54 protein-coding genes (1 of these 54 running past the window's edge) are annotated in these 54,902 nt (G+C 65.5%); 15 read left to right on the forward strand and 39 right to left on the reverse strand.

The genetic code is table 11. The features are described 5' to 3' along the window. Positions 1 to 117 precede the first annotated feature (117 nt). Positions 118 to 597: a hypothetical protein gene (locus AC1DXS_RS17040; protein WP_477738661.1), complete on the forward strand. Its 480-nt coding sequence runs from the start codon at positions 118 to 120 to the stop codon at positions 595 to 597. Positions 598 to 1,038: 441 nt separating this feature from the next. On the opposite strand, the gene glmS is transcribed toward AC1DXS_RS17040, so the two are convergent. Then, on the reverse strand, positions 1,039 to 2,889 hold the full coding sequence (gene glmS, locus AC1DXS_RS17045) for a glutamine--fructose-6-phosphate transaminase (isomerizing) (protein ID WP_477738662.1): 1,851 nt from the start codon (positions 2,887 to 2,889) through the stop codon (positions 1,039 to 1,041). Between the two features lie 133 nt (positions 2,890 to 3,022). On the opposite strand from glmS, the gene AC1DXS_RS17050 reads away from it, so the two are divergent. Beyond that, positions 3,023 to 3,508, forward strand: coding sequence for an Lrp/AsnC family transcriptional regulator (locus AC1DXS_RS17050; protein ID WP_477738663.1), 486 nt, complete (start codon positions 3,023 to 3,025; stop codon positions 3,506 to 3,508). Here AC1DXS_RS17050 and AC1DXS_RS17055 read toward each other — a convergent pair. The 4 genes from AC1DXS_RS17055 to AC1DXS_RS17070 form a co-directional block, all read right to left on the reverse strand. Beyond that, complete coding sequence (locus AC1DXS_RS17055) at positions 3,505 to 4,161, reverse strand: FABP family protein (RefSeq protein WP_477738664.1); 657 nt, start codon at positions 4,159 to 4,161, stop codon at positions 3,505 to 3,507. The genes AC1DXS_RS17050 and AC1DXS_RS17055 overlap by 4 nt on opposite strands. A 19-nt stretch (positions 4,162 to 4,180) precedes the next feature. After that, positions 4,181 to 5,626, reverse strand: coding sequence for a DUF3999 domain-containing protein (locus AC1DXS_RS17060; protein ID WP_477738665.1), 1,446 nt, complete (start codon positions 5,624 to 5,626; stop codon positions 4,181 to 4,183). Further along, positions 5,623 to 8,604, reverse strand: a complete 2,982-nt coding sequence (locus tag AC1DXS_RS17065) for a DUF2339 domain-containing protein (protein WP_477738666.1) — start codon at positions 8,602 to 8,604, stop codon at positions 5,623 to 5,625. The genes AC1DXS_RS17060 and AC1DXS_RS17065 overlap by 4 nt, the downstream gene beginning before the upstream one ends. Positions 8,605 to 8,709: 105 nt before the next feature. Further along, entirely contained in the window at positions 8,710 to 9,645 is a 936-nt protein-coding gene (locus AC1DXS_RS17070; protein ID WP_477738667.1) for a LysR family transcriptional regulator, read from the reverse strand. Between the two features lie 252 nt (positions 9,646 to 9,897). Here AC1DXS_RS17070 and AC1DXS_RS17075 point away from each other — a divergent pair, with 252 nt between their 5' ends. Beyond that, complete coding sequence (locus AC1DXS_RS17075; RefSeq protein WP_477738668.1) at positions 9,898 to 10,854, forward strand: DMT family transporter; 957 nt, start codon at positions 9,898 to 9,900, stop codon at positions 10,852 to 10,854. Positions 10,855 to 11,636: 782 nt separating this feature from the next. Here AC1DXS_RS17075 and AC1DXS_RS17080 read toward each other — a convergent pair. From AC1DXS_RS17080 to glmU, 3 genes are all read right to left on the reverse strand, one after another. Next, positions 11,637 to 12,230: a hypothetical protein gene (locus tag AC1DXS_RS17080; protein WP_477738669.1), complete on the reverse strand. Its 594-nt coding sequence runs from the start codon at positions 12,228 to 12,230 to the stop codon at positions 11,637 to 11,639. A 15-nt stretch (positions 12,231 to 12,245) separates the two neighbouring features. Further along, positions 12,246 to 12,824: a hypothetical protein gene (locus AC1DXS_RS17085; protein ID WP_477738670.1), complete on the reverse strand. Its 579-nt coding sequence runs from the start codon at positions 12,822 to 12,824 to the stop codon at positions 12,246 to 12,248. Positions 12,825 to 12,943: 119 nt separating this feature from the next. After that, the gene (gene glmU / locus AC1DXS_RS17090; protein WP_477738671.1) at positions 12,944 to 14,368 is read right to left on the reverse strand and encodes a bifunctional UDP-N-acetylglucosamine diphosphorylase/glucosamine-1-phosphate N-acetyltransferase GlmU; all 1,425 of its coding nucleotides are present in this window, start codon (positions 14,366 to 14,368) and stop codon (positions 12,944 to 12,946) included. On the opposite strand from glmU, the gene AC1DXS_RS17095 reads away from it, so the two are divergent. Continuing rightward, a complete protein-coding gene (locus AC1DXS_RS17095; protein ID WP_477738672.1) occupies positions 14,367 to 15,299 on the forward strand; it encodes a DUF6279 family lipoprotein in 933 nt (310 codons plus the stop codon). The two genes, glmU and AC1DXS_RS17095, sit on opposite strands and share 2 nt — an antisense overlap. Before the next feature lie 46 nt (positions 15,300 to 15,345). On the opposite strand, the gene AC1DXS_RS17100 is transcribed toward AC1DXS_RS17095, so the two are convergent. After that, entirely contained in the window at positions 15,346 to 15,549 is a 204-nt protein-coding gene (locus AC1DXS_RS17100; RefSeq protein ID WP_477738673.1) for a hypothetical protein, read from the reverse strand. Between the two features lie 190 nt (positions 15,550 to 15,739). Next, positions 15,740 to 16,498 carry a Crp/Fnr family transcriptional regulator gene (locus AC1DXS_RS17105; protein ID WP_477738674.1) on the reverse strand — a complete coding sequence of 253 codons (759 nt, stop codon included), beginning with the start codon at positions 16,496 to 16,498 and terminating at the stop codon, positions 15,740 to 15,742. Positions 16,499 to 16,576: 78 nt separating this feature from the next. Here AC1DXS_RS17105 and AC1DXS_RS17110 point away from each other — a divergent pair, with 78 nt between their 5' ends. Further along, positions 16,577 to 16,984, forward strand: coding sequence for a BLUF domain-containing protein (locus AC1DXS_RS17110; protein WP_477738675.1), 408 nt, complete (start codon positions 16,577 to 16,579; stop codon positions 16,982 to 16,984). A gap of 11 nt (positions 16,985 to 16,995) precedes the next feature. Here AC1DXS_RS17110 and AC1DXS_RS17115 read toward each other — a convergent pair whose 3' ends face one another. The 4 genes from AC1DXS_RS17115 to AC1DXS_RS17130 form a co-directional block, all read right to left on the reverse strand. Next, positions 16,996 to 17,985, reverse strand: a complete 990-nt coding sequence (locus tag AC1DXS_RS17115; protein WP_477738676.1) for an MBL fold metallo-hydrolase — start codon at positions 17,983 to 17,985, stop codon at positions 16,996 to 16,998. Between the two features lie 124 nt (positions 17,986 to 18,109). After that, complete coding sequence (locus AC1DXS_RS17120) at positions 18,110 to 19,105, reverse strand: Bug family tripartite tricarboxylate transporter substrate binding protein (RefSeq protein ID WP_477738677.1); 996 nt, start codon at positions 19,103 to 19,105, stop codon at positions 18,110 to 18,112. A 48-nt stretch (positions 19,106 to 19,153) separates the two neighbouring features. Continuing rightward, positions 19,154 to 19,516, reverse strand: coding sequence for an AtuA-related protein (locus AC1DXS_RS17125; protein ID WP_477738678.1), 363 nt, complete (start codon positions 19,514 to 19,516; stop codon positions 19,154 to 19,156). Next, on the reverse strand, positions 19,513 to 20,877 hold the full coding sequence (locus AC1DXS_RS17130) for an acyclic terpene utilization AtuA family protein (protein WP_477738679.1): 1,365 nt from the start codon (positions 20,875 to 20,877) through the stop codon (positions 19,513 to 19,515). Before AC1DXS_RS17130 ends, AC1DXS_RS17125 begins: the two co-directional genes overlap by 4 nt. 88 nt (positions 20,878 to 20,965) lie before the next feature. Between AC1DXS_RS17130 and AC1DXS_RS17135 the strand changes: the two genes are divergently transcribed. Then, the gene (locus AC1DXS_RS17135) at positions 20,966 to 21,868 is read left to right on the forward strand and encodes a LysR family transcriptional regulator (protein ID WP_477738680.1); all 903 of its coding nucleotides are present in this window, start codon (positions 20,966 to 20,968) and stop codon (positions 21,866 to 21,868) included. A 19-nt stretch (positions 21,869 to 21,887) separates the two neighbouring features. Here AC1DXS_RS17135 and AC1DXS_RS17140 read toward each other — a convergent pair whose 3' ends face one another. Continuing rightward, a complete protein-coding gene (locus AC1DXS_RS17140; RefSeq protein ID WP_477738681.1) occupies positions 21,888 to 22,448 on the reverse strand; it encodes a gluconokinase in 561 nt (186 codons plus the stop codon). Positions 22,449 to 22,518: 70 nt separating this feature from the next. On the opposite strand from AC1DXS_RS17140, the gene AC1DXS_RS17145 reads away from it, so the two are divergent. Beyond that, the gene (locus tag AC1DXS_RS17145) at positions 22,519 to 22,971 is read left to right on the forward strand and encodes a TfoX/Sxy family protein (protein WP_477738682.1); all 453 of its coding nucleotides are present in this window, start codon (positions 22,519 to 22,521) and stop codon (positions 22,969 to 22,971) included. A gap of 79 nt (positions 22,972 to 23,050) precedes the next feature. On the opposite strand, the gene AC1DXS_RS17150 is transcribed toward AC1DXS_RS17145, so the two are convergent. Further along, a complete protein-coding gene (locus tag AC1DXS_RS17150) occupies positions 23,051 to 23,686 on the reverse strand; it encodes a DUF2917 domain-containing protein (protein WP_477738683.1) in 636 nt (211 codons plus the stop codon). Positions 23,687 to 23,836: 150 nt separating this feature from the next. Here AC1DXS_RS17150 and AC1DXS_RS17155 point away from each other — a divergent pair, with 150 nt between their 5' ends. Continuing rightward, complete coding sequence (locus tag AC1DXS_RS17155) at positions 23,837 to 24,820, forward strand: LysR substrate-binding domain-containing protein (protein ID WP_074579566.1); 984 nt, start codon at positions 23,837 to 23,839, stop codon at positions 24,818 to 24,820. A gap of 161 nt (positions 24,821 to 24,981) precedes the next feature. Here the strand turns inward: AC1DXS_RS17155 and AC1DXS_RS17160 are convergent, their stop codons facing one another. From AC1DXS_RS17160 to AC1DXS_RS17195, 8 genes are all read right to left on the reverse strand, one after another. Then, positions 24,982 to 26,454 (reverse strand): N-acyl-D-amino-acid deacylase family protein, encoded by a 1,473-nt coding sequence (locus tag AC1DXS_RS17160; RefSeq protein WP_477738684.1) that lies wholly within the window; start codon positions 26,452 to 26,454, stop codon positions 24,982 to 24,984. After that, a complete protein-coding gene (locus tag AC1DXS_RS17165) occupies positions 26,451 to 27,362 on the reverse strand; it encodes a MurR/RpiR family transcriptional regulator (protein ID WP_477738685.1) in 912 nt (303 codons plus the stop codon). Before AC1DXS_RS17165 ends, AC1DXS_RS17160 begins: the two co-directional genes overlap by 4 nt. Before the next feature lie 57 nt (positions 27,363 to 27,419). Continuing rightward, positions 27,420 to 28,712, reverse strand: coding sequence for an alanine racemase (locus AC1DXS_RS17170; RefSeq protein WP_477738686.1), 1,293 nt, complete (start codon positions 28,710 to 28,712; stop codon positions 27,420 to 27,422). 25 nt (positions 28,713 to 28,737) lie between these two features. After that, positions 28,738 to 29,730, reverse strand: a complete 993-nt coding sequence (locus tag AC1DXS_RS17175; RefSeq protein WP_477738687.1) for an ABC transporter ATP-binding protein — start codon at positions 29,728 to 29,730, stop codon at positions 28,738 to 28,740. Then, positions 29,727 to 30,779 carry an ABC transporter ATP-binding protein gene (locus tag AC1DXS_RS17180; protein ID WP_477738688.1) on the reverse strand — a complete coding sequence of 351 codons (1,053 nt, stop codon included), beginning with the start codon at positions 30,777 to 30,779 and terminating at the stop codon, positions 29,727 to 29,729. The genes AC1DXS_RS17175 and AC1DXS_RS17180 overlap by 4 nt, the downstream gene beginning before the upstream one ends. Continuing rightward, positions 30,776 to 31,615, reverse strand: a complete 840-nt coding sequence (locus tag AC1DXS_RS17185) for an ABC transporter permease (RefSeq protein WP_477738689.1) — start codon at positions 31,613 to 31,615, stop codon at positions 30,776 to 30,778. Before AC1DXS_RS17185 ends, AC1DXS_RS17180 begins: the two co-directional genes overlap by 4 nt. Position 31,616: 1 nt before the next feature. Beyond that, entirely contained in the window at positions 31,617 to 32,558 is a 942-nt protein-coding gene (locus AC1DXS_RS17190) for an ABC transporter permease (protein WP_477738690.1), read from the reverse strand. Between the two features lie 203 nt (positions 32,559 to 32,761). After that, a complete protein-coding gene (locus AC1DXS_RS17195) occupies positions 32,762 to 34,318 on the reverse strand; it encodes an ABC transporter substrate-binding protein (protein ID WP_477738691.1) in 1,557 nt (518 codons plus the stop codon). A gap of 147 nt (positions 34,319 to 34,465) precedes the next feature. Between AC1DXS_RS17195 and AC1DXS_RS17200 the strand changes: the two genes are divergently transcribed. After that, positions 34,466 to 34,855, forward strand: coding sequence for a RidA family protein (locus AC1DXS_RS17200; RefSeq protein ID WP_074579553.1), 390 nt, complete (start codon positions 34,466 to 34,468; stop codon positions 34,853 to 34,855). A 118-nt stretch (positions 34,856 to 34,973) separates the two neighbouring features. Here the strand turns inward: AC1DXS_RS17200 and AC1DXS_RS17205 are convergent, their stop codons facing one another. The 3 genes from AC1DXS_RS17205 to AC1DXS_RS17215 all read right to left on the reverse strand — a co-directional run bounded on the left by AC1DXS_RS17205 (position 34,974) and on the right by AC1DXS_RS17215 (position 38,512). Further along, a complete protein-coding gene (locus AC1DXS_RS17205) occupies positions 34,974 to 36,812 on the reverse strand; it encodes a M48 family metallopeptidase (protein ID WP_477738692.1) in 1,839 nt (612 codons plus the stop codon). An 82-nt stretch (positions 36,813 to 36,894) separates the two neighbouring features. Continuing rightward, a complete protein-coding gene (locus AC1DXS_RS17210) occupies positions 36,895 to 37,794 on the reverse strand; it encodes a glycosyltransferase family 25 protein (protein ID WP_477738693.1) in 900 nt (299 codons plus the stop codon). Positions 37,795 to 37,873: 79 nt separating this feature from the next. Continuing rightward, a complete protein-coding gene (locus tag AC1DXS_RS17215) occupies positions 37,874 to 38,512 on the reverse strand; it encodes a 5-formyltetrahydrofolate cyclo-ligase (RefSeq protein ID WP_477701224.1) in 639 nt (212 codons plus the stop codon). Position 38,513: 1 nt separating this feature from the next. Between AC1DXS_RS17215 and AC1DXS_RS17220 the strand changes: the two genes are divergently transcribed. Beyond that, a complete protein-coding gene (locus tag AC1DXS_RS17220) occupies positions 38,514 to 40,637 on the forward strand; it encodes a lytic transglycosylase domain-containing protein (RefSeq protein WP_477738694.1) in 2,124 nt (707 codons plus the stop codon). A gap of 34 nt (positions 40,638 to 40,671) precedes the next feature. On the opposite strand, the gene AC1DXS_RS17225 is transcribed toward AC1DXS_RS17220, so the two are convergent. Then, positions 40,672 to 41,808, reverse strand: a complete 1,137-nt coding sequence (locus AC1DXS_RS17225) for an anhydro-N-acetylmuramic acid kinase (RefSeq protein WP_477738695.1) — start codon at positions 41,806 to 41,808, stop codon at positions 40,672 to 40,674. Positions 41,809 to 41,952: 144 nt separating this feature from the next. After that, a complete protein-coding gene (locus AC1DXS_RS17230; protein WP_477738696.1) occupies positions 41,953 to 43,317 on the reverse strand; it encodes a peptidoglycan DD-metalloendopeptidase family protein in 1,365 nt (454 codons plus the stop codon). 225 nt (positions 43,318 to 43,542) lie between these two features. On the opposite strand from AC1DXS_RS17230, the gene tyrS reads away from it, so the two are divergent. After that, entirely contained in the window at positions 43,543 to 44,775 is a 1,233-nt protein-coding gene (tyrS, locus tag AC1DXS_RS17235; RefSeq protein ID WP_477738697.1) for a tyrosine--tRNA ligase, read from the forward strand. 37 nt (positions 44,776 to 44,812) lie between these two features. Here the strand turns inward: tyrS and AC1DXS_RS17240 are convergent, their stop codons facing one another. From AC1DXS_RS17240 to AC1DXS_RS17250, 3 genes are all read right to left on the reverse strand, one after another. Then, a complete protein-coding gene (locus tag AC1DXS_RS17240; protein ID WP_477738698.1) occupies positions 44,813 to 45,433 on the reverse strand; it encodes an OmpA family protein in 621 nt (206 codons plus the stop codon). Continuing rightward, positions 45,430 to 45,966: a FecR family protein gene (locus tag AC1DXS_RS17245; protein WP_477738699.1), complete on the reverse strand. Its 537-nt coding sequence runs from the start codon at positions 45,964 to 45,966 to the stop codon at positions 45,430 to 45,432. Before AC1DXS_RS17245 ends, AC1DXS_RS17240 begins: the two co-directional genes overlap by 4 nt. A 64-nt stretch (positions 45,967 to 46,030) precedes the next feature. After that, complete coding sequence (locus AC1DXS_RS17250) at positions 46,031 to 46,432, reverse strand: cupin domain-containing protein (RefSeq protein WP_413328956.1); 402 nt, start codon at positions 46,430 to 46,432, stop codon at positions 46,031 to 46,033. Between the two features lie 155 nt (positions 46,433 to 46,587). Between AC1DXS_RS17250 and AC1DXS_RS17255 the strand changes: the two genes are divergently transcribed. The 4 genes from AC1DXS_RS17255 (at position 46,588) to AC1DXS_RS17270 (ending at position 49,570) form a co-directional block, all read left to right on the forward strand. Next, positions 46,588 to 47,520 carry a cation diffusion facilitator family transporter gene (locus tag AC1DXS_RS17255; protein WP_477738700.1) on the forward strand — a complete coding sequence of 311 codons (933 nt, stop codon included), beginning with the start codon at positions 46,588 to 46,590 and terminating at the stop codon, positions 47,518 to 47,520. Between the two features lie 59 nt (positions 47,521 to 47,579). Next, positions 47,580 to 48,350, forward strand: coding sequence for a substrate-binding domain-containing protein (locus AC1DXS_RS17260; protein ID WP_477738701.1), 771 nt, complete (start codon positions 47,580 to 47,582; stop codon positions 48,348 to 48,350). After that, a complete protein-coding gene (dtd, locus tag AC1DXS_RS17265; protein WP_477738702.1) occupies positions 48,350 to 48,799 on the forward strand; it encodes a D-aminoacyl-tRNA deacylase in 450 nt (149 codons plus the stop codon). Before AC1DXS_RS17260 ends, dtd begins: the two co-directional genes overlap by 1 nt. A gap of 90 nt (positions 48,800 to 48,889) precedes the next feature. Beyond that, entirely contained in the window at positions 48,890 to 49,570 is a 681-nt protein-coding gene (locus AC1DXS_RS17270; RefSeq protein WP_477738703.1) for a hypothetical protein, read from the forward strand. Between the two features lie 18 nt (positions 49,571 to 49,588). Here AC1DXS_RS17270 and ybeY read toward each other — a convergent pair whose 3' ends face one another. The 7 genes from ybeY to AC1DXS_RS17305 all read right to left on the reverse strand — a co-directional run. Further along, on the reverse strand, positions 49,589 to 50,044 hold the full coding sequence (gene ybeY / locus AC1DXS_RS17275) for an rRNA maturation RNase YbeY (RefSeq protein WP_477738704.1): 456 nt from the start codon (positions 50,042 to 50,044) through the stop codon (positions 49,589 to 49,591). Continuing rightward, positions 50,034 to 51,050 carry a PhoH family protein gene (locus AC1DXS_RS17280; protein ID WP_477738705.1) on the reverse strand — a complete coding sequence of 339 codons (1,017 nt, stop codon included), beginning with the start codon at positions 51,048 to 51,050 and terminating at the stop codon, positions 50,034 to 50,036. Before AC1DXS_RS17280 ends, ybeY begins: the two co-directional genes overlap by 11 nt. Before the next feature lie 128 nt (positions 51,051 to 51,178). Then, a complete protein-coding gene (locus AC1DXS_RS17285; protein ID WP_477738706.1) occupies positions 51,179 to 52,132 on the reverse strand; it encodes a phosphatidate cytidylyltransferase in 954 nt (317 codons plus the stop codon). Then, positions 52,129 to 52,809 carry a lysophospholipid acyltransferase family protein gene (locus AC1DXS_RS17290; protein ID WP_477738707.1) on the reverse strand — a complete coding sequence of 227 codons (681 nt, stop codon included), beginning with the start codon at positions 52,807 to 52,809 and terminating at the stop codon, positions 52,129 to 52,131. The genes AC1DXS_RS17285 and AC1DXS_RS17290 overlap by 4 nt, the downstream gene beginning before the upstream one ends. A 32-nt stretch (positions 52,810 to 52,841) precedes the next feature. Beyond that, the gene (locus AC1DXS_RS17295; protein ID WP_477738708.1) at positions 52,842 to 53,276 is read right to left on the reverse strand and encodes a hypothetical protein; all 435 of its coding nucleotides are present in this window, start codon (positions 53,274 to 53,276) and stop codon (positions 52,842 to 52,844) included. Further along, positions 53,273 to 54,598 carry a phosphatase PAP2/dual specificity phosphatase family protein gene (locus AC1DXS_RS17300; RefSeq protein ID WP_477738709.1) on the reverse strand — a complete coding sequence of 442 codons (1,326 nt, stop codon included), beginning with the start codon at positions 54,596 to 54,598 and terminating at the stop codon, positions 53,273 to 53,275. Before AC1DXS_RS17300 ends, AC1DXS_RS17295 begins: the two co-directional genes overlap by 4 nt. After that, positions 54,595 to 54,902 carry the final stretch of a bifunctional alpha/beta hydrolase/class I SAM-dependent methyltransferase gene (locus AC1DXS_RS17305; protein ID WP_477738710.1) on the reverse strand. The gene runs 1,453 nt beyond the window's last position, so the window shows 308 of its 1,761 coding nt (coding positions 1,454–1,761); its start codon lies off the right edge, out of view — the gene reads right to left on this strand; its stop codon occupies positions 54,595 to 54,597. The genes AC1DXS_RS17300 and AC1DXS_RS17305 overlap by 4 nt, the downstream gene beginning before the upstream one ends.

Below are 54,902 nucleotides of genomic sequence, written 5' to 3' on the forward strand. Positions count from 1 at the left end.
GACATCTGATCCCTCAATGCCCATCGCCTGATGACATTCAATGTCGCCACGTCTATCACTCCTAATTTCCCCTGCTTTTAAAACAAGCAGGGTAGTGCCTACGTGGGTCAGTTTTGGATGGAAATTACTGCGCTAAGTGGGTCAGATTTCGACGGAATTCAACAACGAAGACCGAAGCTCGACCCGCCTGAGGATTTGATCGGCGGCAAACTCAACCAGGGATTGTTTGAGTTTGGGCGACTGGCTGCGACCCTGGGAATCATGACTGTAGCCGGCTTTCCAGTGGTCCGATCCCTCCCCGATTTGTATAGATCACCACGCGTTCTCTGGTTCGCGCTAGATGATGAATGCCAAGACGACAAAGAGTTTTACATCAATCAATTTTCAATCCCGCTTGATAGGGCGACTAACGAGGAGATTGAGACCCTTTCAATTAGACAGCTGGTACAAATGGTTGGAACAAACTCGCGAGTTTTAGAGTGGAACCAAGCAGTTGCCCAGATAAACACGCTGCGGAATGAACTGAGTCACGGACGCGGTTTTTTTTCGTATTTCGGGGGCTACAAGCCGGTTTATTTCCTCATCCCCACAGAGTGAGGCGCGAGTTCTTGCCTGATCATTATTTCGAGGCTCTTCCCTTGAAACCCATTTCCTCATGCGAAGCGGCAGGTCATCACCCCCAACAGTGACTGATCCTACCCCCTTGCTGTTTGCCCATAAAAGACCGGATACGGACCTAGGTGTGCGACTCTGACACAAGCGCGCCCATGTTTCGGCGATTTTGTTATCTCGATTACGAGCCAGGTGACCAGCTACGCGGCATAGGGATCGAGCTTGCCGAGCTGATCCCGCTTCTGCACTTGGCCTCGCTCTCTTCCGATCACAGGTCTTTCTCAAGGTGTTGCGAGCCAAGTCTGAGAGTCACTCCTATGGCAGCAGCCGCGCTGCGCCAAACAACTTGAGGGCTTTTTTTACGGACTTTCTTGGCGTTTTACAGTCTTTATTTTTACAAACAGTGCGCTTCGCGCACCGTGACCGTCATTCGACGGTCACGCTCTTTGCAAGATTGCGAGGCTTGTCAACATCCGTCCCCCGCGCCACCGCCGTGTGATACGCCAACAACTGCAGCGGCACCACATGCAGCAGCGGGCTGAGCGCGCCGTAGTGTTCAGGCATACGGATCACGTGCAGGCCTTCGCCGCTTTCGATGTGGCTGTCAGCGTCGGCAAGCACGTAGAGGACGCCGCCGCGGGCGCGGACTTCCTGCATATTGCTTTTGAGTTTTTCGAGCAGGGCGTCATTGGGCGCGACGGTGACGACGGGCATGGCGCTGGTGACCAGGGCCAGGGGGCCGTGCTTGAGTTCACCGGCCGGGTAGGCCTCGGCGTGGATGTAGCTGATCTCTTTGAGCTTGAGCGCGCCTTCAAGCGCGATGGGGTAGTGAAGGCCGCGGCCGAGGAAGAGCGCGTTTTCCATTTTGGCGAAGTCTTCGGCCCAGCTGATGACTTGCGGCTCCAGGGCCAGCACGGCTTGCAGGGCGGCGGGCAGGTGGCGCATGGCTTTGAGGTGGCCGGCTTCTTCTTCATCGCTGAGCTTGCCTTTGCTTTGGGCCAGGGCCAGCGTGAGCAGGAACAGGCCCGCAAGCTGGGTGGTGAAGGCTTTGGTCGATGCCACGCCGATCTCGACGCCGGCGCGTGTGATGTAGGCGAGCTTGCATTCACGCACCATGGCCGAGGTGGAGACGTTGCAGATGGTGAGTGTCTGCGTCATGCCCAGGCTTTGCGCGTGGCGCAGCGCGGCCAGGGTATCGGCGGTTTCGCCGCTCTGGGTGATGGTGACGACCAGGGTCTTGGGGTTGGGCACCGACGTGCGGTAGCGGTATTCGCTGGCGACTTCGACCTGCGTGGGGATGCCGGCGATGGACTCAAGCCAGTACTTGGCGGCGCAACCGCTGTAGTAGCTGGTGCCGCAGGCCAGGATGAGGACGGAGTCAACATCCTTGAACACGCGGAAAGCCTGGTCGCCGAAAAGCTCGGGCACTATGCCTTCCACGCCTTCGAGCGTGTCGGCAATGGCGCGCGGCTGCTCGAAGATTTCTTTTTGCATGTAGTGGCGGTAGGGGCCGAGCTCGGCGGCGCCGCTGTGGGCGTGCACGGTCTTGACCTCGCGCTGGGCGGGCTTGCCGTCCTTGCCGACAATCCAGTACTTGCCGAGCTGGATGTCGACCATGTCGCCTTCTTCGAGGTAGACGATCTGGTCGGTCACGCCGGCCAGGGCCATGGCGTCACTCGCGAGGAAGTTCTCACTCTTGTCCTTGCCGACCCCCAGGATCAGCGGTGAGCCGGCGCGCGCGCCGACGACGCGGTGCGGTTCGTCCTTGCAGAAGGCGGCGATGGCGTAGGCGCCGTGCAGTTGCGCGACGGTGGCCTTGAGGGCTTCGAACAGGTCGCCGTCATACAGGCTGTCCATCAGGTGGACGATGACTTCGGTGTCGGTCTGGCTTTCAAAGGCATAACCCTTGGCCTTCAGGCCTTGGCGCAGCTCTTCGTAGTTCTCGATGATGCCGTTGTGCACCAGCGCGACTTTGCCGGGTTTGCTTTGCGATGCGGCGCCGCTGCCGTGGCTGAAATGCGGATGGGCGTTGTGCACGGCGGGCGCGCCATGGGTGGCCCAGCGGGTGTGGGCGATGCCGGTGGCGCCTTCGAGTTTGTCGGCGCTCACTTGCTCCTGCAGTTCGGCCACGCGTGAGGTACTGCGCGCGCGCTTGAGGCCGTCGGCATAGACGGCGACGCCGCAGGAGTCATAACCGCGGTATTCGAGGCGCTGCAAACCCTGCACCAGGATGGGAACGATATTTCGAGTCGAAACGGAAGCAACAATGCCGCACATGGAGGTCTCCTGAGAAAGAATGGCTTGATGCTACGGACTTGTTGTTTTGTTATGTGATTGATTTTTCTTAATTTATGGAATTTAATTTCACAATTTACCAATGATTGAATTTAATTTCATTTAAAGTCTATTAATGGAACAAATAGTCTTTGATGAAACTGACCTCAAGCTGCTCGACAGCCTGCAGACCGATGCTTCGCTGAGCAACCAGGCATTGGCCGAGCACGTCCATATCTCGCCGCCCACCTGCTTGCGCCGCGTCAAGCGCCTGCGCGATGCCGGGCTGGTGGAGCGCGATGTGGCGCTGCTCAATGTCGACAAGCTGGCCGCGATCACGGGCCATGGGCTCACAGCACTCGTGGAAATCACGCTGGAGCGGCAAGGCGCCGAGCAGCAAGAGGCCTTTGAGGCGCGCGTGGTGCTCGATGAAGCGGTGCAGCAGTGCTACCGCGTCTCGCCGGGTCCGGACTTCATGCTGGTGGTGCACGTGGCCGACATGCCGCGCTACCTGGCGCTGGCGCAGCGGCTGTTTACCAGCGATGCGAATGTGCGCAATGTGAAGGCTTTTTTCAGCACCCGGCGCGCGAAGTTTGCGCCGCGGGTGTTGCTGGCGCCTTAAGCCGTAGTGCCCTGCTGCTTCGCCAGCGCCTTGGGGTTGAGCGAAGGCTCGCCGACCTTGACGAGTGTGTTGCGGTCGGTGTGGTCAAAGGGCTGGTCTCGGCCCTCTATCTGCAGCACGGTGTTCTGGAAGTAAGACCAGCTGCCGTCRGCATTGAGCGTGACCGAAATGCGCCAGGCCAGCGTGGTGAAGGCGTGCTCGATAAAGGGGTTGGAGACGATGCCGTTGACCAGGCTGCCGCGCTCGGAGACCAGCTCGAACTGCGTCGCATCGGCGGACGCCTTACCGCTGGCCATGGCCACCTGGCCGCGCGGAATCGCGAGCGTGTGATAGATGGTGCTGGTGGCGGGCTCCCACAGCCAGTAGCCCACTTGATCGTGGTAAGTCTTGGTAAAGCCGGGTTTGTGGATGAAGGTGTGATACCGCAGGCCATACAGCGCCTGCGGGCCGTTGGTTTGAGCGTCTATCGGATGGAGCTCATAACGCTCGATATAAGCCTGGGTTTTGGTGCCGGTGGCCACGGGTTTGACGTCAGCGCCGCGCGCGCCTTCCCAGATGCCGGCCATGGCGCGCAGCGGGCCCAGGTTGGCGAGGGTGTCGGGGTCTACCTCGGGCTCGGTGTAGATGTCTTTGGGGAAGGTGTCAGTGCTCATCGTGAATGTCCGGGCAGGGTCAGGCGGTCTTTCTGGTTTGTTTGAGCAGGCCCCAGGCCATGCCGGCCAGGGCCAGAACGCCGAGCAGCAGGATGCCCCAGAGCACCAGGCTGCGCGTGGGCAGGCCGCCCTCTTGCGGCGCGCCGGCCACCAGCGGGCCGGCAAGGCCGCCGCTGCCGCCCGGGGCTTCGGCCTTGGCCACATCGGCCTGCGCGAGTGGCAGCGTGTTTTCCTGCAAGGGCTGGTAGTTCGGAATCAGGCTGGCCATGGGCAGGAAAGCGCCCGCGGCGCCCGACGGGCCCGCAAGCCCCGCCGCCAGCGTGAAAGGACCCTGGCCGCTGGCCAGGAACACGACTTGCGCGGGCTCGAATTGCAGGGTGATCTCGGGCGCGGCGGCAAAGCCCGGGGTCTTGGCGTCGGCTTCTATCTTCACTTCGCGCACCGAGGCGCCGCGCAACTCGACCGGGCCGCTGGCCTGCTCCTTGCCCGTCGTGCCAAGGCGGTAAACCACCGAGCTGGCCAGCAAGGCCCAGGGCTGCTCGCGATTGTTGCGGCCCAGCACGCGTATGGGCACCAGCACATTGCTGCCCTGCGGCGTGATTTTGAGTGCGGCCACCGGCGTGGCAAACGGCAGCACGAACGACAGCTCGTGCGCGTTGCTGAGCGCGGGCGCTGCCATGGTCGCACTGACGCGCTGGCGTAGGGCGGTGCTTTGAGAGGTGAGCAGCGTGGCGCCGCGCACGGTGACGGCGGCGGCGCCCCAGCTGATGCGCAAATAGTGGTCCTTGAGGTCGGCCATGGACAAGTCCAGGCGGGTGTCGCCCAGGCTGGCCGCGGAGGCCGAAGCATCGGCGCGGTAGAGCACCGTCTCGGCCAGCGGGCGCCAGTTCCTGAGGTCCTTGCTGGCCTGCACGTTGAAGGTGACGGGCTGGCCAGGCGGCAGGTCGGCATCCAGGGTCATGCTGGCCACCGGCTCCTTGAGCTTGCGCGCATCCAGCAAGGCGCCCAGCACCTTTTGCGGCGCGCCCGACGCGGTGGTGCCGCCGCCGGTGTTGAGCTGCACCACACGTTTGCCCTGGCGCTCTTCGATGCGCAGCGACAGGCCGTCAAGCCCCGCATTGCCGGCGGACTCCGCGCCAAGAATGGGATAGGCGGGCAGCTTGACGCTGTTTTCCTGCGTGGATGTGGGTGTGGGAACACTGGCGAGTGCCATGGGCACGGGCTGGCCGGCGGCGTTGAAGAGGCGCAGGTCCGCATAACCCGCGTTTTGCAGCCGCACCAGCGCTTCGGCCGGCAGCAGCAGGCGCTGCAGCGGCGCGTCGGCCGCCGGGGTGACGGGAATGCGCACCGCGTAAGACTTGGCATTGCCGGCATCCACCGGGTCGGCCGCCCACAGCGGCAGCGACGCGCCCAGCCCCGCAGTGAGGGTGAGCGTCAACAAGCGGGCGTATCTGGATGTCTTCATGGCTGGGCCTCTTCTTTCAGGTCAGGGGCATCGGGCAGTCCGGCGGCCGATGCCTTGGGCGGCAGCGGCGCGAAGTAGCCGACCACCAGCATCAGCACACCGACCACGATGAAAGCGATGATGCGCTCGGCGCCGCCGGCGTTCGACAAATCAATGAGCAGCAGCTTGACCACCACCAGGCCCAGCAGGCCTGCACCCACCAGCCACAGCGGCCGCTGCACGCGGCGATGCGCGAGCACCATCAGGGTCAGCGCCAGCAGCGTCCACAAGATCGCATAGCCTGTCTGCACCACAAAGCTTTCGAACAGCGCATCGGCGTCCCAGCGCACACCGAAGAAGTGGTGGGCAACGCGCAGCCACACGGTGTTGACCGCGATGAACACCAGCAGGGCCAGCACCACCAGCGCATTGCGGCCGGTGGCCCAACCCGCGCCGGCCGGCGGCGGCGCTGCCGTCACCAGCACGCGGCGCCAGAACACCAGCGCGCCCAGCGCGAGGGCCAGGGTCAGGTCGGTCGGGTTGAGCAGCGGGATGTAAGGCAGGGGTGCGGTGTGGCCCGAGGAGTGCACGGCAGCAAGCAGCGTGCCCCAGAACACCAGCAGCGCCAGCGGCAGGGCCGCCAGCCAGTAATAGGCCTGCGCATGCGGGTTGCGCGGCCAGGCATACGCCTCGCGCTGTGCCTGCCGGTTGGCCTTGCCGGCCCAGGTGGCCAGCAGCATGAGCACGGCGATGGCGCTGACCAGCAGCACCACGCCGGCCCAGGAGGTGCGCCAGAGCTCGGCCTTGCCTATGCCCGACCACAGGCAATCGGCCAGCAGCACGGTGACCAGCCAGGCGCCCGCCGCATGCAGGAAGCCGAAGGGCGATGCGCGGTCTTCGCCGCCGGGCAGGACGGGAGCCTGCGCCAGGCGGTCGGTCTGCCGCAGCATCCAGTAGTGCAGCACCAGCACCACCGGCCAGACGGCCCAGGCCGGCGTGGCCAGCACGCGGTAGCCTTCGCCGGTCTGCGCCAGGTAGCCCAGCGCCAGCACGGCGACGCTGATGCGCGCGGGCCAGGTCGCGACCGGCCACTGCTTCTTCAGGCCCAGCAGCATGGACAGAGCCGCGCTGGCAACCACGGCCAGCATCATGAGCAGGCCGCTGGTGCGCTCGCTGAAGACATGCTGGGGCATGGCGTCGGCTTCCAGGGCCGGCACGCGGCGGGCGATCTCGAGCAGCCAGCCCAGGCACCAGAAGAAAAAGCCGTAGAGGTAAACCGGCACAGACAGCCCCGACTCGACACCCGCATAAGCCTTGGCCCAGGCGGATTCGCTGTGCGGCAGCGGCCGGCGCAGCCACCAGGCCAGTTGCAGCGCGGGCAAGGCGATCAGCATCGCGCCGATGAAGGCCGGGTTGGCCAGGGGAATGGCAAACACATGGTGGCCCAGGCCGCCGGCCGCGCCGTCCAGCCCACCGAGGAAGGCCATGGCCGCGACACCCTGCAGCAGCAGGCCGAAGGCGCGCGCCATCCAGCGCTGCTGGCGCATGCCGACCCAGAAGGCGCCCGCGCCTTCCAGCGCCCAGACGGCCGAGGTCCACTGGGCATCAAGCGCCAGCGGCACGGCCAGCGTGGCAAAGCCGACACCCAGGGCGATGAAGCATTCGATCAACAGGCGGTAGCTTGCCAGCGCGCGCCGCGCCAGCACCGTGGCCGCCAACAGATAGAGCGCGGCAAAGCCCAGCGCCGAAAAAGCCGTGCCGAGTTCCATGCCGCGCACCAGCCCGGCCTGCAGGCCAAAGCCCACGAGCGGCGTGCCGAACACCAGCATGGTGTCGACAGCATTGCCCAGGCGGGTGGGCGTGTTGCGCGCATACAGGATGGCGGTGAACAGGTAGACCAGCACAAAGGCGATGAGGAAAGGCTGGCTGCTCGCGTAGTTTTGCGGCACGTATTTGAGCAAACCCCAGGCCGTGGCGACGCCGAAGGTGGCGATAAAACCGACCACATTGAGGATGCGCCAGGAACGCTGGTAGGCGATGAAAAGAATGGCCAGGTTCAGCAGCATGTAATAGCTGAAGAGGCCGACGTGGCTGCCCTGCCCTGTCGACAGCAGCAGCGGCACGGCGAAGCCGCCGGCAAAGGCCGCGACCGCGAGCGCGCGCGAATCCTGCAGCAGCGCCAGCGCGCAGCTCAGGCCGCAGACCACGATCATCAACGCGAAGGCCGGCAGCGGATCGAGCAGGCCGTAGAGGCGGAAGGCCGCGAACACCGTGAGGTACATCACCGCCACGCCGGCACCCTGCAGCGCCAGCGCGAAGCCGGGCTTGTCGGCCCGCTTGCGAAAGCCCACCACCAGCAGCGCGATGGCCGCCGCGCCTATGGCCGCAAGCCGGAACTCGACGGGGAACAGCCCGGCCGATGCGGCATAGCGCGCAAGGAAAGACAAGCCGATGAAGAGGATCACCAGGCCGACCCGCACGATGGTGTTGCCGCCGAGGAACCAGTTTTTGGCGGCGAGGAGAGCCAGCTCAACCGGGTTGGGTTCGGCTGGTTTGTAGGCGGGCCGGACCGTAGCCGTAGTGGCCGTGGCGGTAGAGCCGGAGGCGGGGGAAGCTGAAGCGGCTTGCGCGCGTGGCAGGCCGTTGGCGGCGAGGTCCGGCGCCCGTGTTTGCGATGCGGCTTCGTTGTCCGCGGCGCTGGCTATTTCCGGTGCCGATGCTGGTATCGATGGGGGCGCCGGCGCCGCCGCGGGAACGGGAACAGGCATGGGCAAACTGGCGCCGTCTGTAGCCCCGGTTGCGGCAGTAGCCTGGCGCGCGGCGGGCGCTGCCGGCCGCGGCGCTTTTTTCCACGCGGCCTGGACTTCCGCCCGCACCGCCCAACGCAGCGAGAAGCCGGCGAACAAACCCAGGAAGGCGCCGAGAAAAACGCCGGCATCACCGTAACCCGGCCACAGCCAGCCGAGGATGGCACCCCACACAATGCTCCAGATGATCATGGCCTCGGCCTCCCCTTTTTATGGATGGGGCTGATGGTACTTGATGGGTTGGCGGCGGCGGGAAGGCGGGAAGGCGGGAATACGGGAAAGGGAGATGCCGGGGCCTCAGGCGCCGACCGGCGCGGCGCGGGAGGCCTGGATTTTTCCGGCTGCAACGGGCTTGGGTTTTGCCTGCCCCCGCGTCCGTTCCCGCGCGGTCTCCCAGAAGGCGCGGGCCAGCGGCGAGAGCTTGGCCACGTCCAGGCAGGCCAGGCCCACGGTGCGCGGCTGCGCCGGCAGCAGCGGCCGGTAGACCACGCCCTGCGGCGCATCAGGCAGCGCCAGCCGCGCGGCAACGGAAACCGCGAGGCCGCGCTGCACAAACTGCAGGATGGAGATGATCTGCGTGAAGTGGTAGAGCACCTTGGGCCGCGTGATGTTCTTCTGCAGGATGGGCACGATGACCGGGCCGCAGCCGGCCTCGGTCAGCACGAAGTCCAGGCCGTTGAGCGCGTTGACAGGCACGGCCTTGTGCGCCGCCAGCGGGTGGCCGGCAGGCAGGATGGCGACAAACTCGTCCTGCACCAGCGGCAGCACCTCGAAGCGCTCGTCGGGCACGACCACGAAGCCGAGTTCCACACGTTTTTGCAGCAGCCATTCGTCGATGACTTCGTCGCTTTCTTCCTCGATGCGCACCTGCGCACCGGGATGGCCCAGCTTGAAAGCAGCCAGCAGCGGCGGCAGCAGGTTGACGGTGGAGGTGGGGCCGAACGAGCCTATGCGCAGGGTGCCGGTTTTAAGCTCTTTCGCGTCGCCGAGCTCCTGCGCCATGGTGGCGGCCAGGGCCGTCATTTCGCGGGCGCGCAGCAGCAGGCGCTCACCGGCGTCGGTCATGGACACACCCGAGGCATCACGCAGCGCGAGCTTGACGCCGAATTCCGTCTCCAGCGCGCGCAGCGCATGGCTGACGGCCGACTGGGTGGTACCCAGGCGCATGGCCGCGCGCGAGAAGCTGCGGCATTCGTCCAGGGTGATGAGTACTTCGAGTTGGGCCAGGGTCATGGTGTTTCAAAAATACAAGACGGTGTGCGGGATAAAAAAGAAGATCAGAACAAGCTACGGACACTCAACAAGGACTCAACAAAGACTCAACGAGAGTCAACAAGACAAAGGTGGATGCCGTAGATGCACAGGCTCGAAGATGAGCAAATGCTCATTTGATAGTGAGCAATTTAACAATTAATCTCATACATCAATTTACCCGATTCGCCGCTTTCCACCAAATACCCACCCCCAGTACCCGCTTCCCCACCCATGACCACCGCCTCCCCCTCCGCCACCCTGCCCACCGCTTCCACCGCACCGGCTTCGCCCACACTCGCAAACGGCAAGCTCTGGAGCCTGTATTTGCGCCTGACCTGCGTGCCCATCCTGTGGGGCGGCACCTTCATCGCGGGGCGCGTGATCTCGGCCCACCTGCCGCCCGCCACGGCCGGGTTTATCCGCTTTGTATTTGCAACCCTGGCTTTGCTGGCGGCGCTGCATTTCACCGAAGGCCTGCGCGCCATCACACGCATCACCCGGCGCCAGTTGCTGGGCACCATGGCCCTGGGCGCGACCGGCATCTTTGCCTACAACCTGCTGTTCTTCACCGCGCTGTCCGTACTGCCGGCGGGCCGCACCTCGCTGATCATTGCGCTCAATCCGGTGGTCACCTTGCTGATTGCCGCCGCGTTGTTGGGCGACCGGCTCTCGGCCACGCGCTGGGTGGGTGTGGCCCTGGCGCTGCTGGGCGTGTGGGTGGTGGTGACGCGTGGTGACCTGTCGCAGATCGTGCAGTCGCTGGGCAAAGGCGAACTCGCGATGTTCGGCGCCGTCTGCGCCTGGGCCGTCTACACCCTGGTGGGCCGCAAGCTGCTGCAAGGCCTGTCACCCGTGCTGGCCACGCTGTGGGCCGCGATCTGGGGCACCTTGTTGTTAGGCCTGCTGGCCCTGCGTGACATCCACCAGGTGCACGCCGCATCGTTCACACCGGAAGTCTGGGCCGGCCTGGCTTTTCTCGGCGTGCTCGGCACAGCCGTGGCTTTTGTCTGGTACTACGAAGGTCTGCGGCAGCTGGGCGCTGCACGGACCGTGGTGTTCAACAATCTTGTGCCGGTGTTTGGGGTTTTGTTGGGGTGGCTCATTCTTGGTGAGCCTTTGAGCGCCAGCCTGCTGGCGGGCGGGGCGCTTGCGATTTTTGGGGTGTTTTTGGTGAATCGCGTTAAGTAACGCGATCAAATATTTGGCCGGTCTTGTTCCGGCCTTTGCGCTTTCCCTCTCTACCTCTGCTTCGTCTGCTTACTCTTCCAGGGGTAGCTGGCCGGGGGTTGCCCGGCGGCAACTCACTTTTATCGAAACCCGCGAAGCGGGTTTTCTTTTGTTCGCCAAAAGGCGCGCTACGCGCGCGGGGTTTGCTCACTTCGCGCAGCGAAGTTACGCAAACACCAAAAGTAAGCAAAAGAAAAGGCGACCCTGGTGTCTGCGTCCCTTCGCTTCGCTACGGGCAGCCTGTGGTGCTCGGTCCAGACGGGGTCAAAAACAACTCGCTTCGCTCAAACACGTTTTTGCCCTKATCCGTCTGGACCTGCGCTCCTCGGCGCATACACAAGGGGCCCGACTACCAACAGCCAACAGCCGAAGACAGAACMCCGAATACCYAAACCACAAGGACACGCCRYGGCGTGTCCTTRTTTGTCTTGGTTTGTTCTTTGGTATTTATCTTTTGTCCCCGATCCCGATTGCCCCGTCCTGGCTGGGCCGAGGAGCGCAGAGACAAGCGGATCAGGGCAAAAACGTGTCTGAGCGAAGCGAGTTGTTTTTGACCCCGCTTGGCTCGAGCACCGCAGGTTGCCCGAAGCGAAGCGCAGGGACCCAGACTGCGGGTCGCCTTTCTTTTGGGTACTTTTCTTTGGCGAAGCAAAGAAAAGTGCCTCGCCCGCCGGGGCGAGACCCGGCCAGCAAGCCTCAGCAGAGAGCCCAGAGGAAGCGCGCCCGCCAGCGCAAGACCTGGCTTACTTCCGGAGTGCCGGCGACTCCACCAGCGCCTTGACCAGCTTGGCCAAAGCATCATTCGAAGCCCTCACTGCCGCCAGCGAGAAATTACTCTTGAACTCCGAAAAGGTCGCCCCGCCTTCGCCGCTGACGCGTATCGTCTCAACGGGCTGGCCGGCGGCGTCGACAACGGTGCAGACGAGCTTGACGCTGAACTGCGTGGGCGGCCAGGTGAAGGCGCCGTCGGAAGAAGAGTTGGTGGTGACTTCAGGCGTGATCAGCAGCGAAATACCGCCGGACTGCAGCGCCGCGAAGTCCTTGGGGTTTTGCACCTTGCTCACGCTGGTGAATGCCTCGGACAGCGCCTTGTAGAAACCGGGCTCGATGTCGCGGTAAGGGAAGTAGCGCACCTTGTCGCCGCCGCCGCCGGGCGTGGTCACTTCCACCGAGCGCAGGGCGTCGGGGATGTAATAGCCCACCTTCTTGGCGATGGGCTTGGCGCCGGCGGGCACGGTGACCGCCGCGAGATCGGGGTTCATGGTGATGGGGTGTGCGCAACCAAACAGGACAACGCAGGCCAGGGCCGAGAAAACATAGCCAACAAATCGGTTCATGGTGATGGGCTCCGGTTAGTTGCGAATGGCTTTGACGAAGTCGGGGTCGGTCACCAGCGAGGCAATCAGCGACTGCACCATCGGCGCGTAGTTKTTGGCGGCCAGCGGAATGGCCACGGCGCCGGCGAAAGCGCTTTCCCATTTGCGCTCTATGCGCTTGACCTTGTCAAAGCGCACCTGGCCGTTGGCCTTCACCACAAAACGCGCCTCGATCTGCCCGGCATTGGTGCTGAGTCCGCCCGCGTCGATGTTGTTCTTGATCAGGGTGCCGCTGATTTCAACGCCCGATTGCGGGTTGTACAGCTTGGCCAGTTCCAGCTCCTGGCGCAGCGCCGCGGCGATGTAGTCGCCGTAGTTCTTGCCCACGGGCGAGGTCATGGTGTTGGCGCGCAGGGAGAGCGCGGCGGCGCCCGGCATGCCGGCCGTCACGGCGATGGTGCCGGTCTTCACGGAGGGCGCGCCTTCGATTTTTTTCAAGGTCTCGACGTTGTCGATGGAGGGCGCGTAATTGGGCGCCGGGCCGGCACAGCCCACCAGAAACGCGGACACAGCAATACCCGTGAACAGGGCAAGACGCCTGAACTGTTGAAACATGGGGAATCCCTCTTTGAAATGTGTTGGATTAGGCGGCACCCATCCCTGGGTGCCGTCGGCCCCGATGTTACGTCATGTAACCACGATTTCGGCCACCCCGGGAATACCCGGAGTGGCGTTCAGGAAGAGCGCGGAGCCTTGGCCGGCCGCTTCCAGTTTGGCAGGCTGACCTGCTTGCCGCGCGCCACACTGAGCGCCTCGGGCGGCGTGCTCTTCGTAATGGTAGAGCCGCCCCCCACGGTTCCACCAGCGCCTATGGTCACAGGCGCCACCAACACACAATTGCTGCCGATGTGCACGTCGGCCTCAATCACCGTGCGGTGCTTGTTGGCACCGTCGTAGTTGGCGGTGATGCTGCCGGCGCCGTAGTTGACGCGTTCGCCCACGGTGGCGTCGCCCAGGTAAGCCAGGTGGTTGGCCTTGGCGCCTTTGGCGAGGGTGGAGTTTTTGACCTCGACAAAATTGCCGATATGCACCTCGGCGCCCAGCTGCGCGCCGGGGCGCAGGCGGGCGAAGGGGCCGATGAGCGCGCCCTCACCCACCTGCACACCGAGCTTTTCACCGTCGATATGGGTGAAAGGATGAATCACGGCGCCGGCGGCGATGCTGCAGTTGGCGATCACGCAGTTGGCGCCTATGCGCACGCCGTCGCCCAAAGAAACGGCGCCTTCAAAAACACAGTTCACATCGATTTCGACGTCCCGGCCGCAGGTGAGCGTGCCGCGCAGGTCGAGCCGGGCCGGGTCGGCCAGGCGCACGCCCTGCTCCATCAGCGCGACGGCCAGGCGGCTTTGGTGGACGCGCTCAAGCTCGGCCAGTTGCACCGGGCTGTTGACCCCGGCCACCTGGGCGGCATCGGTGATCTGGTGGGCTACGACGGCCACGCCGTCGGCCACGGCGAATTTCACGATGTCGGTGAGGTAGTACTCACCCTGGGCGTTTTTGTTGTCGAGCCGCCCCAGCCAGCTGCGCAGGAGGCGCGTGGGCACGGCCATGATGCCGCTGTAGATTTCGCGGATCTCGCGCTGGGCGTCGCTGGCGTCCTTGTGTTCGACGATGGCGCGCACCTGTGAGGATGCCTCGGGGCCGGCGCGCACGATGCGGCCGTAACCGGTGGGGTCGGCCATGCTGAGCGTGAGCAGCGCCAGGCGCTGGCCGTCGCACTGGGCAATCAGCGCCTGCAGCGTGGCGGCCTGGGTGAGCGGCACGTCGCCCGACAGCACCAGCGTCACGCCGTCGTCGGCCAGCAGGGGAAGCGCCTGCTGCACCGCGTGGCCGGTGCCGAGCTGCGGCTCCTGGCGCGCGAACTGCAAGGCCACCTGGGCGCCGGCGGCCTGGCTGAAACGGCCGCAGGCGGCCTCGACCTCGGCCGCGCCATGCCCGGTAATGACCACCGCCTGGCGCGCCGACACGGAGGCGGCGCATTCGATGACATGCGCGAGCAAAGCTTTCCCGCCCAAACGGTGTAACACTTTAGGCAAACTGCTTTTCATCCGCGTGCCTTTGCCCGCGGCCATGATGACGACATCGATTGGGGTTGCCATGAAATTTCCTCTGAATCTTGGGGTGATGACGCGCCCGCGGGCCGCCGGTGCGGGCACGGGACGCTGCACGAGGATTATCGGCGGGCTGGCCGTCCTGGCGCTGGCGGGGCTGTTGCAGAGTTGTAGCCTGATGAAAGTGGCTTACAACCAGGCGCCCGAACTGGCCTATTGGCAGCTGGACCGCCATTTCGACTTCACCGACGCGCAAAGCCTGCAGGTCAAGGCCGACCTGGAAAAATTGCAGGCCTGGCACCGGCAGACGCAACTGCCCGGTTACATCGAGGCCCTCCAAAAACTGCAGCAGCAAATGCCCGCCGACATGGACGCCGCAGCGGCCTGTGCGATCTACGCGGATGTGCGCGGCAAGCTGGTCACGCTGTCGCGCCAGGCGGAGCCGCCCATGGCGACGCTGGTGGGCTCGCTGCAGGCCGGGCAGTTGAAAACCCTGGAGCGCCGCTTCGCCAGGAGCAATGACGAGTATCGCGACGATTTCCTGGAAGCATCGCCCAAGGCCCAGCGCGACAAGCGCTACAAAGAGGCCGTGAAGCGCGCCGAGATGCTTTACGGCCGGCTGGAGAAAAAGCAGCTGGCCGTGATTGAGCGCCGCATCGACACCTCACACTTCGACGCGCCGCGCAGCTACGCGGAAAAGATCCGCCGCCAGCAGGACGCCTTGCACACGCTGCGCCCGCTGGTGGCCGGCCAGGGCACGCCCGAGAAAACGCAGGCGGCGATGCGCGGTCTGTTTGAGCGGACCCTCACCTCGCCGGATGCGTCGTACCGCGATTACATGGACAAGCTGACGCAGGAAGCCTGCGTCACGCTGGCCGAACTGCACAACAGCACGACGGCGGCGCAACGCCACAAGGCCGTGGAAAACCTGCACCGCTACGAGCAGGACTTCAGGACGCTGCACGCGCAGACGTCCTAGGATTCACAGAAATTCCCGGAAACCCCCAGAATCTCGCAGCGCCGGCTCAGCCTTGGAAGGCCTCCACGTGCTTGTCCTGGTAGGGCCGTATACCCTCATCACGCTCGTCCCCAAATTGGCCTGAGGGGCCATCGCCCACGGACCGGTGCGGCTGGAATTCGCGTGAGCCGCTGCTTTGCTGTTGCTGGCGGTTGGCCACGCGGGGCGGTTGCTGCTGCAGGCGTGCGCCTGGGGCCTGGGTACGGTACATGAAAGGTCCTCCTGGTTCCGGTGTTGCCCAGGCTGGTGGGCAACGCGGGAAAACCACCACCTTAAAACCGGAGGCGCGGCGTGCCTGTCATCCGCCCAAGGGCCTTGTTGTCGGCGCCTGCCTACACCGGAAGACTGCACCCGTTGGGCACGCCCTCAAGCACCTCCTCAAATACCTCTTCAAACACCGGTCAAAGCAAGGGAACCTGCGGAGGCGGGGAATCGTAATAGTCGGCAATGCGCTCCAGGGCCCGGGTGTTGAGCAGGCGCAGCTTGCCGTCCTGGATTTCGTGCAGGCCCAGCTGGCGCAATCGCCGAAGCGTCTTGTTGGTATGCACCAGCGACAGGCCGAGCGTGTCGGCAATGTGCTGCTGGTTGATGGGAAATTCGACCATACCGCCTTCGGCCATGCCCACGCGCTCCAGCCGGCGGAACAGGTGCATCAGCAGCATGGCCACGCGTTCCGTGGCGTTGCGCCGCCCGGCGGTCAGCAGGTGGTCGTCCACCATGCCCTCTTCGCGCGCCGCCAGCCAGGTGATGTCATAACCCAGGTTGGGGAAATTGCGGAACAACTCCCACAGCCTTTCGCGCGGAAACACGCAGAGGCTGGTGTCGGTCACGGCTTCGATGCCGTGCATGGGGCCGTCGGCGAACTTCTGTTGCAGGCCGATGAAATCACCGGGCAGCAAAAAATTGAGGATTTGCCGGCGGCCGTCGCTCAGGGTTTTGTAGCGAAAGGCCCAGCCCGAGTACAGCGTGAAGAGTTTGCCGTTGGGCTTTTGCTCATAAAGAATGGTGCCGCCGGCCTTCACCGCGGTGGTGCCGGTGCGGAAGGCTTCGATGAACTTCAGCTCTTCGGCGTTCACCGGCATGAAGGCCCCGGTCCTGCGCAAACCGCAGGCATTGCACTGCGGCGGGCAGATCGCTGAAGTTGGCGTTGGGATGTTCATAAAAGACTTATCTTAGGTGCATATCCCTGTGTCTTTTGACATTGTGCGGTGCGAGGCGTGCCGCTACATTGTGCCGCGATGACACTCACAAGCACCTCCCTGTATGAAATCCTTTATGTCAGCACGCTGGCCCCTGAAGCGCCGCTCAGCGCTGTGGGAGATATCGCCGCCAAGGCCCGGCAGGCCAACGCGGAGCGTGGCATCACCGGCCTGCTGATCTTTGACGGCATGCGTTTTTGCCAGCAGCTGGAGGGCGGGCAGAAACAGGTGCTGGCACTGCTGGAGCGCATACGCCAGGACAGCCGCCACCTCAACCTGCAGGTTCTGCACCATGGCGAGCTGGCCGCCCGGCGATTCAAGCGCTTCAGCCTGGGCTACTGCCTGGTCGAGGATGACGACGTGCTCGAACGCATGGAGCACATGGACGGCCAGGCCGCGCTCGATGCTTTTGCGGGGCTGCTGTCCGGGCTGGACCTGGATTCCTGAGTTCGACGGCCCTAACCCTGGAGCGCGCTCCACATTTCCTGGTCGCGCTGCGCGGTCCAGATGCGCGGGTTCTTGATGCCGCTGGCTTCGTCAAAGGCGCGGCTCACGTCAAAGGGCAGGCAGTGCTCGTAGATGAACACATGGCCGAAGACCGGGTCCATGCTTTTGCGCGTGTGGGCCATCGCGGCCTTGAGGTCCATGCCAGCGGCCGCCGCTTCCTTGCCGGCCTTGTACAGGGTTTCGACCCAGCGCTTGGTGTAATCCAGCGCCTTGTTGACGTTGGCCGCGCCCTTCATGGCCTCGCCGCGGCCGGGGACTATGGCCTCGGCCTTGAGCGCGCGCAGGGCTTCCAGGGTGGCGGGCCATTCCTCGAGCTGGGCGTCGCCGGTGTAGACACCAGCCTCGTATTCGACCAGGTCGCCGGAGAACAGCACTTTCTCCTCTTCAATCCAGGCGATCGTGTCGCCGCGCGTGTGGCCGGGGCCGGGGTGCCAGACTTGCACCTTCACGCCGCCCAGGTCCAGCACCAGCTTGCCGGGGACTTCGCCCTTGACCGGATTGCCGCCGGCTATCACCAGGGTCGGCCAGGTGAGGCCGGGCACGCTTTCGGCGTTGCGAAAAAGGCGCGGGAAGCGCTCCATCTCGCTTTGCATGTCCTGCGCGCCGCGCTCGACGATCAGTTCGTAGGTTCCCTGGCTGGCGATGATTTCGGTCGCGCCCTCGGCCGCGTAGGCGCTGGCGCCCAGCACGCGCACCGCGTGGTAGTGCGTGAGCAGCACGTACTTGATGGGCTTGTCGCTCACCGTGCGTATGCGCGCGATCAGGTCCTGCGCCATCGCCGGCGTGGCCGTGGCGTCGCTGACCATGATGAACTTGTCGCCGATGATGACGCCGGAGTTGGGGTCGCCCTCGGCGGTGTAGGCCCAGCAATGCGCGCTGAGTTGTTCGAAGGTGATCTGCTTGTCGGTCAGGTCGGACTGGGAGGCGAAGGCTTTGGCCATGGGGTTTCCTGGGTGGGGGCGCGGCGGAAGGCGGAGCAGCCGCCGCCGGCTTTGCCCGGGGATTTTACTTAAACGTAATGCATTACGAATAGTTGAATCCCGAAACCCCGCGGCTCCCCTGCCCTTATTCAGGCTCTATGCCCGCCGCCTTGATGATTTTTCCCCACTTGAGGGTTTCGCTCGCCTGGAACTTGCGCAATTCCTCCGGGTTGCTGGTGAAGATCTCCGTGCCGCTGGACTGGTAGAAGGGCGCCGCCGAAGTGCTGCGCGCGGCGCGCGCGAGCATCTCGGCCAGCTTGGCCACCACGTCGGCCGGCGTGCCGGCGGGCGCRTAGGCGGCAAACCAGTAGGTCATCTCATAGCCCTTCACGCCGGCCTCGGCAATGGTGGGCACATCCGGCGCCAGCGGCGAGCGCTGCCGCGTGGACACGCCCAGCGCCTTGAGCTTGCCGGCCTTGACCTGCGGCAGGCCGGTGGCCATGTCGGTGATCATCATGTCGATCTGCCCGCCCAGCAGGTCGGTCACGGCCGGCGGGTTGCTCTTGTAGGGAATGTTCAGGATGTAGGTGCCCGTCATCTGCTTGAACTGCTCGCCCGCGACGCGGCTGGAGGAGCTGCCGCTGCCGAAGGACAGCTTGCCCGGTTTGGATTTGGCCAGCTTGATGAAATCGGCCACGCTGTTCACCGGCAACGCCGGGTTGACAACCATGATCTGGCCGCCGCGCCCCAGGGCCGTGAGCGGCGCGAAGTCCTTGACCGGGTCATAAGGCAGCTTCTTGAACAGGTGCTCATTGGCCGACTGCGTGGTGTTGGTGGTGATGAAGACGGTGTAGCCGTCGGGCTTGGCCTTGGCCGCCGCCTGCGCGCCGATAAAGCTGTTGGCGCCGGGCTTGTTGTCCACCACCACGCTCACCTTGTTATCGTTGGTCACGGCCTGGCCTATGGCGCGCGCCAGCTGGTCGGTCGCGCTGCCGGCGGCAAAGGGCACGATGAAGGTGATGGGTTTGTCGGGAAAGCCCTGGGCCGGCGCCAGCGCGGGTGCCAGCGCGCAGAGCGCGGCGGCGGCGAGCACCAGCGGGCGCATGCGTGGGCTTGTGAAGTGAGGGGTCGAGGGGGTCATGTTGTCTCCTTTTTTGAATTGAAAGTCAGTCGCCGTCTGTCGAAAACGTCAGGGCGGCCCCGCCAGCAAGGGCGCCAGCGCAGCGGGAATCTCTATCGGCAAATCCAGCAGCCAGAAAGACAGAGCCTTGCCGTGGGTGTCCAGGTTGAGCGCGTCGTTGACGCCGCCGTCCAGCACCTCGTCGAGCACAAAATTGAGCGCCGCCAGCTCCGGCAGCTCAAAGCGCTGCACGCGGGCCGGCTGCCTGTGGGCAAAGTGTCGTGCCACCGCGGCCTCGGTGACTTGCGACAGCAGCACGGGGTAAAGATCGGCATGCCAGGCGATCACGCTGATGTTGGAGCGGTTGCCCTTGTCACCGGTGCGGCCGTGGGCGGCGCGGTACAACGGCACTGTGATGTGCGAGACGCTCATTGCGCAATCTCCAGCATCTCAAAGCGCAAGGGCACCGACTCGCGCGGCACCAGGCAAGACAAGGTATTGAGGCGCGGCGTTAGTGAAGTGCGCACGCCGCCGCCGCCGGCCGGGCCGCAGCAGTACAGCGCCGTGACTTCGCGCGGCAGCCGCTCGGCCTGCGCGCGCTCAGCATGGGTCGCGGCCACGCGCAGGCGCACGTCGCGCGCATCACCCGCGGGGGTATCCGCCAGCAAGCGGCCCGCGTCGTCGCCCATGATGCTGAGCGCGCCTATCAGGTCCACACGCAGCGCGAGCTCCGGCAGGCGCCGGCGCAGCACCTCGGCGGCCAGGCGGGCGCGCGCCTCGGCGCGAGGGCCGGCATAAGAGATTTCACCTTCGGCCAGCCAGCCGCCTTCATGGCAGACATTGACTTTGAGGCTGGCCGGCCGCGCATGGCCGCGCACACCGCTCAGGGCCACCCGGTTGGGCCCGGCCGGGCTGAGCCGCGCGGCGCTGATGTCGGCCACCACGTCGGGCGTGAGGTAGGCGGCAGGGTCGTGGACTTCATACAGCAGTTGCTCCTTGACACCGGCCAGGCTCACCACGCCGCCGGTGTGCGCCGCCTTGCCGATAACGCAGTTTCCCTCGCTGTCGATCTCGGCGATGGGGTAGCCCACAGCGTGAAGGTCCGGCACGTCCTTGTAGCCGGGATCGGCGAAATAGCCGCCGCACACCTGGGCACCGCACTCGAGCAGATGGCCCGCCATGGTCGCGCGCGCCAGCCGGTCCCAGTCGTCGGCGCGCCAGCCGAAATGCGACATGGCCGGACCCACCGTCAATGAAGGATCGGCCACCCGCCCGGCCACCACGATCTGTGCGCCGGCGTCCAGCGCGGCGGCGATGGCTTCGGCGCCTATGTAGGCATTGGCGCTGACCTTGCGGATGCCGTCCATCGCGGCGCCGAGCTGCGCACGCAACAGCGCTTCGTGTTCCTCACCCGACAGGTCGTCGCCCGCCACCACGGCGATGCGCGGCGCGGGCAGGCCCATGCCGGCGGCCATGGCCTGGATGTGGCGCGCGGCCGCCAGCGGGTTGGCTGCGCCGAAGTTGCTCACGATGCGGATGTTGTGCGCCAGGCAGCGCGCCAGCACCGGGCGCAGCATGTCGTCCAGCAGCGGCTCGAAGCCGGTATCGGGGTCGGCGCGGCGGCGCAGTTGCGCCAGCGCCAGCGTGCGTTCGGCCAGGGTTTCAAAAATCAGGAAGGCCGGCCCGCCGCGCGCGATCAGCGTGTCCACCACCGGCCCGGCGGCATCGACACGGTCGCCGGAAAAGCCGGCGGCGCAGCCTATCAACAAAGGGGAAAGCGTGGATTCAGTCATGGACGAGTGGTGGGAGCCCTGAATTTAGGCCTTGCGCATTTATTTGTAAAATTGAAAATACTGATTCATTGATTTGAATGACAAATAAATGGCCCAACCCAACCTCTCCTTGCGCCAGCTGCGCGCCTTCCTGGCCCTGGCCGAGCAGCGCAGCTTCACGCAGGCCGCAGCCACCTGCCACCTGTCGCAGCCGGCCTTCAGCGCGCTGATACGCACGCTGGAGGGTGAACTCAACACGCGGCTGTTTGATCGCGACACGCGCAGCGTGGAACTGACGGCCGAGGGCCGCCTGTTTGCCGATTCAGCGCGGCGCTTGGTGGGCGATTTCGGCGCGGCTCTCAGCGACCTGAACGACCATGTGGAGCGCCGCAAGGGCCGGGTGCACATCGCGGCCCTGCCCTCGCTGGCGGCGGGCTGGTTGCCCGCGGTGTTCGCCGAATTCAGGAAGGCCTGGCCGGGCATAGAGCTCAACCTCAGCGACCTGCTGTCGGATGCCTGCGTGGACCTGGTAAGGAGCGGCAAGGCCGACTTCGCGCTGGCCTCCACCGGTGTGAGCCACGCGGGCCTGAGCACGCGGCTGGTCTGCACCGACCGCTTTTACCTGGTGTGCCGCAAGGACCACCCGCTGGCGGCCGAGGCGTCACCGACGCTGAAGAAATTGGCGCCCTACCCTTTTATCCATATGTCGCGCAACAGCAGCGTGCGGCAGGCGTTGGAAGCGGCGCTGCATCCGCAGCAAGCCAACACGGTGCTCGAGGTCGACCAGTTGGCCACCGCCGCGGGCATGGTGGAGGCAGGGCTGGGCATCAGCGTGGTGCCCGCGCTGACGCTGTTTCACTTTGAGCGCAAGACCCTGGTCACCCGGCCGTTGGCGGCCAGCGGCCTGACGCGCAAGATTTACCTGGTGCGCCGGCAGGAGGGCAGCCTGTCGGCGGCCGCGCAGGCGCTGCACGACCTCGTGGTCGACACCATGAAGGCGCGTACGCCCTGATAGCGGAGGCCGGGCCGCTTCAGCCGCGGCGGCCGGCGCCGGACAGCCAGTCCACCGCGCTGTGCGCCAGTGATTCCAGCGGCGCATCACCCGCCAGCGTCAGCACGCCGGGTTCGGCCGAAGGATCCTGCAAGGCTTCGAACTGGCTGGCCACCAGGCTGGGCGGGTAGAAGTGGCCGGGGCGCACGGAGACGCGGCGCAGCGACTCGGCCTGGCTGATGGACAGGTGCACAAACTGCAGGCCGGCGGCGGCGGCGCGCAGGCTGTCGCGGTAGGCGGCCTTCAGGGCCGAGCAGGTCAGCACCACGCCTTCAGGGTGGCGCGCCAGTTCGGCGCCCAGCTGCCGCAGCCAGCCTTCGCGGTCCTCGTCGGCCAGGGCGATGCCCTGCTGCATCTTGCGGATGTTGCCGGGCGGATGGAAGTCGTCGCCCTCAATCAGCGGCAGCGACAGTTGCTCGGCCACCAGGCGCCCGACAGCAGACTTGCCGCAACCGGCCACGCCCATCACCACCACACGCACGGGCGCCCGGGGAACGGTGTCGCGGGCGGAAAGGGGGAGGGTCTGGGATGCGGCGGTCATGCGCAAATTATCGCGGCCTGCGGCCGCTTCCCGCGCTCCTGGGTGACACCAGCTTTGTTATCGTTGCGGCATGGCCTCACCTCAAAACGATTTTGCGATGTATTGCTGCGAACTGCTGTCGGGCGTGGGGCCCTGCGTCGCCAAACGGATGTTCGGCGGTTTCGGCATCAGCACCGACGGCTTGACCTTCGCCCTGGTGGCCGACCTGGGCGGCGGCGAGATTCTGTGGCTCAAGGCCGACGAGGGCACGCGTGCGCTGTTCGAGGCCCAGGGCTGCAGCCGCTTCACTTACGAGATGACCCGCAACGGCGTGACTTCGCCGCACAGCCTGGGCTACTACAGCGCGCCCGAGGAAGCCATGGAATCACCGGCCCTGATGCTGCCCTGGGCGCGCCTGGCGCTGGAGTGCGCGCTGAGGGCGCGCGCGGCCAAGCCGGTCAAGAAGCCGAAAGCCAAAACCAAAGCCCCCGCCAAGGCCAAAACCAAAGCCAAGGTGGCGCCGGCCAAAAAAAGCCGCGCATAAAAAAACCCGCAGCCTTGCGGCCGCGGGTTCAAAGCTCCCTTCCGGAAGGAGCCACTGACTAGAACGGTATGACTCGGAACTAGACGAGGTTGGACATGGCCAGCACGTTGTAGTTGTGCGGGTGCCGGCGCTGGTCGGCCTTGAAAGTGTCAAAGTCGTGGCCGGCCGCCATGGGGCGGGCGCGGGCGGTCAAAAAAACCATGGCCAGCGGGGTCAGCAGGGCTTCAAGCGCCGCTGCCGCGCCCAGCACCAGGCCGCGAGCCAGGCGGCCCAGGGCGCCGGCGGCCAGGCCGAAGGCGGCACGCAAGTCGCTCAGCGGCTGCAGCACGCCGGCGCGCCAGCCGGCCGGCTCAGCGGCGGGCTGCCTGACGGCGGCGCAGGCCGCAACAGGCTCCCAGCTGAAATAGGCCGATGCGGCATGGCCCGCGCTGAAGGACTCCATCACGAGCGACTCACCGGCCTTGAGCGTCAGGCTCTCGCCCCGGCTCAGGAAATGGTCGCCGGCGCGTACCTCGGCGTCCTGGCTGGCGGAATCGAAGGTGGCCCAGACCCGGCCATGCGCAATTCGCAACACACCGGCCTGGGCGGCGTGCAAGGTCAGGGCCCGTCCCGCACCCAGCTTCCAGAAGCCCGCCAACCCGTCAACCTGGCCGGTGGTGGCATCGGTAGCCTGTTGCAAAAAGCGGTCGCCTGCGTGAGAAGCTGAGTGTTCCATGATGTTCTCCAAAAAAGGCACAAAGTGAGTGATGAGGGTTGAATCATCTCGCTGCCGGCTTGCGCGGTCCAATGAAATCGCGGTAAGCTATTCATTCCATAATCGCATCAATCAATCAGGCCGAAATTGCCCTAATACCCTCGAACTGTCATGCTGCATTCACAAACACACTTGCGTTCCCGGCCGATTTCCGCAGGCCAGCTCCGGGCTTTCGAGGCCGTGGCGCGTCACCTCAACTTCCGCGCCGCCTCGGAGGAACTGGCCCTGACCCAGTCGGCCGTGAGCCGCCAGATCCAGGGCCTGGAAGAGGACGTGGGTGTGAGCCTGTTCCACCGCCACACCCGGGCCGTGGAGCTGACCAATGCCGGCGGCATCCTGCTGCGGGCCGTCACGCCTTCGCTGGAGCGCATCGACAACGCGGTGCGGCAGATACGCCAGAGCGCCGGGCGCAAGAGCGTGTCGCTGACCACCTTCGCCTCCTTCGCCTCGATGTGGTTGATCCCGCGGCTGGAGGGCTTCCAGCGCGACAACCCCGATATCGACATCCGGATTGATGCGTCGGATGTCGCGGTGGACCTGGACATCTCGGACCTGGATTTAGCCCTGCGCTACGCCCCGGCCAGCCACATGCCGCCGGGCGCGATACGGCTTTTCGGCGAGCAGATCACGCCGGTCATCAGCCCCTGGCTGCTCAAAAGCGGGCCGCGCCTGAAAAAACCCGACGACCTCGCGCAGTTCACCCTGATCGAGGCAGGCGACGCCCACCAGACCCACCTGGAATGGCTGACCTGGCGGCGCTGGCTGGACGAGCACGCCAGCCCCAAGCTGGAGGCCAAGCGCTGGCTGTACTTCAATTACGCCTACCAGATGGTGCAGGCGACGCTGACGGGCCAGGGCGTGGTGCTGGCGCGCCTGCCACTGATCGCCGAAAGCCTGGCCTCGGGCGACCTGGTCGAGCCCCTGCCGCAAACGCGCATGGAGTCGCCCATGAGCTACTGGCTGATCGTGGGCCCGCGCAACGTGGCCAGGCCCGAGGTCGTGGCTTTTTGCGACTGGCTCAAAAGCCAGGCTGCGCTGACGCGCGAGGCGATTGGGGATGTGCCGGATCCGGACACGGTCGACAGTCTGGACTGACTGAGCCTCTGCCCACCCCTCGAGGCCCTTTCTTACTCCCTCTCCCTCTGGGAGAGGGCAGGGTGAGGGCCGACGGCCTGTGCTTGGAACGGAGGGCTGTCGGTGGCCGCGGGCCCTCACCCTAACCCTCTCCCAGAGGGAGAGGGAACTGGAAGCGGGTATCAGGCCGCGCCGCGCTTAAGCAGCCGCCCGGCCCTCACCTGCACCTTGGCATTCGCCGCATCGGCATCGCCAGCCACATAGGCCAGCTCGCCGTTCACAAACACTTTCTCGATGCCTTCGGACACCGCGATCGGCTCCTGGTAGGTTGCCACGTCGCGCACGCGGGCCGGGTCCAGCACGACCACGTCGGCGTGCCAGCCGGGCTGCAGCTGGCCGCGCTGGTGCAGGCGGAAGTTGCGTGCCGAGAGGCCGGTCATTTTGTAGATGGCGGTTTCGAGCGGAAAGAGGTTTTGCTCACGGCAGTAGCGGGCCAGCACGCGCGGGAAGGCGCCCCACAGGCGCGGGTGCGGATGCTGGTCGTGCGGCAGGCCGTCGGAGCCGATCATGGAGAGCGGATGGGCCATCACGCGTTTGACGTCGTCCTCGTGCATCTGGAAATAGCAGGCGCCGCCGGGCTGCAGGCGGCGGCAGGCGGCTTTCTGATCCACGCCCCATTCCTCGGCGATCGAGGCCAGCGTGCGGCCCATCATTTCGGGATGCGGGGCGGACCAACTCAGGAGGACGTCGATGACGCCGTCAACCAAGTCTTCGCGCAGCACCGTCGAGCCGGCCACATAGGGATAGACATCCATCGCGATGTCCTGGCGCTTGGCCAGCGTATCGATCAAGGGCAGCGTCTCGCGCGTGCGGCCCCAGTTGGCCGGGCCGGCGCATTTGTGGTGCGAGATCACCAGCGGCACGCCGGCCTCGAAGGCGCAATCGCCGGCCTCGTGCATGGCTTCCAGGATGTCGGCCATCTCTGAACGCATGTGGGTGGCATAGATGCCGCCGTACCGCGCGACGACACGCGCCAGAGCGGTCACCTCGTCGGCCGGCGCCGGCATGGCTTCGGCATAGAACAGGCCCGAAGACATGCCGATCGCGCCCTGGGCCATGCACTGCTCCAGCAGGGCGCACATGGCGGCCACTTCCTCGGCGCTAGCTGCGCGGTTGAGGTCCCCCACGCACGCATAACGCAGCGTGGTGTGGCCGATCAGCGGCGCCACGTTGACGGCCGGCTGCGCCTCGGCCACCGCCTCTGCATAGGCATCCACCGAAGGGTACTTGAACGAATTGCCCAGCAGGGTGAGGGCGCCCTGCGGTTCTTCCACCACAAAAGGCGCGACAGACAGGCCGCAGTTGCCGGTGACCACCGTGGTGACACCTTGCGACAGCTTGGGAAACATGCCGGGTGCGTTCAGCACGATGGCATCGTCGTGCGTATGGACGTCGATGAAGCCGGGCGTGATGGCAAGGCCGGTGCAGTCGTGCACCTGGACGTCGGCGACGGCCAGGCCTTGCGGCAGCCGATGGCGCAGGCCCGGGCCGATGGCCGCGATGCGGTCGTCCACCAGCAGCAGATCGCCGGGTCGGCCAGGCGCGCCGGAGCCGTCCACGAGCAGGCCGTTTTCAAGCAGGGTGGCGCGGGTCATCGCACTTTTCCTATCGTGAGCTTGGCGCCTTCATCCCAGTCGAGGCGGGGATGGTGGTGCATGTCCACGCCGCGCGTCTCCAGCGTGCGCTGGATGTTTGCCAGCCGGTTCACCGCCTTGTCGCCCAGCCGCTGCGCCACGAGCACGGTGAGAATTTCGATGACCGTCAGGTGCGCCAGGTAGGCTTCGGGGCCTACCGGCATCACCGGGTCGGGTGCCACTTCCACACCCAGCACGATGTCGGCCAAGGCCGCCAGCTGTGAGCCGGGCTGCGTCAGCGCGATGACGGTGGCGCCCTGCGAGCGCGCCACGTCCACCGCCTCGAGCAGCGAGGGCATGCCGCCGACGTGCGTGATGGCCATCACCACGCCGCGCGGGCCGATGGTGGCGGCCGAGATCAGCTGCAGGTGCGGATCCAGGTAGCTGTTGGCGGCCAGGCCCATGCGGAACAAGCGCGCCTGCAAGTCCGAGGCCATGAAGTTGGAGGTCACGCCGACACCGTAGCAATCGACCCGGGCGCCGGCGACGATGGCGTCGGCCGCCGCCTGCGTCGCCTCCACGCTGAGCTGGGCCTGCACGCTGTTGATCACGATGGCGGCGCCGCGCGTCACCTTGGTGATCACTTGGCGGGTATCGTCGTCGATGCGCACGCGCCGGTTCAGCGGCGAGCCGCCCACGGCCATTTCCTGCGCCAGCGCGAGCTTGAATTCACGCAGGCCCGGGTAGCCCAGGTCGCGGCAGGTGCGCATGATGGTGGGCACCGAGCTGCCGGCGCGCTGCGCCAGCTGCTCAAAACTTTCGTCCAGTACGCGCTGGGGGTCTTGCAGGATCAATTCCAGCACGCTGCGCCTGGACGTGGGAGCGCTGGCGATGGCGTCGGCGATTTTGGCAAGAACTTGTGAGGTCATGAGGACTTTGGTTGCGGCGCGCGGCAGGCCGCGCGGTCCATGAAGGAGGCGAGCAGTTTAGAAGCAGGTGACGAGGGCATCGCACACCGTGTAGTTTTCATCGACAACCGGCATCCAGCGCCATTTGTCGAAGGTGGTGCAGGGGTGGGAGATGCCCAGCGCCACCAGGTCGCCGACCTTGAGCGCGGCGAGTTCCGGGCCGCTGCCGCGCAAATAGGCATGCTGGTCGTTGAGCGCCGTGACTTTCCAGTCCGCCGGTGCGGCCACGGGCGCGGCGCCGGGCGCATTCACCGATGACAGCGGTATCGGCATTTCCAGGTCGTAGGACAGGTCGCGACGGCCCACGGCCAGGATGGCCAGGCCGGGTTCGGGACAGGACTGCACCGTGGCCCAGACTTCAATCGCCGGTTTCAGCCCGTCGCTGTCATGCAGCCGCGCATTGACGGCGCCGACCAGGCGCTTGTAATTGCCGTGGTCGTGCGTGATGTAGCAGCCCGAACGCAGCAGGCCGCGCACCGGCCGCGAGAGCTTGGGCGTGAGCCAGCCGCTGACCAGGTCGAAGATGGCCGAACCACCGGCCGTCATCAAAATTTCCTCGCTGTCGAACAGGCCCTGCTGGTCACAGGCCAGGGCGATGTCGCAGGTGCGCCGCATGAGCGCATCGGCATAGGCCTTGTCCGCCGCCGAATCGCCGGTGGCGCCCTGCCCTTCATAGGTTTCGATGCCCACCAGGCGGCAGGCCAGGCTGGTGCGTATGGCGGCGGCCAGGGCCATGGCGGCGTCCTCACTGCGCACACCGGTGCGCGCGCCCATGACGCCGATCTCCATCAGCACCTCGAAGGGCGACACCATCAGGGCGGCATTCGCTTTTGCCCAGGTTTCGATCAGCGCCAGCTGGGCCGTCGAGTCCACCAGGAAAATGATGCGCAGGCCGGGATACTCGCGCAGCATGCCCTGGATGCCGGCCAGGTCGAGGGCATTCACGACCTGGTTGGCGATGACCAGGCGTTTGGCGCCGGCGATGATGCCGGCGCGCATCTGCGTGACAGTGGCGAAGGTCAAGCCCCAGGCGCCCTCATCGAGCTGGCGCTTGAGCAGCTGCGGCGACATGGTGGTCTTGCCGTGCGGCGCCATGTCCACGCCCTGGCTTTTGGCGAAACGCTGCATCCAGCCGAGGTTGTGCTTCATGGCCGACTGCTTGACGACCGCCAGCGGCAGCGGCAGGTCGCCCTTGAGCACATTCCAGCCTTGTTTGCCCATGTCGGAGCGGCGCACAGGGCCACTGGTGTGCGGAAAACCTTTGAAGGAGCGGTCAAGCTGCGGGTCGAGAAGATCTTGCAATGTGGTCATGGTGTCTATTTTGTCAGGCAGCCATTCAGGCGGCCATCAATGCGGTCACCGCCGGCACGGCGTTTGCAATATCGTCGCGTATGCAGGCCTTGAAGCGGCCATTGCCCATGTCGCGCAACTCGGGGCGGGCCGCGGAGCATGCTTCTATCGCATGCGGGCAACGCGTGCGGAACACGCAGCCCGAGGGCGGATTCACGGGGCTGGGAATGTCGCCCTGGAGCGCGATGCGTTCGCTTTTGAGTTCGGGGTCGGGTTTGGGCGAAGCGGCCAGCAAGGCTTGGGTATAGGGATGCAGCGGCTGGGCAAACAGTTCAGCCGTGGGCGCGACTTCCATCACGCGGCCCAGGTAGAGCACCACCACGCGGTCGCACAGGTATTCGACCACGTCGAGGTCGTGCGAGATGAACAGCATGGTCAGCGAGAGCCGGTCGCGCAGGTCGCACAGCAGGTTGACCACCTGCGCCTGGATGGACACGTCGAGCGCCGACAAGGGCTCGTCGGCCACGATGAACTCGGGCTCGACCGCGAGCGCCCGCGCCACGCCTATGCGCTGGCGCTGGCCGCCGGAAAACTCATGCGGGTAGCGGGCGGCATGTTCGGCGCGCAGGCCGACCAGCTCCAGCAACTCGGCGATGCGTTTGTCGCGCGCTTCCTTGCCTTTGGCCAGGCCGTGCACTTGCAGGGCCTCACCCAGGATGTCTTTCACCCGCATCTTGGGATTCAGGCTGGCATAAGGGTCCTGGAAAATCATCTGCAGCTTGCTGCGCAGCGCGCGCATACGGCCGCTCGAGGCACTGCCAAGGTCTTCACCGCGGTACAGCACCTGGCCCGAGGTGGCGTCGATCAGGCGCAGCAAGGTGCGGCCAATCGTGCTTTTGCCGGAGCCGGATTCGCCGACCAGGCCCAGGGTTTCGCCGGGCTGGATGCTGAAGGAAACATCGTCGACCGCGCGCACCGGCTTCGCGGCCGCGCCGAAATAACGCTGGAGGTTTTTGACTTCAATCAAAGGGGCGCTCATACGGACTCCACCGTCGCGGTAGCTGTTTCTTCCACACGTATGCAGCGGGCGCTGCGGCTTGGCCCGGCAGCGAGCAGCGCGGGCATGGCATCGCGGCAAGGCGGAATCGCCAGGTCGCAGCGCGGCTCAAAAGCGCAGCCCGGCGGCGGCGCCAGCGGGCTGGAGACCTGGCCGCGTATGGCGTAGAGCCGGCGTTTGGCGCCAGCCTGGCCGCTGGCCAGTTCGCGCTTGCGCTGCTGCGCGGGCAGGCAGGCCAGCAGGCCCTGGGTGTAGGGATGGCGCGGCTGGGCAAACAGATCACGCACCGGCGCCGCTTCCACAATGCGGCCCGCGTACATCACGGCCACGTCGTCGGCATGGTGGGCCACCACACCTAGGTTGTGGGTGATAAAGAGGATGCTCATGCCGGTCTCGGCCTGCAGCCGGCGCATGAGCTCCAGGATCTGCGCCTGTATGGTCACGTCCAGCGCGGTGGTGGGCTCGTCGGCGATCAGCAGCGTCGGGTTGCAGGCCATGGCCAGCGCGATCATCACGCGCTGGCGCATGCCGCCGGAGAGCTGGTGCGGGTATTCGTTCAGGCGCTGCGCGGCGGCCGGGATCTCGACCAGCTCCAGCATGCGCAGCGCATGGGCCAGCGCGGCCTTGCGGTCCAGCCCCATATGCAGGCGCACCGATTCGGCGATCTGCTCGCCCACGGTGAAGACCGGGTTCAGGCTGGTCATGGGCTCCTGGAAGATCATTGCGATCTCATTGCCGCGTATGCGCCGCATGCCGGCTTCGGGCAGCGAGAGCAGGTCCAGTGTCTGGCCGGCGCGGTTGGTGAACATCGCCTCGCCGCTGACCTGGGTGGAGGCGGTGCGCGACAGGAGGCGCATCAAGGTGAGGCTGGTCACCGACTTGCCGGAGCCCGACTCGCCCACCAGCGCGGTGGTCTTGCCGGGGCGTATGCTGAAACTCACGTCGGCGACGGAGCGTATCAGGCCTTCGTCGGTGTCGAAAAAGGTGCTGAGATGACGGACTTCCAACCGGTTCACGTCGATTTCCTTCACATCGATTTCCTCAAGCGTGGGTCCAGCAGGTCGCGAATGCCGTCGCCCAGCAGTTGCAGCGAGAGCGCCGTGAGGATGATGGCCAGCCCCGGGAACAGCACAATCCACAACGCCTGGTGGGCATACTGCTGGCTGCCGGCCACCATGGTGCCCCAGGTCGGAATTTCAGGCGGCACGCCCACGCCCAGGAAGGACAGCGCGGCCTCGGCCAGGATGGCGTAGGCAAAGATAAAAGAAGCCTGCACCAGGATGGGCGACATCAGGTTGGGCAGGATGTGGCGCCACAGGATGCGCGCGGTGGAGACACCGACGGCGCGTGCCGCCTCAACAAACAGCAGCTCGCGCACCACGAGGGTGGAGGCGCGCACCACGCGCGCCACCCGCGGCGTGTAAACCAGCACCAGGGCCAGCACCACGTTCAGCATGGACGGCCCGAGGATGCCGACCAGCGCGATCGCCAGCAGGATGTCGGGAAAGGACATCATCGCGTCGACCACACGCATCACCGGCGCATCGAGCCTGCGAAAGAATCCCGCGACCAGGCCGAACAGCGTGCCGCTCACCACCGAGCCGAGCGCGGTCAACAATGCGATGGTCAGCGAATAGCGGCCCCCGAAGGCAATGCGGGCGAAAAGGTCGYGGCCCAGTTCGTCGGTGCCGAACAAATGGGAGGATGACGGCTGGGACAGCCGCTGGCTCACAGCGGTCTCGTTCGGGTCCAGCCCGCTCAGGGGGCCGGCGAAGAGCGACACCAGGACGACGATCGCCAGCGCGATCGCCGCCGCCAGCACGATGCGCCGGCGGAACAGCTTGCGAAGAATCAGGGGCATCTGCATGTCAGTATTTCACTCGGGGATCAACGACGGTATAGAGCAGGTCGATGGCGAAATTGATGACCACGTAGATCGCGGCCACCACCAGCAGCGCGCCCTGGATCACCGGGTAGTCGCGCCGTATCACCGCGCTCACCACCAGGTTGCCCACGCCGGGCAAACCGAACACGGTCTCCGTCACCACCGCGCCGCCAATCATGAGCGCCACCGTCAAGCCAAGGACGGTGACGATGGGCACCAGCGCGTTGCGCAGCGCATGCTTGAGCACCACCACGCTTTCAGACAAACCCTTGGCCCGCGCGGTGCGCACATAGTCCTCGCCCAGCACGTCCAGCATGGAGGCGCGGGTGAAGCGGATGATCAGCGCCGAATTGAGCACGCCCAGCACCGCCGCAGGCAGCACCAGGCAATGGATGCGCTCGGCCAGCGAGGCGCCCGGCTCGCCATAGCCCGAGACCGGAAACCAGCCCAGCGAGACCGCGAATATCTGCATCAGCACCAGGCCGAACCAGAAGCTGGGCACGCTGGCGCCCAGCATCGCGAAGCCGGTAAAGGCCTGGTCGATGGGCTTGCCGCGAAACACCGCCGAGACGATGCCGCAGGGCACTCCGATCAGGGCGGCAATCGCGACCGCCATCAGCGACAGCAAGGCGGTGGGCTCGGCCCGCTCCCAAAGCGCCTGGGTCACGGGCCGCTGCAGAAAGATCGATTCGCCCAGGTTGCCGTGTGCCAGTTCACGAATCCACAAGGCGAACTGCACCGGCAGGGATTTGTCCAGGCCGTAGACCTTCTGCACCCGGGCGATGTCTTCGGCCGTGGCCTGGTCGCCCAGCAACACTGCAATCGGGTCACCCGGGGCGGCGCGCGTGAGGATGAAAACCAGCACGGCCACGATGGCCATCACCACCAGCATGCCGCCCAGCCGGGACAAAAGATACCGTGTCATGACTTTCTTCTATTCAATGAGGTGAATCTTCTAACCATTCGAAGGCGCTCCGCGTCATCATCTCTATGCAACTACGTCGCCACGTCCGTCGAAACGAGCCGGAATAAAAGCCAGCTCGAGCCGCGGAACCGGCTTTGCCGGGCCGCAGGCGGGCGGCCCCCTCGGGGGGCAGCGACCCACACGCAGTGGGGGAGCGTGGGGGCTCAACTCTTCAGGCTGGTATTCCAGAAGAAAGGATAGGTGTAAGGCGTGTAACCCTGCAGCGCCGGGGCGCGCGCCGACAGGCTGGCGAATTTGCCGACCTGGATGTAGGGCACCTCGTCGTAGACCACCTGCTGCACCTTGCCCCATAGCGCCCCGCGCTTGGCCGGGTTCGGCTCCTGGTTCAGCGCGGCCAGCGCCTCCGTCTTGGCGGGCGAGCTCCACCAGCCCGGCGCGCCGTCGCCCAGTTGCGGGGGCGAGAGCATGGGCTCGGGGAACAAGCCGGAATGCGTGATGTAGATATCCCACAGCTTGGGGTCGGCGCGGCGCTGCAGCAGCGTGGCCCACTCCACCACGTTCAGCTCGGCCTTGAAGCCGGCGCGCTTGAGCTGCTCGGCCATGATCAGCGCCATGTTGTAGTGAAAGTCGTACTGGCGGCTCGTCAGGATGCGCACCGGCTCGCCCTTGTAGCCGGCCTGCTCGGCCTGGCTCTTGGCCTTCTTGGCATCGCGCTCGTTGTAAGCGGCGGTGCCGGCTGTCGAATAGAAAGGCGTGCCCTTGGGAAAGTGGTTGCCTTCGGCGATGAAAAAGCGGGTGTCGCCGAAGCCTGCCGCCAGCATTTCGCCTTCGCCCAGCGCGGTCTGCAACGCCTTGCGCACCGGTTGATGCGCCAGCGAGCCTTCCTTGGTGTTGAACACCAGGTAAGGAAAGCCAAAGGAAGGCGTCATGATGGGCACCACCTTGCCACCGGCCTTTTCCAGCCGCGGCAGGGCCTCGATCGGCAGCAGGTCGGCGTAGTGAAACTGGCCGGCCAGCGCGCCTTCCACCCGCGTGTTGGCATTGGGGACCGGCACGAAGCGCAGCTCTTCCACCGCGGCCACCCGCTTGCCGCCATAGCCACTGGCAGCTTCCTTGCGCGCGGCGTAACCGTCAAAGCGGGTGAGCAGCACGTACTGGTCGGGCTTGCGTTCCTTGAACTTGTAGGGGCCGGTGCCCACGTACTCGCGCAGCGGCTGGGCCAGCGATTCCTTGGCCATGATGGCCGCCATGCCCGAGGCCATGGCCAGTTGCGAAAGCAGCGGCGCGTAGGCGTTCTTCAGCGTGATGTCGACCGTGAGCGGCCCCTTGGCCGCCAGGTCGGCCACTTGCACCGCCACCGACTTGCCGCGCGGCGAAACGTCCATCCAGCGCTTGAGGCTGGCCACCACGTCGTCGGCATTGAGTTCGCGGCCGCTGTGCAGCATCACGCCTTTTCGCAGGGTGATGGTGTAGAGCTTGCCGTCGGCCGAGATTTTCGGCATGGCCTCGGCCAGCATGGGCACCAGCGTCGCCTTGGCATCGAAGGTGAACAGCGGCTCGTAAACGTGCTGCATGATGATGCAGACCAGGTCTGCCGGCGTGGACTGGATGTCCAGCGTCGGCGGCTCGGCCACCATGGCCAGGTTCAGGGCCGATTTGCCGCCCTGCGCGGCGGCCGGGCCGAAACCGGCGCCGGCCGCACCCAGGGCCAGCAGGGAGGACAAGGCGGTGCGGCGGTGCATGCGGATTCCACGGGTCATAAAGAACTCCTGATTGAAGTTAAATTTCACGATCGAAGATTAATTGGTCTATAAATGCTATTTTTCAGGATAAACCCGAATAAAAGGGGAAATTCTGAAAATATTTTTCACATTTACGATCAATCGATACTTAAAAAGGAGTTCTTCATGCCTCTGGAATATTTAGGAAATCCGCCCCTGGCCTCCGACCACCAGCCCCGCCCCTTCTCGCCCGCGGTGCGCGCCGGTGACTTCGTCTATGTCTCCGGCCAGGTGCCGGGCGACGAAAAAGGTGAGATCGTGCAGGGCGGCATCGAAGTGCAGACCCGCCAGGTCATGAAGAACATCCAGGCCGCGCTGGCACTGGCCGGCTGCACGCTGGACGACGTCTGCAAGACAACCGTCTGGCTGCAGGACGCGCGCGACTTCGGCAGTTTCAACCGTGTTTACATGAGCTACTTCACGGGCGGCAAGCCGGCCCGGTCTACCACAGAGGCTCGGCTGATGGTCGATGCGAGAGTGGAGATTGATGTCGTGGCTTATAAGCCGAAGGGCTAGGCCCTGCTTGTTCTAGCGGCTGTGGTTTTTTTTGTTGGGGCTTGCTGGCCGGGGTTGCCCGGCCAGCAACACTCAGCAGAGGGCGGGGCGCGCAAGCCGGAGCAAGACCCGGCCAAAACTACCCTGCCAACTGCCTCCGCATCACCTCATGCCGATGCCGATAAACCCCCAACGCGGTCTTGAAGAGCTCCAGCTGTTTGCCGATGCCGGGCAGCTTGACCTTGGTGGTCTTGGCGCCCAGCAGGCCTTTTTCGTGGAGGGTGATGGTCAGCACATCGCCGCCGAGACCATTTTCATGGGCGAGGTTTTTGACCTCGTCCCATGAGAGTTCTTCGGGCTTGCCCGGCAGTTGCAGGCCGCTGTAGGTCACCGCTATCGCCAGCTTGTCCTTGAGCGGGAACCGCAGGGGCGGAAAATAGCGCAGCACCAGCGCGCGCTCCGTGTCGTTGTCGGGCACATAGCGGTAGGCCAGGGTGCGCTCGTGGTCGGCGGCAAAGCCCTGCTCGTAGGCCGCCCACAGGCGCTGCTCGATCTGCGGCGCGGTCTGTATGTCGTCAATCCAGCTGCGCGCCACGGGCTCGGTCACGACGGCGCCAAAGGCGTCGGGCTTGACGAGGTGGCGCACGTTCTTCATGCGGTCCAGCATGGCCGGGTGCGAATCAAAAGGGTGCGGCACGCTGGCCGAGCCCATGGCCTGCACGAATTTGGCCGATGCCGCATAGGGCGCCAGGCCCGAGGCCACAAACTGCGCAATGCCCAGTTGCTGGTTGTGCTGGCGGTCTTGTTCGAACAATTCGCGCTCTATCTCCGCGCGGTAGCTGGCGTAGGCCGCGATCTTGATCAGCGACTGCACGATGGCTTGCGGCGAGACCAGCTTGGCGGCGGTGCGGTCGGCCTTGAATTCGCGTTCGCGGCTGTCGCGCATCAGGGCTAACTCAAAAATCATGCGGTACAGGTACATCAGGTAGTAGACCACCATGGTCAGGCCGCCGCCGCGCATCATGGCCAGGTAGTGGTCGTACTGCACGAGCTTGGGCCCCAGGCGGGCGCTGCTGGCCGCATCGCCGCCGCGAAAGTGCGCCAGTTCGTGGCCCAGCACGGCGTCGGCCTGCGCGCGGTCCAGCAGCCGCAGCAGCGGCAGGCTGACAAACAGCGTGCGGCCGGTGAGCGCCTTCCCGGCCACCGTGAGCGGCGCTTCGGTGACGAAAAAATTCGTGTCGATGCCGGCGACGATCTGCTGGGGCGGCGCGGTTTTCAGGCGCGCGGCCAGCGCGCGGGTGTTGGCCCACAGCCCCGGCGCATCGCCGTCGCTAACTAGTTCGCCCTCGATGACGTTGGCCAGCGCGGGCCGGCGCAGCAAGCCCGTGATGGCGAAAAACACGGCAACCGCCACCACAAAGCCAATCATCGCGATGAGCTTGATGTAATAGACATGAAAGAAAAATGCGGTGAGCCAGAACGACAGCCACACCAGCATGGCCCCCTGCACCAGCATCTCCAGCGCGCTGGCCAGGCTCAGCATGCGCCAGCCCAGCACAAAGCTCAGGTACTGCGCCTTGCGGTTCCAGAACGCCACGGCGCCCAGCAGCAACTGCAGCAGCAAGACGGCCATACCGACGGCAATCGACCACTTGGCGATGACATGCGCCGCATAGAACTGCCAGACATCGGAAAAGGGCTCGCAGAACATGTCCGGGTCCTGCACGAGGTCGGCCTCGGCGCATATGCGGGAGATCGGGTTGTCACGGTAAAACGTCCTGGTGTGCGCCTTGCTTTCGGCGGACATGCTGGGGTCCTGGTCGATCTGCCGTTCTATGGAACGCAAGATGGCACCGTCCAGCACAGGCTGGGCGTGATTGACAAAAAGCAGCGTTGCCACCGGCACCAGGAACAGCGACAGCAGCGCCAGCGCTACCACCTTTATGACATCCTTGTGGACCGTGTTGCCTGTCGCCATGCTCTCGCTCCCTCGGTTTTTTGTGAATGGCCCGGCGCTGTGATGACGCCGCTGACTCTGATGAATATACCGGCCGGCCCGCTCAGACCCCGAAATCGAGAAACCGGCGGTCGCGCATCAATCCCAGGGCCGTCAGGCGGATCATCTCGGCCAGCAGTTCATCACCGTCCGGCGCAAACTCCTGTTGCAAAACCGTCTCCAGGAATTGCGCGATCCCGTCGGTGGGCCCGGCGAAGAAAAAGCGCCTGATCATGCTGCCCAGCACAAACGGCACCAGGCTTTGTTCGCGGCCTTCTATCGTGCTGTGGCGCAGCCCCTCGAGGCTGGGGGTCGCAAAGAAGGGAACCATGACGGTGGCATCCAGGGTTCCGTCTTCGATCAGGTTCCTGTAGAGGATGTCCAGGGTTCCGGGCGGGCCGGCATCCAGGGTCCGCTGCAGCCATGGAAGCAGCTTCTGCTTGCCGCGCGGCGTGACAAGGTAGGCGGCCGCGCCCCAGCGGTAAAGCCCGCGCGCCGGGTACAGGGCCACGGTCGACGCGTGGCGGCGCAGCGCCGACGGCAGCTCGGTACGCTGAAAGCCGGGCATCGCGCCCAGCATGGCGCGGTAAAGCTCGGTGAGCAGGCCTATCTCCAGTGCGGGCTGGCAGTCCAGGAAAACGATGTCGTGCGCGACCATCTCCCGCAATGACTGCGCCGATAGCAAACCACCCAGGTTTTCACCGAGCTGGACGTCATCTTCAAATATGAGTGTGCAGCTGCCAGGTGGCGCCTGGCTCAGCAACGCGTGATGGGACAAAAAAGCACCGTAGGCCGCCATCGGGATTGCACAATCGGCGGGCCGCTCCAGCGCCCGGGCATCCGTGGCGGCAAAGCGCTCGACGAAGCCCAGCCCGCTGCGGGCCAGTTCCCCGCGCATCGCCGCCAGCCGGTCGGGGCTGCGGTCAAGGTTGATGAAAAAACCGTCGAGCGTAGTCATCGCCATGAAGCGTTCGGCAACTCAGGAAAGAGCGCGGCAAGACACCGGGCCTCGCCCCAGGCGGCAGCGATGAGGCATCCCGCCATCACACCGGCCAAACCACGCCCTTGTCATTGAGGATGGCGTCCAGCGGAATATCGTGCGGCTCCGGCTCCATGTCCGGCAACCAGCCTTGCGCATAGCCGAGGCCCACGGTGAACGGGCGCGGCTGCAGGGTGGCGAGGGTGCGGTCGTAAAAGCCGCCGCCATAACCCAACCGGTAACCACCCGGCCCGTAGCCCACACAGGGCACGAACAACAGGGTGGGAATAATCACCTCTGTATCTTTTGGTTTCGGGATGCCGTAGGCGTCTTCCTCCATGGGGCACCCCGGGTACCAGGCGTGGAAAGTCAAGGTCTTGTGCAGTTTGTTGACCACCGGCAGGCCGATCTTGCGCGGCGACCGGGCCGCTATGCTTTCGGTAGCAAGCTGTGCAGTTTCCACTTCGGCGAGTGCCGGGTTTGACGAAGAATCCTGACTCAGGATTGCGTCTTCCTGCCACCGGTACAGCGCGGGCAGCGGGTCAAACTCTCCTTTGATGGGCCAATAGGCCCCAATCACCTCGTGGGTGGAACCGACCAGCCAGATGCGCATCACACGCTGCAACAGATCGGCCCGCTCCAGGCGGTCAGGCATGTTCAGACGGGCTTCAACCAGCGCTTTGCGAGTGCTTAATTTGTCCATAATGTCCCAGATGCTATACAAATTTCTTAACAGCCCCATGCGGGCGGCGGCCCTGGCGCCCATTTTGGGCGCGGCGGCCTTTTTCGCGGTGCTCGCGCCTGCTGCGGCCCAGGCGCCCACCACGGCTGCCGACAACGTGATCATCGAGATGAACAAGGCCTTCAAGCGCGGCGACCGCGCCCGGCTGGCGCAGCTGCTGCCACAGGCCAGGGGCCACGCGCTGGAGCCCTGGGCCGCCTACTGGGAGCTCAAGCTGCGCCTGGGCGAAGTCGGCGCGCAGGAAGTGCAGGACTTTTTCAGCCGCTACGCCGGCACCTACCAGGAAGACCGCCTGCGCAACGACTGGCTGCTGCTGCTGGGCCAGCGCCGCGACTGGGCCGGCTTTGCGGCCGAGTATCCCAACTACCGCATGAACGACGACAAGGAAGTGCGCTGCTACGCGCTGCTGGTCGAGCACCTGAAAAACCCGGCGCCCGATGCACGCCTGGCTGACGAAGTGAAGAAGAACTGGTACGCGCAACGCGAGGCCGACGACGGTTGCAACGCGGCCGCCGAGCGCCTGGTGGGCACCAAAAACCTCACGCCGCAGGACGCCTGGGTCAAAGCCCGGCTGGCCACCGAAGCCAACCGCCCGCGCGCGGCACTGGCCGCTGTGCAGATCGTCGCCCCCGACGCCGCGGGCATGGTGAATGACCTCAACGCCAGCCCCATCAAATTCCTGGCCAGCAAGCACATCGCGCTGAGCAAGGCGCGGCGCGAGATCATCACGCTGGCGCTGATCAAGATGGCGATCAGCGACATCGATGGCGCGGCCTTCCAGCTCGAAAACAAATGGGGCATGCAGCTCAACACCGAAGAGCGCAATTGGGTCTGGGGCGTGATCGGCCGGCAGGCCGCCACGCGCCTGGGCACCACCCCGGCCGGCGATGCGCTCCAGTACTTCGCCAAGGTCACCAAGGACACCGATCTCAGCGACGACATGCTGGGCTGGAAAGTGCGCGCCGCGCTGCGCGCCGGCAACCAGCCCAACTGGGCGCTGGTGCTTGCGGCCGTGAATGCCATGAGCGAAGACGGGCGCAAGGACCCGGCCTGGAGCTACTGGAAGGCGCGCGCGCTGCTGGCCACCGCGCCGCCCGATGCGCCGCCCAAGCCAGCAGTGGTGGCCACCACGCCCGGCGTGGTCCAGACCATTCCCACCGGCATTACGATCTCGCCGCAGCGCGCCGAGGCGCTGGCCCTGATGCAGTCCTTCGCATCGGTGCGCGGCTTTTACGAGCAACTGGCGCTTGAGGAACTCGGCCAGAAAGTCACCGTGCCGGCCAAGCCCGCTCCGCTGACAGCTGAAGAAAAAGAAGCCGCAAGGCTCAACCCGGGGCTCAATCGCGGCGCCTACGCCATCGCCATAGGCCTGCGCCCGGAAGGCACGCGCGAGTGGAACTACAGCACCAACCTGCACAAGCGCGGCGGCATGGCCGACCGCGAGCTGCTGGCGGCTGCGCAGTTCGCCTGCGACCGGCAGATCTGGGACCGCTGCATCAACACCAGCGACCGCACCAAGGGCGAGATCGATTTCGAGCAGCGTTTCCCCATGCCTTTCCGCGAGGCGGTGACCAGGCGCGCACAGTCCATCAACCTGGATCCGGCCTATGTGTACGGCCTGATCCGCCAGGAAAGCCGCTTCATCATGGATGCGCGCTCCGGTGTGGGCGCCGCGGGCCTGATGCAGGTCATGCCGGCGACGGCGCGCTGGACCGCCAAGAAAATCGGCCTGGAAGGCTTCACGCAGGACCAGCTCAATGACCGCGATACCAACATCGCCATCGGCACGGCCTACCTCAAGCTCGCGCTGGACGACCTCAACGGCTCCATGCCCATGGCTGCGGCCGCCTACAACGCCGGCCCCGGCCGGCCGCGCACCTGGCGCAATGGACCGGTGCTGGACGCGGCCATCTGGGCCGAGAGCATCCCCTTCAGCGAGACGCGCGACTATGTGAAGAAGGTGCTGTCCAACACCACCAACTACGCCGCCATGCTGACGGGGCAGCCGCAGTCCTTGAAGGCCAGGCTGGGCACGGTGGGGCCGCGTGACGCGTCGCAGCCGGAGCCTTACAAAGACCTGCCTTAAGACAAGGCGCTGCCCCTGTCTTCTTATTCCTGATCTAGGCCGGGTACACCGCGCCCAGCACCCTGAGGCCGCGCGCCCCCGTGACACTGGGCAGGTTGCCGGGCCGGCCCAGCACCAGTTGCCGAGCCAGCCAGGCAAACGCCGTCGCCTCCACCTGGAGGGGCGGCAGGCCGTGCTGGTCGGAGGTGCTGACACGCACCGCCGGCAAACCGGCCTGCAGGCGCGTCAGCAAGTGGGCATTGAAAGCGCCGCCGCCGCACACGATCAGCGATTCGCTGCCTTTTCCGTAACCCTCGACGCCCAGGATGCAGGCTCTGGCGGTGAACTCGGTCAAGGTGTTCTGGATGTCTTCAGGCAGCTCGCCGGCAAAGGGCTGGAGCTTGCCCGCCAGCCAGGCCTGGCTGAACAGGTCGCGGCCGGTGCTCTTGGGGATCGGCTGGGAAAAATAGGGTTCATCCAGCAGGCTGTCCAGCAGCGCCGGCAGCAGCTTCCCGCTGGCCGCCCACGCCCCGCCGGCGTCATAGGCCTGGCCCGTATGCCGTCGGCACCAGGCGTCCATCAACGCATTGCCGGGCCCGCAGTCAAAACCCAGCACCGGCGAAGCCCCCGCTTCAGGCAACACGCTCAGATTGGAAATACCGCCCAGGTTGAGCACGCAAACGGCGCCATCCTCACTCCCGAAAACACCTTGGTGAAAAGCCGGCACCAGCGGCGCGCCCTGCCCGCCCGCGGCCACGTCGCGGCTACGGAAATCGGCGCCGACGGTGATCCCCGTGAGTTCGGCCAGCAAGGCCGGGTTGTTGAGCTGCAAGGTGTAGCCGGCACCCCCCGCCTCGTTCGACGTTCTCTGCGGCTGGTGCCGCACGGTCTGGCCGTGCGCGCCTATGGCCTTGATGTCCAGGGGCGAAATGTTTTGCGTATCGGCCTGGGCCAGCAGCGCGGCGACGACCTTGGCATAGACCGCCGCAATCTGGTTGCCCGCAAGGGCGGCGCGGTGCAGTTCGTTGGGGCCGGGCGTGTTCAGCGCCAGCAGCTCGGCGTGGAAGGCCTCACTGAAGGGCTCGGTCGCGGCGGCCAGGACATTCGGCGTATCGCCCTCAAACGCCACCAGAACACCATCAGCACCGTCGAGCGAGGTGCCTGACATCAGGCCAATGTAGTAGTCAGTCATCGGCCTATTTTGCCGTAACGATGTGGCCCCCACGGTCGCTCACTTCGTGTAGCTTCCTGCCCCCCGAGGGGGCCGCTGCGCCTGCGGTCCGGCAAAGCCGGTTCCGCGGCCCCGGCTGATAAAGAGCCCGGGGCGAGCGGGATGTTATTCAGTACGGGTTTGCGTAATGCTGGATGCCGCCAGGAGCTGCGTCCTCACACCCACCGCAAGCTGCTTGAACAGCGGCATGGAAGCTGCGGCGACGGGAATGGTCTCGCTTTGTTTGGCGATGGTCATCGGGTCCTGCTGCACGCCGCCGACACGGAATTCGAAATGCAGGTGCGGGCCGGTGGCCCAGCCGGTGCTGCCGACCAAACCGATGGTCTGGCCCTGGCTCACGTTCTGGCCTTTTTGCACCATGAGTTTGCTCAGGTGGGCGTAAACGGTTTCGTGGCCGTTGCGGTGGCGGATGAAAACCACGTTGCCATAACCGTTCTGCACGCCGGAGAACTCGACCACGCCATCGCCGACGGTGCGCGCGGGCGTGCCGGTGGCGGCCGCGAAGTCGGTGCCCAGGTGGGCACGCCACTTTTGCAGGATGGGGTGGAAGCGCATCGAAAAGCCGCTGCTGATGCGCGAGAACTCGACCGGCGAGCTCAGGTAGGCGCGGCGCAGGCTCTGGCCGTCAAGGGTGTAGTAGCCGCCCCTGTTGGCGGCGCCCGTCGCGTCCTGGCCCGGAGGCTGGAACCACATGGCCTGGTAGGGCTTGCCGGCGTTGACGAATTCAGCCGACAACACGCGGCCGGTGCGCAGCGGCTCGCCGTCGGCCTCCAGGGACTCATAGACCACGTTGAAGCGGTCGCCCTTGCGCAGCGCGCGGCGGAAGTCGATGTCACCGGAGAAAATTTCGGCGATCTGAACGGCCACGCCGTCGGGGATGCGGGCATCGTCGGTGGCGGCGAACAGCGAGGTCTGGATGCTGCCGCTGGACAGGCGTGCCGTAGCCACATAAGGCGCGGTTTCAATGCGCGAGCTGAAGCCCGCGGGGCCGCGTTCGACCACCAGGCGCTTGAACGTTGTTTCGTCGTCGGTGGGCCAGCGCACGCTGAGCTTGAGCAGTTGCTGGCTGTCGCTGGCTTCGACGGTCACGTTCTTGCCGGCGCGGCCCGACAGCAGGTTGCGCGAATTGGCGTCGCTGCGCAAAAAGGCGGCGGCCGCACTGTCGTCGATGTTCAGGCGTTTGAGCAGCGAGTCGGCGGTGTCGCTGCTGCGCGTGCTCTCAGTGCGAAACAGCTTGAAGCGGAAATCGGTCAGCGATTCGGTCTGGGCCTGCGTGGGCAGGGATTCCACCGCTTCGAGCACCTGGCGCACCGGCAGGTCGGCGGCATCGGGGGCCATGGGGGCCACACCGAAGGCCGTGACGCCGGTGCCCAGCAGCAGGACTGCGAGGCTGGCGGCAACACGTTTGGGGTGGCGGCGAAAGCTGTGGGCGACGGGTAGCAGTACCTGGGATGGGGTTGGCAGTTTCAAGACAAAATTCCCAACAAAAATGCATCGGGCGCTGCGGCGCGCCGGACTGCTGTATAAAACATGGAGAGCTTTTGATGGCCAGCCCTGCGTGAGGGGTGGGGCCTGAGCCATCCAGACGATGTGGTTCCTGATCAGCAATTTGCAGGCCAACTAAAATGGCCCGCTGGATGCAGGAGAGCCGCCAGTATATCTGTCGGACAATCCCCCGACATGTGAAAAACCCTTATGAATCAAGCGCTTGTTACAAAATACCCCGTCACCGACCGTGTAAAGATGGCCCTCGCGATCACCCTCCGGGGCTGCGAAGAGCTGATCCCGGAAAACGATTGGATACAAAAACTGGCCAAATCCGAGGCCACCGGGGTGCCGTTGCGCATCAAGCTGGGCCTGGATCCGACCGCGCCTGACATTCATGTCGGCCACACCGTGGTGCTGAACAAAATGCGTCAGCTCCAGGATTTGGGCCATACAGTCATTTTTCTTATAGGCGATTTCACCAGCCTGATCGGTGACCCCTCGGGCCGCAACAGCACACGCCCGCCGCTCACGCCCGAGCAGATCAAGGTCAATGCAGAGACCTACCGTGCCCAGGCCGACAAGATCCTGGATCCTTCCAGGACCGAGCTGCGCTACAACAGCGAATGGAGCAAGCCGCTGGGCGCCACCGACATGATCCAGCTGGCCTCGCGCTACACCGTGGCCCGCATGATGGAGCGCAACGACTTCCACGACCGTTTCAAGGCCGGCACGCCCATCAGCCTGCATGAGTTCTTGTACCCGCTGATGCAGGGCTACGACTCGGTGGCGCTCAAAAGCGACCTCGAGCTCGGCGGCACCGACCAGAAGTTCAACCTCTTGATGGGCCGCCACCTGCAGCAGGAATACGGCCAGGAGCCGCAGTGCATCCTGACCATGCCGCTGCTCGAAGGCCTGGACGGCATCGACAAGATGTCCAAGAGCAAGAACAACTACATCGGCATCAGCGAAGACGCCAACACCATGTTCGCCAAGGTGCTGTCGATCTCCGACGTGTTGATGTGGAAGTGGTACACGCTGCTGTCCTTCAAGAGCGAAGCCGAGATCGCGGCCCTCAAGGCCGAGGTGGAAGGCGGGCGCAATCCCAAGGACGCCAAGGTGGCGCTGGCCAAGGAAATCACGGCACGCTTTCACTCGGCCGCCGCGGCGGATGCCGCCGAGCAGGACTTCATCAACCGCAGCAAGGGCGGCGTGCCCGATGAGATTCCCGAGGTGTCGCTGACAGGCGCGCCCATGGGCATTGGCGCCTTGCTCAAAGCCGCGGGCCTGGCGCCTTCGGGCAGCGAAGCCACACGCCTGATCGACGGCGGCGGTGTGCGGGTGGATTCCAGCGTGGTGAGCGACAAGGCGCTCAAGCTGGCAGCCGGCACCTATGTGCTGCAGGTCGGCAAGCGCAAGTTCGCGCGCGTGACGCTGGGCTGAGCTTGCGCCGCCCCGGCGCCTGACCTGACTATTTATATTAGCGAACCTCGACGGTGACGCGCCGGTTGCGCGGTTCATCGACCTCATCGGCCGTCGGCACTGCGAGTTCGCGCTCGCCCCGGCCCGCGGCTTCGATGCGCGCCGCCGGGAAATCGCGGCCGGCCAGCATCTGGCGCACCTGCTGCGCGCGCTGGATCGACAGGGCGTCGTTGCTCGCGCCCGAGCCCACGGTGTCGGTATGGCCGGTGATCACCATGTCGCCGCCGCTGCGGGCCAGCGCCGCGGCCAGCACCTGTTCCAGCACCTGCTGCGATTCGGCGGTGAGCACCGTGCCGCCCGCATCGAAATACAGCGTGTAGCGTTGCGGCCTGGGCGGTGCCATCTCGAACAGCGAACGGTTTTCGGCCTGTACTTTGGCCGGGTCGGCCTGGTCCAGCCGGGGCGCGCGGTCGGCGCCCGATGCCGCGGTGGCGCGCTGGTAGGGCTGGGACACGGTGGTCTCGGCGCCGGCGCCCGCCTTGGCGCGCACCACCACGGCGGACGGTGCGCCGCCTTCCTGCGGCAGCAGCAGGACGCGGGTGCTGGGCGTTGAGCAGGCCCCCAACAGCAACAGCAGAGCCAGCGAGACGGGCGTGAACAAGGAGAGACGGCCGCTCATGGCTGGTCGTCCGCCTGCACGATGAAGTCCGTCCCGCGCACGCCCACAAAAGCGAACTGCGTTTCAATGCGCACCGCTTCCGGGTGCGACTTGCCGAGCAGGCCGGTGATCATGCGCAGCGAACCCTTGAGCAGCGAGGCGAGCAAGTTGCCCTCGTGGGTGGTCGCGTCAAAGCTGAAGGCCTTGAGTTCCATTTGCGACGACGGCCCGAGCACCAGCGTGCTGCCGTCGCGCAGCACCACGCTGGCGGCGGAATCGGGGCCGGTCGTGATGCGCCCGCCGGGCTGCAGTGCGTCGCCGGCCTGCGCCGGGCGCGCCGCGGCGCCGGGCGCTTCCAGCAGTTGCACGCCGCCTTTGAGGGTCTTGAGAAAACCGGCTTGCCGAGGGGCGGCTTCAACGGGGGCGGCCGAGGTTGCCGCGATACCGGGGGATTCGGGAACAGAGGGTGGCGTGGTTGCCGACGGGGCCTGCGCATGCGCGCCGGCCGCAGCCAGCGCCAGCGCGGTGGCTGCGATCAGATGCGGATAGGACATTGTTGTTTTTACTCCGGCGGCCATTGTCGCATCGGCGACCGGAGCTTGCAGCGCCCGCGCGACCTCAGGGTGCGGGCGAGGCCAGCGGCTTGCCTTTTTCAACAACGTAAACGCCGACCAGCTTGATGGGCGCGTTGGTGGTGTTGTGGGCGTCATGCACCACACCGGCCGGAATGACGAAGGACTCGCCCGCCTTGACCTGGCGCGGCGGCTGGCCGTCGATCAGCAGGGTAGCTTCGCCTTCGAGCACATAGCTGATTTCATCGCCGGGGTGGGTATGGCGGCCGGCTTTGGCGCCGGGCGCCACATCGACGCGGGCCACCACGGCCTCGCGCCCGGGCACGGATACATCAGCTTTGCCGACCAGCGTGCGCGTCAGGCCCGAGGCCTGCGCGAACAGGGCGCCGGCCGAGACGGCCAGCACGGTGCCCAGCACCAGGGCGACACTGCGTTTCTGGATTTTCATGGTGATTCCTCAGAATGGTTGTTCAGTTGGTGATTGATCACTGATCACGCGCAGGGGCTGCGGCGCGCACTCATCCTAGCGGCGTCGACCGGCGCCGGTCCTGGGAACAACCCTTGGCGCCCCGGCGGCGGCTCGCGCTCGTACACAATAGCCTCATGAGCGCCATTAACCTCCAGGCCTTGACGCCGCAGCGCATGCTGCTTGCCTCCGTGGCCGTGGCGATCGTCACCATCGCCTTGAAGACCGCGGCCTGGTACATCACAGGCTCGGTGGGGCTGCTGTCGGATGCCATGGAGTCGTTCGTCAACCTCGCCAGCGCGGTGTTTGGCCTGGCGATGGTCACCATCGCGCAGCGGCCAGCCGACGATGATCATCCCTACGGCCATCACAAGGCCGAGTATTTTTCCTCCGGCTTTGAAGGCGCGCTGATCATAGGCGCGGCGGCGGCCATCATCTGGGCCGCGACCCATCGCATCCTGAACCCGCAGCCGCTCGAAAAAATGGGCTGGGGCCTGGCGCTCGCCGTGGGCAGCTCGGCCCTCAACGGGCTGCTGGCCTGGGTGATGTTCCGCGCGGCCAGGGTGCACCGTTCCATCGCACTGGAGGCCGACGCCAAACACCTGGTGACCGACGTGTGGACCTCGGCGGGCGTGGTGGTCGGCATAGGCGCCGTGATGGTGACGGGCTGGCTGTGGCTGGACGCGGTGGTCGCGATAGGCGTGGCCCTCAACATCCTCTGGGAGGGCGGCCTGCTGGTGTGGCGCTCGTCGCAGGGCTTGATGGACGAGGCGGTCGAACCCGAGGTGCTGGCCGAGATCGAAAAAACCCTGGAAGCCTTCAAACCCCGCGCGGTGCGGGTGGACCACCTGATCACGCGCCGATCCGGCCAGCGGCGCTACGTGGACTTGCACCTGCACATGCCGGCCAACCTGAGCCTGGGCAAGGCGGCCGACCTGCGCGCGCAGGTCGAGGCGGCGCTGATCGCCGCTGTGCCGGGCCTGCGCGCCACCATCCAGTTGCTGCCCGGCGACGTGGAGCCCTTGCAGGACGACGAGATTGACCAGCCCGGCGGCGGCCAGGGGCAGTGACACCGAGGCCGCCGCTCCTTGAATTTGCTTTTTTTCATGCTTTTGACAAAGGACTCTCCATGAAATGCCGCATTGCAGCCGCCAAAGCCCTGGCCTTGGCCCTTCCTTTCTCCCTGCTGCTGGCCGGCGTGCCGGCGCGCGCCGCCGAAATCGCCGTACTCAGCGCCGGCGCCATCGAGCCGGGGCTGAAGGCGGCAGCCGCCGCGTTTGAAAAGCAGACCGGACACGACGTGAAGATCAGCTTCAACACCGCGCCCGAACTGAAAAAACGCATGGACTCCAACCCGGCCTTCGATGTGGTGATCGCGCCGCCCGCCGTGATCGGTGAATTCGCTGCGGCCAGCAAGCTGGCCGAAACACGCGCCAACGTGGGCCGTGTCGGCATGGGCGTGGCCGTGCGCGAAGGCGCGCCTGCGCCCGATATTTCCAGCGCCGAGGCGCTCAAGCGCTCGGTGCTGGCTGCCGACTCGCTGGTGTTCAACCGCGCGTCCACCGGGCTCTACCTTGAAGGCCTGCTCAAGAAGATGGACGTCTATGCCCAGGTTGAAGGCAAGACCACGCGCTACCCCGACGGCGCCGCCGTGATGGAACATGTCATCAAAGGAAAGGGCAGCGAGATCGGGTTCGGGGCCATCACCGAAATCCTTCTGTACCAGAACAAGGGCCTGAAGTTCGCCGGCCCGGTTCCGGCCGAGGTGCAGAACTACACCGCGTACACCGCCGCGCCGCTGGCCTCGGGCAACCAGCAGGAGCTGGCTCAGCAGTTCGTGAGCTTTCTCGCGGGCCCGGTGGGCAAACCGCTGTTTGTCGCGGCCGGGGTGGCGGACTGATGAAGGCGGTGCTGCAGCGCGTGGCCGAGGCCCGCGTGGTGATTGCGGGCGAGACTGTCGGCCAGATCAGCGGCGGTCTGCTGGTGCTGGTCTGCGCCGAACGCGACGACAGCGAAGCGCAGGCCGACAAGCTGCTCGCCAAGATCCTCAAGTTGCGGATTTTTTCGGACGAAGCGGGCAAGATGAATCTGTCGGTGCAGGATGTTCAGGGTGGCCTGCTCGTTGTCAGCCAATTCACCCTGGCCGCCGACGCGTCGGGCGGCAACCGGCCCAGCTTCACCGGCGCGGCCGCGCCCGACGAAGGCCGCCGGCTCTACGACTACTTTGTGGCCCAGGCCCGGGCGCTGCATCCGCAGGTGCAAACCGGGCAGTTCGCCGCCGACATGAAAGTGCACCTGGTCAACGACGGGCCGGTGACGATACCGTTGCGGATTGATCCGGCAAGCTGAGTATGAAGGCTGAGGTATAAACCGGCAGATCCGCTGGCCGCAAGCTTTCTTCGCGGCGATAGCGGCACCGCAAATATTCCAGGTTATCCCATGATCCGTTTTGTCGTTGCGACGCGCTCCAGTTTTGACAATTTTTTCACCGGCACGGCGCTAGGCCGCTCGCTGGCGCTGTATTACCGGCACGGCGGCATACAGGTACGCGTATTCGAAAGCAACAGCGCGGGCTTGCCCTCTGTCTACAACCAGGCTATCGAAGAAGCGCGAGCGCAACCGGCGCTGATGGTGTTTTGCCATGACGACGTGCATCTCTGCGACTTTTTCTGGGCCGACCGTTTGCAGGAAGGACTGCGGAAATTTGACATCGTTGGCCTGGCCGGCAACGTGCGCCGCGTGCCACGCCAGCCAGGCTGGGCCATTGTGGATGAGCAGTTCACCCTGGACGCGAGCGAAAACCTCAGCGGCACGGTGGCCCATGGCGATGGCTTTCCCTCCCCCAATCTCACCGTCTTCGGCCCCTCGGGCCGGCCGGTCAAGCTGCTGGACGGCCTGCTGCTGGCCTGCAATAGCGAGTTACTGATAAAAAAAGGATTGCGCTTTGACGAGCGCTTCGATTTCCATTTTTACGACCTCGACTTTTGCCGTGAAGCCGAGCAGTTGGGGCTCAGCATGGGCACCTGGCCGATTTCCGTGGTGCATGAAAGCATTGGCATGCCCGGCACCCCTTCCTGGCGCGCCGGTTATGCCACCTACCTGAACAAGTGGAAGTCCTGAGAACGAGCGGCCTGAAAGTCAGCGATAGGGGTTCTTGAAACCCAGGCCCGCCAGGATGCGGATTTCCTCCGCCTCCATGGCTTCGGCGTCTTCTACGCCGGTTTCATGGTCCCAGCCTTGCGCATGCAGCGTCCCGTGCACCAGCAAATGGGCGTAATGGGCTTGCAGCGTCTTCTTGTTGTCCTTGGCTTCTTTGGCCACCACGGGCGCGCACAACACCAGGTCGGCGGTGACCACCGGCTCCTGCGTGTAATCGAAGGTCAGTACGTTGGTGGCGTAGTCGCGCCGGCGGTAGTCGCGGTTCAGCGACTGCCCTTCTTCGGCGTCGACGATGCGCACGGTGATCTCGCCGTCATGCGCGAGCGCGTGGCGTATCCAGCGGGCCACGCTGTGGCGCGGCAATGCCGCGCGGTGGCGCGCGGCATTCTTCAAGTCGCCGAATTGCAGCGACAGGCTGAGCTGCTTAAGAGCCATTGCGGCTCCTTGCGCCGGCGCGGCGGGCAGGGGGCGCGGTGGATTCCGTGGCAGCTTCCCCGCTGAGTGCGGCGGCGCCCGGTGATTTGTCATATGCGTCGACAATGCGCGCCACCAGCGGGTGGCGCACCACGTCGGCGCTGGTCAGGCGGGTGATGGCAATGCCCTTGACGCGCTTGAGCACACGTTCGGCATCCACCAGGCCGCTGAGCTGTGTTCGCGGCAAGTCCACCTGGCTCACGTCGCCCGTCACCACCGCCTTGCTGCCGAAACCTATCCGCGTCAGGAACATCTTCATCTGTTCGGGCGTGGTGTTTTGCGCTTCATCAAGGATGACAAAAGCATGGTTCAGCGTGCGGCCGCGCATGAAGGCCAGTGGCGCGATCTCGATCTGCTGGCGCTCGAAAGCCTTTTGCACGCGCTCAAAGCCCATCAGTTCATGCAGCGCGTCATACAGAGGACGAAGGTAAGGGTCCACTTTCTGGCTCAAGTCGCCCGGCAAAAAACCCAGCCGCTCGCCGGCCTCGACCGCGGGCCGTGTCAGCACGATGCGCTGCACGGTGCTGCGCTCCAGCGCATCGACCGCGCAGGCCACGGCAAGGTAGGTCTTGCCCGTGCCCGCCGGCCCTATGCCGAAGGTGATGTCGTGCGTGGCGATGTTTTCCAGGTAAGTGCCCTGGTTGTTGGTGCGCGCGCGCAAGTCGGCGCGCCGGGTGGCCAGCGTGATGCCGCCGTCGGGCGCGGTGCTCAGCGCCGTGTCGCCAGCCAGCATCAGCTGCACGGTTTCGGGCTCTATGGGCCGCTGGGCGATTTCATACAGGGCCTGCAGCACTTCCAGCGCCAAGGTTGCCTTGACTTTGGTGCCGTCAATCTTGAACTGCTCAAAGCGGTGCGCGATCGTGACGTCCAGCGCCGCCTCAATGGTGCGGATATGGCTGTCCATGGGGCCGCACAGATGCCCCATGCGGGTGTTGTTGGGCGGTGTAAAGGTGTGGCGAAGAATCAAGGGCGGGCTTTCCGGGAGGGTTGCACCAGGCCTGGCCGGCTGGATACTGGCAGATGGGTGATTGTCTCTCCAATATCAAGGCCGTGGGGCCTGCCGGGCCCGGCCCGCGCCGGGTGGTGAACCCGCCCCTACGGTACCCACCAGTAACGCAGTGCATGGAAGTAGATGGGCGCCGCGAAGACCACCGAGTCCAGCCTGTCGAGCATGCCGCCGTGGCCTTCAATCATGGTGCCCCAGTCTTTCACGCCGCGGTCGCGTTTGATGGCCGACATCACCAACCCGCCGAAAAACCCCATCATGCAGATGGTGAGGGCCATGAGCGCCGCCTGCCCGGGGGTAAAGGGTGTCGTCCAGTAAAGCGCCGCCCCCAGCGCGGTGGCGCTGGCAACACCGCCGACCAGGCCCTCCCAGGTTTTGGACGGAGACAGCTCGGGCGCCACCTTGCGCCTGCCGAAAAGTTTGCCCCAGACGTACTGCAGTACGTCGCTGCCCTGCACCACGATCACGAGGAAGGCGATCAGCAGCAGGTTGCGCCCTTCAAAGCCCGGGATTTGCAGCGTGAGCAGCGCCGGCACATGGCTGATGCAGAACACGCAGATCATCAAGCCCCACTGCACTTTCGACGTGCGTTCCAGAAAGCGCTTGGTGTCACCGCCCACTGCCGCGAGGATGGGCAGCACCAGGAAGGCATAGACCGGGATGAAGATGGAGTAAAGCCCGTACCACTCGATCCAGATCAGGAAATACTGCACGGGCAGCGCGATAAAAAAGGCGACCGCGATCGCATGGTGATCGCCCCGGCGCGTGTAGGCCAGGCTCATGAACTCGCGCAGTGCGTAAAACGAGATCAGGTAAAACAGAACGATCACGCCGTTCCTGCCGCAGGCAAAAGACAGCCCGATCACGCCGATCATCACCCACCAGGCGTTGACGCGGGAGTTAAGGTTGTCGATCACCGAGTGCGGCTGGCCGCGCGCGACGCGCCATTTGAGCAGCGCGCCCACGGTGGAGGCAAACAGCAGCACGCCGAAGACGCCGGCGAAAAGCATCAGCGTGGTTTGGGTAGACGGCGAGAAGTTCATGGCGTCACCTCCTCCGCCCGGTCGTATTCCGGCCGCAGGTCAAGCATGGCCTTGCGCGCACGCGCGATAAAGGCGGCTTTGTCCTCCCCTTCGGCGAGCGTTATGGGTGCTCCATAGCGCACGCTGCAGGCCAGCGGAATCGGCACCAGCGTGCCCTTGGGCAATACGCGCTTCAAGTTTTCTATCCAGACCGGCACCAGCCGCACCTGGGGGCAGGCGCGCGTGAGGTGGTAGAGGCCGCTTTTGAGCGGCAGCAGCACGTCGTCACCGGTGTTGCGTGTGCCCTCGGGAAACATGATGAGCGAGTCTCCGGCGAGTAGCGCCTCGGTCATCTGCCCGACCGGGTCGGATCCAGCCTGGGCAACCGCGCCGTCCCGCCGGATCATCAGTGCATTGAATACGTCCCTGCCGATAAAGCGCCGCAGCGCCGAGGCATCCCAGTAGTCCTGGCCCGCCACCGGCCGCGTGATGGCCCGCAGGTCCGCCGGCAGCGTGGCCCAGAGCAGCACGAAGTCGCCATGGCTGGTGTGGTTGGCGAAATAAAGCGTCTGCTCCGCCTTGGGCGTCGTGCCGGCCCAGATGCCGCGCACGCCGGTCAGCAGACGGGCCGCCAGCACGATCAGCCAGGCTGATGCGGTGGCCGCCAGGCCCAGGCCGCTTTGAGGAGGTCTACTCATGTGAAACAAGTCCTTTCAAGGATGGAGCGCGGTCAGCGCAGGTCCTGCGTCAGCAGCGCCAGCAGGAACAGCCCGCTCTGGCAGGCCACGGCAATGGCGTGGCGCCCCAACAGTTGGCGCGCACCAGCCACACGATCCTCCAGGGCGCGCGGCCGGCCGGTGGCCGGGCGCAAGCCCAACCGCTGCAGCGCGCCGTCAAGATCGCTCAGCGAGGTGATGGCGCCGCCGGCCAGGTCCTTGAACAGGCCGGCATCGAAATACAACCGGAAGGCGAGGTAGCGTTCCAGCACGCCGACCAGCGCCACCGCGCCAAAACCCAGCGCGGACAGCAGGGGCAATGAGCGCCCCGTGAGGGCCAGGACGGCGATCGCCAACACACTCAGGGCCAGTCCCCACATGGCCGCTATGCGGTTGGCCTGCAGCAGCCTGGCGGTGGCGGAACACAGTGCGCGATCCATGTCGTTCATGTTGCCGTCCGGCGGGTGGCGTGGTCCAGCGCCTGCTGCCACGCCGCGCCCAGCACGATTTGCGGCCGCGCTTGGCGCACCAGCCCTTCGGCCTGCTGCAGGCTGCCGGCCGCGCCGTGCAGGCGCAGCCAGGTGATGGTCGCGGCGGCGCTGCGCGAAAATCCCAGCGCGCAGCACACCCACACCGCACTGCCGGCACGCCGGCTGCCTTCTATCAGGACGGCTGCGCGCCGCAAATCCTGCGGCGCCGGTATGGTGAGGTCCAACATCGGCACGCACCGCACGCCCTGCGCGAACGGCAACTGCAGTTCGGCGCTGAGGCTTACCAGGTGGGGGCGTCCCGCAGCCTCCCATTCGGCGAGCGCCGGAATGCGCCCGAGGCGCAGGCCCGGTGCGACCTCGACCGATGCCGGAAGCCGGCGCGTCCACAGCTTCGCGTTGACCGCGGCGCCGAGTCGATACGGCGCCAGCAGCCAGCGCGCGGCCCAGCGCATGCGCCCACGACGGTCCATCTGGAAACCGCGCGCCCCCAGCCCCGCATAGTTGAAGGCCACCAGCGCCAGTGACGCGGCCGGCCAGGCGAGCCAAAGGCCCATGCCGCCAAGGGCAAGCGCCGCAGCCAGGAAGACCAATGCCCCTGCGGCGTAAAGCCCCGCCAGCTTCCAGCGCCGCCCGTCGCGCGCCAGGCGCCAGCCCTGCGGCACCGAAGCCACCCTTTCCAGCGGCCAGAGCCAGACACAGACCAGCCCCAGCAAGGCGCCGGTTGGAATGTCGATGAAATGGTGCTGCCAGGTTGTCAGCACCGACGCGCAGATCGCGAACGCCCATAGATGCAACACGGCGCGCGCCCAAGGGGCGGTGATCAGGCGGCGGTACCAGTCCCACAGGATGACGGCCAGCGCAATGTGCAGCGAGGGGGCCTGGTTGAAAGGCTGGTCGAAACTGCGCAGCGCATTGAACAGAAAGGCCGGCGCGCCGCTGACCTCCGGCTGGCCGAAGCTGAAGCGCAGCGGCCACAGCACAAAACAGGCCACCGCCAGGCAGGTCGCCGTCAACAGGCGCGCGCCGTGCCGGTCCAGCGTGTGGCGGTCACGCGCCAGGAACGGCGACAAGGCATAAAAGACGTTGATCGTCCAGTAGGGAAAGATGGTCCACGGCCAGAACGGCAGCGAGCGCTCCCAGTCGAAGGCCATTGTCGGCACCGACGCGCGGGAGGCGGCCCACCAGTTGGCGAAACCGTAGGCGGCGTAAAACAGCGGCCCGAGCAGCGCCAGCCACGCGGCCGCGCGCTTCCAGGGGCGTTGCGCGAACCAGCTTGTCATGCGCCGCCGCGGACCGCGAGGGAAACCGTGAAAATGCCCCACTCATCGATGCGCTGCGCGATCTTGCGAAAGCCCGCTTCTTCCACCAGTTGGTCCATTTCGGCCTGGGTGCGGCGGCGCATGACCCAGGCTTCGCCCTGGCGGTGGCTGGTGAGCGCCCGCGCAATCATTTCCAGCTGCGGATGCCAGGGCTGGCCTGTGTAAACCAGGTAACCGCCCTCTTCCACCGCATCGCCGACACCGGCAAGTGAGCGGCGCACCATCGCGTTGTCGGGAAACAGCTCGTAAAGCCCCGACACCACGG

The organism is Polaromonas sp. P3_B1 (genome assembly GCF_056402935.1).

Excerpts from the sequence above, each read along its gene's own strand:
- AC1DXS_RS17255 (WP_477738700.1), top strand. The coding sequence starts at position 46,588 with ATGAGCGCCATTAACCTCCAGGCCTTGACGCCGCAGCGCATGCTGCTT.
- dtd (WP_477738702.1), top strand. The coding sequence starts at position 48,350 with ATGAAGGCGGTGCTGCAGCGCGTGGCCGAGGCCCGCGTGGTGATTGCG.
- AC1DXS_RS17215 (WP_477701224.1), bottom strand. The coding sequence starts at position 38,512 with ATGGACAAATTAAGCACTCGCAAAGCGCTGGTTGAAGCCCGTCTGAAC.
- AC1DXS_RS17105 (WP_477738674.1), bottom strand. The coding sequence starts at position 16,498 with ATGAACATCCCAACGCCAACTTCAGCGATCTGCCCGCCGCAGTGCAAT.
- AC1DXS_RS17065 (WP_477738666.1), bottom strand. The coding sequence starts at position 8,604 with ATGATCATCTGGAGCATTGTGTGGGGTGCCATCCTCGGCTGGCTGTGG.
- AC1DXS_RS17245 (WP_477738699.1), bottom strand. The coding sequence starts at position 45,966 with ATGTCCTATCCGCATCTGATCGCAGCCACCGCGCTGGCGCTGGCTGCG.
- AC1DXS_RS17095 (WP_477738672.1), top strand. The coding sequence starts at position 14,367 with ATGAAATTTCCTCTGAATCTTGGGGTGATGACGCGCCCGCGGGCCGCC.
- AC1DXS_RS17220 (WP_477738694.1), top strand. The coding sequence starts at position 38,514 with ATGTCCCAGATGCTATACAAATTTCTTAACAGCCCCATGCGGGCGGCG.
- AC1DXS_RS17130 (WP_477738679.1), bottom strand. The coding sequence starts at position 20,877 with ATGACTGAATCCACGCTTTCCCCTTTGTTGATAGGCTGCGCCGCCGGC.
- AC1DXS_RS17110 (WP_477738675.1), top strand. The coding sequence starts at position 16,577 with ATGACACTCACAAGCACCTCCCTGTATGAAATCCTTTATGTCAGCACG.
- AC1DXS_RS17115 (WP_477738676.1), bottom strand. The coding sequence starts at position 17,985 with ATGGCCAAAGCCTTCGCCTCCCAGTCCGACCTGACCGACAAGCAGATC.
- AC1DXS_RS17165 (WP_477738685.1), bottom strand. The coding sequence starts at position 27,362 with ATGACCTCACAAGTTCTTGCCAAAATCGCCGACGCCATCGCCAGCGCT.
- AC1DXS_RS17260 (WP_477738701.1), top strand. The coding sequence starts at position 47,580 with ATGAAATGCCGCATTGCAGCCGCCAAAGCCCTGGCCTTGGCCCTTCCT.
- AC1DXS_RS17170 (WP_477738686.1), bottom strand. The coding sequence starts at position 28,712 with ATGACCACATTGCAAGATCTTCTCGACCCGCAGCTTGACCGCTCCTTC.
- AC1DXS_RS17050 (WP_477738663.1), top strand. The coding sequence starts at position 3,023 with ATGGAACAAATAGTCTTTGATGAAACTGACCTCAAGCTGCTCGACAGC.
- AC1DXS_RS17200 (WP_074579553.1), top strand. The coding sequence starts at position 34,466 with ATGCCTCTGGAATATTTAGGAAATCCGCCCCTGGCCTCCGACCACCAG.
- AC1DXS_RS17250 (WP_413328956.1), bottom strand. The coding sequence starts at position 46,432 with ATGAAAATCCAGAAACGCAGTGTCGCCCTGGTGCTGGGCACCGTGCTG.
- glmS (WP_477738662.1), bottom strand. The coding sequence starts at position 2,889 with ATGTGCGGCATTGTTGCTTCCGTTTCGACTCGAAATATCGTTCCCATC.
- AC1DXS_RS17040 (WP_477738661.1), top strand. The coding sequence starts at position 118 with ATGGAAATTACTGCGCTAAGTGGGTCAGATTTCGACGGAATTCAACAA.
- AC1DXS_RS17100 (WP_477738673.1), bottom strand. The coding sequence starts at position 15,549 with ATGTACCGTACCCAGGCCCCAGGCGCACGCCTGCAGCAGCAACCGCCC.
- AC1DXS_RS17210 (WP_477738693.1), bottom strand. The coding sequence starts at position 37,794 with ATGGCGATGACTACGCTCGACGGTTTTTTCATCAACCTTGACCGCAGC.
- AC1DXS_RS17145 (WP_477738682.1), top strand. The coding sequence starts at position 22,519 with ATGGCCTCACCTCAAAACGATTTTGCGATGTATTGCTGCGAACTGCTG.
- glmU (WP_477738671.1), bottom strand. The coding sequence starts at position 14,368 with ATGGCAACCCCAATCGATGTCGTCATCATGGCCGCGGGCAAAGGCACG.
- AC1DXS_RS17135 (WP_477738680.1), top strand. The coding sequence starts at position 20,966 with ATGGCCCAACCCAACCTCTCCTTGCGCCAGCTGCGCGCCTTCCTGGCC.
- tyrS (WP_477738697.1), top strand. The coding sequence starts at position 43,543 with ATGAATCAAGCGCTTGTTACAAAATACCCCGTCACCGACCGTGTAAAG.
- AC1DXS_RS17290 (WP_477738707.1), bottom strand. The coding sequence starts at position 52,809 with ATGAGTAGACCTCCTCAAAGCGGCCTGGGCCTGGCGGCCACCGCATCA.
- AC1DXS_RS17225 (WP_477738695.1), bottom strand. The coding sequence starts at position 41,808 with ATGACTGACTACTACATTGGCCTGATGTCAGGCACCTCGCTCGACGGT.
- AC1DXS_RS17125 (WP_477738678.1), bottom strand. The coding sequence starts at position 19,516 with ATGAGCGTCTCGCACATCACAGTGCCGTTGTACCGCGCCGCCCACGGC.
- AC1DXS_RS17195 (WP_477738691.1), bottom strand. The coding sequence starts at position 34,318 with ATGACCCGTGGAATCCGCATGCACCGCCGCACCGCCTTGTCCTCCCTG.
- AC1DXS_RS17175 (WP_477738687.1), bottom strand. The coding sequence starts at position 29,730 with ATGAGCGCCCCTTTGATTGAAGTCAAAAACCTCCAGCGTTATTTCGGC.
- AC1DXS_RS17075 (WP_477738668.1), top strand. The coding sequence starts at position 9,898 with ATGACCACCGCCTCCCCCTCCGCCACCCTGCCCACCGCTTCCACCGCA.
- AC1DXS_RS17300 (WP_477738709.1), bottom strand. The coding sequence starts at position 54,598 with ATGACAAGCTGGTTCGCGCAACGCCCCTGGAAGCGCGCGGCCGCGTGG.
- AC1DXS_RS17190 (WP_477738690.1), bottom strand. The coding sequence starts at position 32,558 with ATGACACGGTATCTTTTGTCCCGGCTGGGCGGCATGCTGGTGGTGATG.
- AC1DXS_RS17160 (WP_477738684.1), bottom strand. The coding sequence starts at position 26,454 with ATGACCCGCGCCACCCTGCTTGAAAACGGCCTGCTCGTGGACGGCTCC.
- AC1DXS_RS17270 (WP_477738703.1), top strand. The coding sequence starts at position 48,890 with ATGATCCGTTTTGTCGTTGCGACGCGCTCCAGTTTTGACAATTTTTTC.
- AC1DXS_RS17070 (WP_477738667.1), bottom strand. The coding sequence starts at position 9,645 with ATGACCCTGGCCCAACTCGAAGTACTCATCACCCTGGACGAATGCCGC.
- ybeY (WP_477738704.1), bottom strand. The coding sequence starts at position 50,044 with ATGGCTCTTAAGCAGCTCAGCCTGTCGCTGCAATTCGGCGACTTGAAG.
- AC1DXS_RS17080 (WP_477738669.1), bottom strand. The coding sequence starts at position 12,230 with ATGAACCGATTTGTTGGCTATGTTTTCTCGGCCCTGGCCTGCGTTGTC.
- AC1DXS_RS17240 (WP_477738698.1), bottom strand. The coding sequence starts at position 45,433 with ATGAGCGGCCGTCTCTCCTTGTTCACGCCCGTCTCGCTGGCTCTGCTG.
- AC1DXS_RS17150 (WP_477738683.1), bottom strand. The coding sequence starts at position 23,686 with ATGGAACACTCAGCTTCTCACGCAGGCGACCGCTTTTTGCAACAGGCT.
- AC1DXS_RS17140 (WP_477738681.1), bottom strand. The coding sequence starts at position 22,448 with ATGACCGCCGCATCCCAGACCCTCCCCCTTTCCGCCCGCGACACCGTT.
- AC1DXS_RS17295 (WP_477738708.1), bottom strand. The coding sequence starts at position 53,276 with ATGAACGACATGGATCGCGCACTGTGTTCCGCCACCGCCAGGCTGCTG.
- AC1DXS_RS17060 (WP_477738665.1), bottom strand. The coding sequence starts at position 5,626 with ATGAAGACATCCAGATACGCCCGCTTGTTGACGCTCACCCTCACTGCG.
- AC1DXS_RS17205 (WP_477738692.1), bottom strand. The coding sequence starts at position 36,812 with ATGGCGACAGGCAACACGGTCCACAAGGATGTCATAAAGGTGGTAGCG.
- AC1DXS_RS17155 (WP_074579566.1), top strand. The coding sequence starts at position 23,837 with ATGCTGCATTCACAAACACACTTGCGTTCCCGGCCGATTTCCGCAGGC.
- AC1DXS_RS17285 (WP_477738706.1), bottom strand. The coding sequence starts at position 52,132 with ATGAACTTCTCGCCGTCTACCCAAACCACGCTGATGCTTTTCGCCGGC.